The following is a 57,671-nucleotide window of genomic DNA, read 5'->3' as shown; positions in this document are numbered from 1 at the left end:
CATGGGCATGGGGCTGTATTAATAGTTGCCCTGACCCCCTCTGAATCCTTACTCCTGGTAAGAGAGTATGCTGCCGGCATTGATGCCTATGAGATTGCATTTCCTAAGGGGTTGATTGAAAAAGGGGAGTCAGCTGTGGATGCGGCCAACCGGGAGTTACGTGAAGAAGCGGGGTTTGCTGCCAAGCGCCTTGACTGGATACGATCCTTGACCCTGGCGCCAGGCTATTTTGGAGCGCGTTTGGAGGTCATACTGGCCAGAGACTTATATCCTGCTCCTTTATCAGGCGATGAGCCCGAACCGCTGGAAGTCATTGAATGGCCCCTGTATGCAAGTGATGAGCTGTTATTACGTCCCGATTTTTCAGAAGCCCGCAGTATTGCGGCGCTTTTTTTAGTCAAACAATGGTTAGAGAAGGAAAAAAATAATGAGTAATCGTGTAAGAGTTGCTGTGACTGGAGCTGCTGGCCAGATTGGCTATGCGTTGTTATTTCGTATTGCTTCAGGTCAAATGTTTGGTCCAGAAACCGAAGTAGAATTAAATTTACTGGAGCTGGAGCAGGCTCTGCCTTCACTCGAAGGGGTGGCCATGGAACTGGATGATTGCGCGTTCCCACTACTGAAAAGAATACATTGCACTGCTGATTTGAAAGATGGCATGAATGGTGTCAACTGGGCTGTTTTAGTCGGCGCGGTACCTCGCAAACAGGGGATGGAACGTTCTGATCTCTTGCAGATTAATGGCGGCATCTTTACCAAACAGGGCCAGGCGATTAATGATCATGCCGCTGATGATGTTCGCGTTTTTGTAGTCGGCAACCCATGCAATACCAACTGCTTGATTGCTATGCACAGTGCGCCGGATGTTCCGGGAGACCGTTTCTATGCTATGACCATGCTTGATGAATTACGTGCCCGTACCCAGTTAGCCAAGAAAGCCGGGGTGCCAGTCACTGATGTCACACAAATGACCATTTGGGGAAATCACTCTGCCACGCAATATCCTGATTTTTACAATGCAAAAATTAAAGGCGAATCAGCTGCCAAAGTCATTAATGATGAGACATGGCTGAAAGAGACCTTTGTTTCGACTGTTCAACAGCGTGGTGCTGCGGTAATCAAGGCGAGAGGCGCTTCATCGGCTGCATCTGCTGCTAATGCAATCATCCAGGGCGTTAATCATCTGGTGACAGACACGGCTTCCAACGAAACATTCTCAATGTGCCTGCGTTCGAACGGGGAATATGGTGTCGATAAGGGCTTAATTTTCTCCTATCCTTGCCGTGTACAAAATGGCAAATTGTCAGTGGTTGAGAATTTACCCTTAAACGACTACGGTCAAGCCAAGTTCCAGGCGACTCTTGAAGAATTGCGTCAGGAGAAAGCGGCGGTTAAAGACCTGGGGTTGATTAAGGAGTAATTTGCTTCAAATCCCTGTGGCCTTGACCCATAGCTATCTACACAAGAGCATGAGAATTAAAAGCTATCGAATCCCCGCGGCTGCGACCGCGGGGCCCACATGAAGCCAATTGAATGTTAGCACACTTGTTTATGACTACCTGTTAAATCTTATTTTTTGGCGACATTGAAACTTGTCTGAGGAACATACTACTTCAACAGGCATGGGCCCCGCGGTCGGTGCCGCGGGGATTCGGTAGTCGTGCCGCGGGATTCGGTAGTCGTGCCGCGGGATTCGGTAGTCGGTGCCGCGGGTATTCGGACGGGGAAAACATTTGTGTAGATAGCTATGGGCCTTGACCGTGGGGATTTGTTTGAGAATGATCAATGCCTAAAATGGCGAAAGCCGGTGAATACCATGCTGATGCCTGCATTGTTAGCGACCTCGATGACCTCATTGTCGCGGATTGAGCCGCCTGGCTGGATAACCGCTGTAATTCCTGCTTCGATGGCCATTTCAATGCTGTCCGCGAAGGGGATGAAGGCATCCGATGCCATAACCGCTTGCCGGCAATCAAACTGGCGCTCTTTAGCTTGCCAGAGGGCTATGCGGGTACTCATTACGCGGCTGGTTTGACCTGCACCCATACCAATTGTTGCATTGTGTTTGGCAAGAACTATTGCATTGGACTTTACGTGCTTTACTGCAGCCCAGGCAAATAATAAGTCCTGCTTCTGCTGCTCGGTGGGTTCTTTTCGGGTAACGATTTTGAATTGCTCGGAGGCTATCGGAAAACTGTCATGCTCTTGAATTAATAAGCCGCCTTCTATACGGCGTGAATCAAGCTCAAAACGCTCAGAGGGCGATATTCCCCCAGTAATTAACACACGAATGTTGGGTTTGCCTGTGAGAATGGTTTTCGCTTCCGCTGTGATCGCTGGGGCAAGGATGACTTCGGCAAATTGGCGGGAAAGAATATTCTGGGCAGTTTCTGCATCCAGACAGCCGTTAAATGCCAGAATGCCGCCATAAGCTGAAGTTGGATCGCATTCGAAGGCTTTGCTGTAAGCCTGCAACTGGGTATCGGCTTGTGCAATGCCACAGGGGTTTCCATGTTTGACGATTACACAAACTGGCTGTTCTCGGGTAAATGATTTGACCGTATCGAAAGCAGCGTCTGCATCCAGGAGGTTGTTATAGGACAATTCTTTACCCTGAATAATTTCAGCCCGCGCAAGTGAATGCGGCGAAGCTTTCTTTTCCAGATAAAACGCAGCCTGCTGGTGTGGGTTTTCACCATAGCGCAAATTGAAGTGCTTTGAAAATTGGCAGGTTAGGGTATCAGGAAAACCGCTGGGTATTTTCCTGGTATTTAACGTACCAAAGTAATTGGAGATAGCGGCATCATAAGCGGCTGTATGGGCAAAGGCTTTCTTGGCCAGTTCAAAATTCCAGTTTGCAGGTTTTTTACCCATCTTTATATACTGGGAAAGTGTAGCGTAATCAGCGGGACTGACAATTACAGATACATGCGCATGATTTTTTGCAGAAGCGCGAATCATTGAAGGGCCGCCGATATCAATATTTTCGATAGCATTGTCGAAATTGCATTCCGGATTACTAATTGTCTGTTCAAAGGGATAGAGATTCACAATCACCAGGTCAAACGCTTTTATCCCGTGCTCCTGTAAAACGGACTCATCCTGTTCACCTCTGGCTAAAATTCCGCCGTGAATGGCGGGATGTAATGTTTTAACCCGGCCATTGAGAATTTCTGGAAATCCTGTGCATTCACTGACCTCCGTAACCTTTAAACCCTGCTCGCGCAGAAGGACTGCCGTGTTGCCTGTTGCAACCAGCTCAATTCCATATTCACATAAAAGTTTACCTAAACTTACGATACCCTGTTTGTCGGAGACACTAAGCAATGCACGTTTCGGAGAAAAAGTTTGCCAGTGTTGTTCAGCCATAGAATACTCCTGTCGCATTTTTTATGTGAAATAATGATTTCAACGAATTATTAGTCATTACGGACAAATTCCAATAAACTCCAGCCTTCATGACTTTGTGCTTGCTGTAGGGAAAATTGTTCCTCATATTCCTTAACGAGGATCTCTGCCTGTTCATTTAAAATGCCTGATACCAGCAATCGGCCCTGGGCGTTTAACAGATTGTGGAATACTGATTTCAATTGTAGCAGGGGAGAAAGAAGAATATTGGCGATAATCAAATCAACTGGTTCTTTTAATGCTTCAGGTAAACTGATTTGCAGCTTTTCATTGAGCAATTGGTTGCTGATGGCATTGTTTTCTGTCGCTTGAAGAGCCTGCGGATCGATATCAACGGCATAGGCTTTATCGGCCCCCAGTTTAAGCGCTGCCAGGGCTAAAATGCCGGAGCCGCACCCGTAATCAATAATAGTTTTTCCGCTTATGATATTGTTTCCCAGCCAATGCAGGCAAAGACTGGTAGTGGCATGATTCCCCGTTCCAAAGGCCAGGCCTGGATCCAGAATGAGATTAACCGCTTCAGGCTCAGGTGGAAGATGCCAGGAGGGGCAGATCCACAATCGCTTGCCAAACTGTTGCGGTTTGAAGTCATCCATCCAGCTGCGTTCCCAATCCTGATCGGGTAGGGTTTCCATGTGCGAGGATAACTCTGGAAAATCAGTTTCCAGGTTATTCAAGAGCTGGCGTGCTTCATCTTCGTCCGAAAACAGGGCGTTAATAATAACGTCCGGCCAGAGCGGGGTGGTACCCGGCTCTGGTTCCAGCACGGGATCATCATTTTTATCGGTTAGTGTAATGGACAGGGCGCCTGCATTTTCCAAATAATCATTGAGTACTTCAATCTGGTCATGTTGGCAATTTTCGATTTGTATTTGATACCACACAGCTTATTCCTTCAACATTTTTTCCAGATAATGAATATTGGTTCCACCCTGTATAAACGCTTTGTCGCGCAGAATACGCTGATGTAATTCAATGTTGGTTTTAATACCGTCAATAATAATTTCGTCCAGTGCATTTCGCATTCTGGCAAAGGCTTCTGCACGGGTTTCCCCATAGCTGATGAGCTTTCCGATCATGGAGTCATAATTAGGGGGAACAGTATAGCTGCTGTAAATATGTGAATCAAAACGGATCCCAGGACCTCCAGGCTGATGCAGAAGCCGAATCGTTCCAGGACAGGGCATGAAGTTTCTGGGATCTTCTGCATTAATCCGGCATTCGACTGCATGGCCTTTAATTTTTATATCGTCCTGTTTCAGTGTGAAAGGCAATTCGCTGGCAATTTTGATTTGTTCTTTGATTAAATCAATACCGGTGATCATCTCTGTAACCGGATGTTCAACCTGTATACGGGTGTTCATTTCAATGAAGTAGAAACAACCATCCTGATACAGGAATTCAAAAGTACCGGCACCGCGATACTTGAGTTCACGGCAGGCATTCACCACCCGTTCGCCAATTTCTTTACGCAGCTCAGCTGAAATACCGGGTGCGGGCGCCTCTTCAATGACTTTTTGATGACGACGCTGCATTGAGCAGTCCCTTTCGCCTAAGTGAATCGCATTACCTCGACCATCGCCCAGGACCTGGAATTCTACATGACGGGGATTTTCAAGGAATTTTTCCATGTAGACTATGGGATTGTTAAAAGCCGCTTTGGCTTCGCTGCTGGTTAAGGCAATAGCATTTAAAAGACTTGCTTCGGAATGGACAACCCGCATACCGCGGCCGCCGCCTCCTCCAGCTGCTTTAATGATAACCGGATAGCCAATTTGTTTTGCCAGGGATAAATTTAACTTATCGTCATCGGTCAGCGGCCCATCTGAACCAGGAACGCAGGGCACTCCGGCTTTTTTCATGGCAGCGATTGCTGAAACCTTGTCGCCCATCAGGCGGATGGTATCGCCGCGCGGACCAATAAAAGTGAAGCCGCTTTGTTCGACAATGTCTGCAAAATCAGCATTTTCAGATAAGAAGCCATAGCCAGGATGAATGGCAACAGCATCGGTAATTTCTGCTGCGGAAATAATGGCGGGGATATTCAAATAGCTTTTTTGTGAATTGGCAGGTCCAATGCACACGGTTTCATCGGCCAGTCGTACATGCAAAAGATCTTTATCGACATCGGAATGTACGGCAACGGTTTGGATCCCGAGTTCTTTACAGGCACGCAGAATCCGGAGGGCAATTTCACCGCGGTTAGCGATTACAATTTTACTAAGCATAAGCGCTCCCTTATTCCTCAATCACAAACAAGGGTTGGTCGTATTCAACCGGCTCGCCGTTGGCAACCAGAATATCGACTATTTTACCGGCACGGTCGGCTTCAATCTCATTGAACATTTTCATGGCCTCCACGATGCAGAGCGTGTCCCCGGCTTTCACCATTTGCCCAATAGAAACGAAAGGTGGTGCATCAGGGGAAGGGGATGTGTACATAGTACCCACCATCGGTGACTTCACCCGGTGTCCTTTGGCGGTTGTAGCGATACTTTCCTTGTTTTCAGCGGTAACCGGCATAGGCGCAATAGTATTCACCGGCGCTGCAGCAGGGGGAGCAGCATAACGCATCGGCTGCATCGGCTCCATGGCATAGCCATGTCGGCTCAGACGCACTGACTCCTCGCCTTCTTTAATTTCTATTTCTGAAATACCGGTTTCTTCCAGTAGTTCAATTAATTTTCTGATTTTGCGGATATCCATGGTTACTCTCTAAAAAATATTAATTATTCACAATTGCCTGCAAGGCAAGAAGATAACTTTTGGCACCAAAGCCGCAAATTACTCCCTGGGCAATTGAGGACAAGAAAGAATGATGTCTGAATTCTTCGCGTGAATGAATATTGCTCAGATGTACTTCAATAAAAGGAACAGCAGCCGCCGCCAGCGCATCCCTTAGAATGATACTGGTATGGGTTAAACCCGCAGCGTTAATAATAATGTGATCTGTTTTTTCATCGGCAGCCTGATGAATTCTGTCAATCAATTCTGCCTCATTGTTACTTTGAAAACAGGATAGGGATGCCCCCGCTTTACAAGCTTCATCTTGCAGACTTTGATTAATTTCGGCCAGGGTAAATTTGCCATAGACTTGCGGTTCTCTCGTTCCAAGTCGATTCAAATTGGGGCCGTGTAGTACCAATATTTTCTTCATGACTGAGTTAACTTGCAAAATTGGATGGATTCTGCCTGAAGATTTCAATATTGTCCAGAACCTCGAAAATATCAGCATGATAGCAGCAAGATCAACTATGTGTGGAAATTATTTGGCCTATGTTTAGTTTCAGCCGGACGGGTTACGGGCTTTGGGGTAAATAATACATTAGGACTGGATTTTTGAATGCGACTGTCTCATAGTAATTTATTATCTTTTTAAAGCCCTATGTGAACAAGGAATTGATTTTATGGCTGTAACCTATTTGACCGATGTGACACTGCGGGATGCTCACCAATGCCTGATCGCAACGCGCCTGCGCACTGAAGATATGCTGCCCATTTGCAGCAAAATGAATGAAGTGGGGTTCTGGGCGATGGAAGTGTGGGGTGGGGCTACATTCGACGCCTGCCTGCGGTTTTTGAAAGAGGATCCCTGGATACGCCTGCGCATGCTGCGTGCAGCTTTGCCTGACACCCGGTTATCGATGCTATTGCGCGGGCAGAATTTGCTTGGCTATCGGCATTATGCGGATGATGTGGTTCACGCTTTTGTCAAACTGGCAGTAAAAAATGGTATTGATGTGTTCAGGGTGTTTGATGCTTTAAATGATGTGCGTAATATCCGGGCATCAATTGCCAGCATAAAAGCGCATAAAAAGCATGCCCAGGGGGCTATATGCTATACCACCAGCCCTGTTCATACCCTTGAAAAGTTTGTCGAGACTGGGAAGGAGCTGGCTGAGCTGGGTTGTGATAGTCTGGCAATCAAAGATATGGCTGGTTTACTAACACCTGCCGTCACTGTCGAATTGTTTAAGTCTTTAACGCAGGCCACTGGGCTGCCAGTCCATTTACACACGCATGCCACTTCCGGACTGGCGAGTATGTGCCATTATCAGGCGGTGCTTGCCGGATGCAGGCACATCGATACAGCTATTTCATCTTTTTCCGGCGGTGCGTCTCATCCGGCAACGGAGTCGCTGGTTGCCGCTTTGGCAGGCACTGAGTTTGATACCGGCCTGGATTTAAACCGCTTACTGGAAATTGATCTGTATTTTCGTGAAGTTCGCAAAAAATATCATCAGTTTGAGAGCGAAGCGCGCGATATCGACCCTCAGGTTCAGGTGTACCAGGTACCCGGCGGCATGATTTCAAACCTGTATAACCAGTTACAGGAACAGCAGGCACTGGATAAACTCCCGGAGGTTCATATCGAAATTCCCAAAGTGCGAAAAGATTTGGGTTATCCGCCTCTCGTCACCCCTACATCCCAGATTGTAGGAACACAAGCGGTGATGAATGTCTTATCAGGGGAGCGCTATAAAACAATAACCAATGAAGTAAAATTATATTGTCAGGGAAAATATGGTCAGGCACCGGGCAAAATGAATGCGCGAGTGAGGAAAAAAGCGATTGGCAATACGGAAGTTATTGAAGGCCGGCCTGCTGATTTGATTCCAAATGAGTTAGAGGTTTTGCAGAGGGAAATCGGGACCCTGGCCTCAACAGATGAAGATGTTTTAATTTATGCCATGTTCCCGGAAATCGGAAAAGATTTTCTGGTAAAACGGCAAAATAATGCGCTCGAACCCGAACAGTTACTCGCTAATCCCCAGCATGCCCATACCGGGCCCTTATCAGAATTTGAGATTGCCTTGCATGGTGAAAATTATCACGTAAAAGTGGCAGGGTTTGGGGCACGGGAGCAGGGGAAGCAATCCTGTTTTCTCTGGGTAGACGGTGTTCCGGAAGAAGTCATTATTGATACGGAAAGCGGAATGGAACAAGCGGAGGAAACCTCCTTTCGCAAGGCAACCACTGCGGGCGACATTACGGTTTCCATGCCGGGAACAATTGTTTGTATCAATAGCCAAACTGGCGATAAGGTTAAAAAAGGGCAAACGCTTCTGGTGCTCGAGGCGATGAAAATGGAAACTGAAATCCAATCGCCTTTTGCGGGAACAGTTCGGGAAGTGTTCTGCGAAAAAGGGGATAAGGTGACCCCGGCACAAGTATTGATGCATGTGGAGAAGGAGTGACCTGGCCACATCAACTGTCATTGTGAGCATGATCTTAATTCCGTTCGGCCTGAGGAGCCGCTTGAGCGGCGTCTCGAAGGCTTCTCTCGCTGCCAAGCCTTCGAGACGGAGCTATGCCCCTCCTCTGGCCGAACGGTTCTAATGCAATCCAATTTTGATTCTTTCTATTCGTTGAAATTTATGAGGACGGCAAAAGAATCAAACGGTTATCGGTTTGCCTGCTTTAATAATCCGCTCACGAACACCCTGCCATTCTTCCGTATCCGGCGGGAGTTGGATAGCTATAATTGCGGCATCGGATTTATCGGCTTCGCGTAATTGGAAATAAAGTTCGAAGGCCAGTTCATCAGCATTTCCGGGTAGTAGAAAGTTTAGACCAGGGGTAGATAGCTGTTTGTCGAATGACAATACATAAACCAGTTGAGATCGAAGCGTTTGCAGGCTTAGTGGATCCTCAAAATAAAAAAGCGGTTTTTCTGGTTGATAATGCTGCTTTAGCCTGCCGGAAACCCGGGTACTATTATCAAATGTCAATGCTTTAGTATTAAGGAAATCAGTCAGGGTTTTTTCGCTGATAACGCCGGCACGCAACAACTGATAGCTTTCGGGGTGTGTGGCATCAATAATAGTGGATTCAATACCCACACTGGCCCTGCCTCCATTGAGAATGAGCAGTGAGTCATCAGGGAAACTGTCTTGAACGTGTTCTGCTGTAGTTGGGCTTATTTTGCCAAAGGGATTGGCCGATGGGGCAACTAAAGGAAATTCAAGGTTACGAAGCAGGGTCTGCGCAACAGGATGGGCGGGACAGCGAATTGCCACAGTCGACTGGCCGCCAGTGACTGAAGGACTAACTCTTCCCGGGCGTGATTCAAAGACTAAAGTCAAAGGGCCTGGCCAGAATGCTTTCATCAATTTTAGCGCGTAATCAGGAATATAACTTACCCATTCCAGCAAATCAGCATCCGGTGCAACATGTACAATCAACGGATGATTTAAAGGGCGGTTTTTCAACTGGTAAATTTTAGCAATGGCTGTTTCATCCCTTGCATTTCCTGCCAGGCCATAAACCGTTTCTGTGGGGATGGCAACGATATTGCCCTGTCTGAGTTGCTGGGCTGCCAATTCAATGTCAGTAGTGATAATAGCCATGTGATGCGTAAAAATAAATCAATCAGGTATTATACAGCATTTTAAAAGATCAGGGGTATAAGAGCAAATAGCGGCAAAAAACAGACAGCCCGTTCTTTGCTGAAATTAACAATTTAAAATTAAATAAAACTATGGTAGTTTGACTGCTAGCTGATAGAATTGCTTTCACCGATTTTGGTATAAGGCCAACCTCAAACCATCGCTTTAAGCTGAAATTCGGGAACCAAATCAGCTAACTGTTTCACTGGTTGGTTGTTACCAGGCTTTTCAAAATCAGGCTGTCAATTTTTTTGGTGAGTCTGGATGTTTTTTAACAACATGGGCTCTCTGGGACGAGTTGCCTCATGTGTATTAGCTTAAGGAGTCAGTATTAATGCACTACAATCTCAAATTATCACCCCTCGCAGCGGGTTTGTCTCTCATAATCGCTTCTTCTGCCTATGCAGCTGAGCCTGTGCAGTTACAAAACGCTTCCCTTCAGAAACTTCAGCAACAGTTCCGCCTGGCGTTGCCTGGAACACCGCAAGCGCTGGTTAGTTCTGATGATGATAGTCTGCAATACTTACAGCAACATACCGACAAGAATCACGTTAACCATGTGCGTATGCAGCAACAATATGCCGGTTTCAATGTAATCGGCGGTTATGCCATCATTCATAGTTCTAATCCTGCAAACAGCCTATTGGCTGCCAAAGGCAAGGTCTCAATGAATGGCAAAGTGTATTCCGGTTTAAAAACTGAATTAGGCAAGCCTGCTGCTGATTTTGCCAAAAAAGGCGATGCAGCGTTAAACCAATTCAAGGCGCAATACAATGCCAGCGATGTCAGCGAAGAACAGGTAACGCCTGTTGTTTATATCGACAAGCAAAATCAGGCACATTGGGCTTATAAAGTGAGCGTCTATGTTCGTTACGATGACCGAATTCCGGAAAGACCCTCTGCGATTCTGGATGCAGATACGTTAAAACCATTTGTCCAATGGAACGATATCAAAACAGCACGCTCTCCTGTTAAAGGAAAAGGCTTTGGTGGAAACAGTAAAGTCGGTGAAGTGGGCTACGGCCGCGATCTCCCCCTTCTGGAGATAACCCGCTCCAAGTTGGCCAGTAAATGCTACATGGAAAACAAAGAAGTCCGTGTGGTAGATATGGAACATAATTATTATTCATTGAACAAGCCAATGAGCTTCTCCTGCAAGAAGAGCGAGGGTGATAATGTCTATTGGACTGGCTATAAGGGAGACGGTTATGACCGTGACAATGGCGCATACTCTCCAACCAATGACGCAATGTATGCAGGTTATGTCATCAAGCACATGTACCATGACTGGTATGGTGTAGAAGCGCTGAAGAAAAAAGACGGTTCACCCATGCAGTTGGTGATGCGCGTCCACTATGGTCAAGGTTACGAGAATGCCTACTGGGACGGCAAGCAAATGACCTTTGGCGATGGCGATACCTTCATGTATCCCCTGGTTTCTTTAGGTGTTGGCAGTCATGAAGTTAGCCATGGATTTACCGAACAGCATTCCGGATTGGAATATTATGGCCAATCGGGCGGTATGAACGAGTCCTTCTCTGATATGGCGGCAATGGCAGCTGAGTTTTACTCTGTTGGCAAATCAAGCTGGATGATTGGCGCTGAAATCATGAAAGAAGACAGCGGCTGGGAAACACTGCGTTATATGGATGTACCAAGTAAAGATGGTATGTCAATTGATTCTGCTGATGAATACGATAGCAGCCTGGATGTTCACTTCTCCAGCGGTGTCTACAACCGACTGTATTATACACTGTCCAATTTGTCTGGATGGGATCCTAAAAAAGCGTTTGACGTAATGGTTAAAGCCAATATGGATTACTGGACACCTTATGAAACATTTGATGAGGGTGGTTGCGGTATGATTAGCGCTGCGAAAGATCTTGGTTATTCAGTCGATGACATCAAAAAGTCCTTAGGCGTTGTTGCAATTAACTATAACTCTTGTAGTTAAGTGTTGACGAGATTCCGGTGAGTTGTAACCGGAATCTCTGCTTCTCGAAAGACAATCTCGTCTACTATAAAGTCAGGGTCAACTTTAGAGAAATGGCATCTCGAAGTGCTTTATTATTCCCTTGAATAAAATTCCTGCCTGTCCTGATATTGATGGGTTGATTCTGATGAAAAACATGGGCATAGCTTCCGTCAATGCTGATGTTTTTAAAAAGCTCATAGCCTATAGAGGCGCCTAAAGTAATGCTATCCCCAGTCGAAATTTGAAAATTACCATTTCCCGGCGTCTGATTGTAATTAACTGCAGATCTGACTACACATTTAGGTGTTATACGGTAATGGCTGCCAGCGGTAAATAGCCAGGTGTTACGCAATTTATAAGGCACTGTTGCATTCACAATGATTGGAAAAGAACCTGCTTTAGCAGCTATACCCTCGATATTGATATTTTTAAATATACTCCATTCGATACGCTGAATTGTTCCAATAATCCCAAATGAAGGGGTTATAAACTGATTGATAGACAGAATGCTTCTTGCCGGCGTCCAGAAATTAAAAGCATAGTGATTTGAAATAACTGGCGGGTTACTATTAAAAATGCTATCTCCCCTAAACCGATAAGTCACCGCAGTGCGATAATTAAAACCGACCACAGTAGATTTCCCCGGCTTTAGTAAAACTCCCAATTCCCCTCCTAAGCCATTGCTATTGGCCTCATTACGGCTCTCCGCATCTGGAATATTCAAACTTGGAAATCCTGAGATTGGTTTTAGAAGGAAATTGGCATAAGAAAAATTTGCTCCGATTCCTAATGAAAAAAAATCATTGATTTTAACTCCCAGCGCTGGAACCAAATCAATATTCTGAATGCGATTACTCGACTGTGCGTAACGCAGGATAGCGTTTTCTTCTATGTTACGATTAAAGAAATTGGAAATAGCTGCTATTCCGAAACTAAATTTATCTTTAAAAGGGATCCCTATATAAAATGAAGGGAGATAATAACTTGTATGGCTAGAAGAACTCCCTGTCTGGGTAAAACCACTCGTCACCTGAGTCGCTTGGCCTTTGAATCGTCCATCAGAGGAGGCAAAGGACGTCAGGGCTATTAATTGAGGCGCTTTTAACAGAGTCAAGGCAGCAGGGTTATAATAAGATGCAGTCGCATCATTGACTACGGCAGCTCCCAGTGTCGACTCAATAAAAGACGCATGGAGCTCTAATGGAGCCAGTAATCCTAAAAGAAGGAGCTTCTGTGATTTCTGCATGGATATTACATTCCTTTGCCGATAATTAGGATTTCAGAAACCACTATAAAAATCATGCAGGCATTCAGCAACTACTTTTGGTTTTTCCATATGGATATGATGGCCGCCGGATAATAACCGCAGCTGAATGTTCTTGACTGCCTGTACACGTTTTTCCATTTCTTCTTGAGGATAAGCAAAACCCTGATCGGCCCAAATCAGACAGCTTGGCGAAGTAATCCCCTTAAGACAGGAAAGGACTTGCCCCTCGGTCATCCGCAATGGGGTTGGATGGATCAGTTTGCGATCATGCCGCCAATAATAACCCTCCTGACGTTTGGCAACTCCGCGCTGGCAAAGAATCTGGGCATATTCAAGCGGCAAATGACCGTTTTGCGCTCTTGCATGTGCTGCCATATCCAGTGATGGATAGGGTTTTGCTGTTTTAAGGGTGGCTTTAAGACTGCGCTCGATGTAATTAGAGAGCTGCGCCTGGCAACTTTCTTCGGGCGCAGACAGAGGGCCTAAGCCTTCAATCAGAGCAAGGGATAATACACGCTCGTTTAAAACGCCGCCAACAAGACTGGCCATACAGGCACCCATGGAATGCCCCAGCAAATGCACTTTTTCATAACCCAGCGCATTGATAATCTGATAAATCGTGAAAATACCGTCACTGAAATGGTAGTGATAACCGTCAGGCAAATGCGAAGACAGGCCATGTCCGGGCAAGTCAATTGCAATAACATGGAACTGGTCACTTAAAAAGGGAGCTAGCAGATCAAAGGAGTTAGCATTATCCAGCCAGCCATGAAGACATAATAACGGGGGCAAGTTATTGTCCCCCCAGGTTTTACCGGCGATATCAAAGCCCGGAATATTCAAATGTAAGTTTTTCATAATCACCCTATAGTGTTTATGTCATTAGTATAACTAAAATGAAAAAAAATTTATCTGCTGTTCCATCCTGGGTAAACCGGAGTAGGCATTAAAAGCCTGGGAATAGAAGAAGATTTTGTCACTGCTAAAGAACCGTTTTCTTCTGTGGCAGCCGGTGCTTCAATCTGTTCTGCGTTAAAAAATCGCCAATGAGAATTTTTGCGCATCGAAGACAGCTCATCACCTAGCCGAACAGGGTCTCCAAGAATTGGTGAGGTGGCCATTTCTGGCTCTTCAAAGCAAAAATGCGGCTGAGAGGCTTCCTGGAGATAAGAAGAATAGTCGTATGTCCGAGGAGAAAACCGCCATTTGCCAAATTGAACTTCAATATTGGTTTGAGGGAGGAATTTAAAATAGGAAATGAGTTTTTCAGCCGGAAGATGCTCAAGGCCGTTGCCGTGAAGTCTAAGTATCCTTAGCCCTTCTGATAGGCCGGCAAAAATGAAAGGGATTGTTGTTTCTGTTAATTGATTAAAGGATAAATCTAAATGGACTGTATGCCGAGAGATGGCCCGGGTCAAACGGACTACCTCATGTGACTCCAATGCCCCCAGATGGTTCCTGGACAAATTGAGTTTTCTTATGTTCAGTCTGCTAATAAAAAGTGGTAAATTGACCGACCATGATTTTTGCGAACTGGTATCCAGTATTTCGATTTCATGGACAGTGGGAGGGAGGTTTTGCCATGCTTTATTCATAATCGGTAAAATATCCTGGGGAAAACGAATAGCAAGGATTAGCTTATTCACATGCTTCGGCAAATTATTAAGTAATAAAAACACTAATTCAGCACTCCAGCCCCCCACGGAAAAATTCAAATGCAGCGTTCGAAAAGGAGGCGGATAATGGGACACCAGCTGAATGATGTGTTCTGCTGGATGATCAGATAAATCGGTACTGTCCATAAGACAGCGCGTTAGATTGTTTGGTAATGTTTGCCAGATGCTAATGATTTCAATCTTATTTAAAAAGGATGCGCGGTTTTGACGAATATCCAATTGTTCCAGAGAAAAACAGCATAATCGCAATCCATTAAGAAAATAAATCAGGGCTTCTGTATTGAGGTCGTTTCTGCTTGCATTTAGATATTTCAGCTCAGGTGGTAAGCTAAATACTAATAACTCAAGTTCACTCGGAGTGAACCGGCTCAAATAGTTGCCTGCTAGATCCAGGCTATGTAATCTTCTAGGAATTTTTCGCAGTATCTGTCGGTACTCTTCAAAATCAAACTCTAAAAAACCATGGCCGCGGAGAATGAGCTTTTTGATGTGAGGAAACTCGTCAGTTAGTGCTTTGCTTATGATTTCTACATGACGTATTTTCTCAGAGGGGGAAAGCGGGAACTCCGGACAAATTTCAATATACAAACTAGGCGGGGCCGTTTTGCGAAGCTCAATTATACAGGACATTTCCAATTCCTATAAAAAATCTATTGCTATATCAGGTAGATGAGGCCAACCAATCTACTCGGATCTAGGTCAATCTGCAAGCATTATGGAATTAACTGGTAAATGGCAATTTACCTGCTGGTTTATCCCATAGGTATCTACACAAGTGCATTAGAATTAAAAGCTATCGAATCCCGCGGCTGCGACTGCGGGGCCCACACGAAGCCAATTCAGTGTTAAGTAGACTGTTTATGACAACCTCTTTAATCCTATTTTTTGGCAACATTGAAACTTGTCTGACGACCATGCTACTTCAACAGGCATGGGCCCCGCGGTCGCTGCCGCGGGGATTCGGACGGGGAAAACATTTGTGTAGATAGCTATGGGTTTATCCAGGGGCAGGTTTCCGGTGTAGAGGTGTTTATTTTGCTTCTAAAATCTGTTTTAGCAGCAGGAAATAATGTTATTCTTGTTTAACAGCATTCGATGAATAGTTCCATGACAACATTCGGCCAAACGTTTTCGATAATTACCTACAATATCCACAAAGGTTTTGGTGCGGGGAGACTGCGTTTCTTATTACCGCAAATGCGCATGGCATTGTCTGGTTTAAGCCCCGATTTTGTATTTTTACAGGAAGTGCAGGGGCTTCACATTCGCCGGGAAAAGCGGATTGGACGATGGCCTGACAGACCGCAGTTTGAATACATCGCAGAAAAAGAGTGGCCGCATTATCTCTACGCCAAAAATGCTGTGTATCAGTCAGGCCATCATGGGAATGCAATACTTAGCAAATATAGTTTTGAACAGTTTGAAAATCTTAACTTATCCAGCCGTAACCGCGCTTCCCGGAGTATTCTTCATAGCCAAATTAAAATTGGCAAAGGCGATGAGCAGAAAAATCTCCATTTATTGTGCGTCCACTTAGGACTATTCAAAAGGGAAAGGGCCTTCCAATGCAGAGCATTAATGCAGCGTATTTCGGAATCCATTCCAGAGGATGAACCCCTGATTATGGCTGGTGATTTTAATGATTGGCGTTTACACTTATCAGAACCGTTGGCCGAGGAGTTACAGATTTACGAGGCCTTTCAGGTACTTAAAGGGGAGCCGGCCCGATCATTCCCCGCCTTAAAGCCAACTCTTTGCGTGGATCGAATTTACTATCGCGGTTTGAAGCCGCTGGATGCGCTTTGTCTTTATGGCAAGCCCTGGCGCATGCTATCTGATCATTTGCCGCTTTGTGCATGGTTTGAGGTGTAAACAGATTGTGCTCAGTATCCAGTCCAAGTAAAATACTCTCCTGCTGATTGGGAGAGGCGTGCATGTTTTTAGCTCAGATAATCACCCCTGATTGTGTCAATGTTGACTCCAGTTCAAAAAGTAAAGCGGCCGTATTCCAAAAAGTGAGCCAGTTATTAAGCGACAATTTTTCTGAGTTAAACCGGGAGGAATTGTTTAGCGCTTACTGGAAGCGTGAAGCTTTGGGAAGTACCGCAATTGGCCATGGAATCGCTATCCCGCATGTCCGGGTTCCAGGTCTCAACAGGGTTCGTGCCTGCTTTATCCGCTTACTGCATCCTGTTGATTTTTGTGCTGAGGATAGACAGCTTTCGGATCTGATTATTGCCCTGGCCGTACCTGAGAATCAAAGCGAATATCATCTGAAATTATTGCGAGAGATCATTGTTCAGTTTTCTGATCAGGAATTTTGCAGAATATGCCGCGGACTGACTTGTGAAAAAGCGCTTTTTAATTTATTAATAGAAGCGTCGAACACGCCGGGTTCAAACGTCGATAACAGTTTCATTGCGATTGAGAGTTTATGATCAAAATTACAGTAAAAATTATTAATAAGCTGGGCTTACACGCCAGAGCCTCTGCTAAATTCGTTGCTTTAGCTGCACGGTATCAAAGTCAGATTGACGTGACGTATAACAAAAAAACGGTTAATGGCAAAAGCATCATGGGAGTAATGATGTTAGCAGGTGGTCAAGGCAGCGAGTTGGAGTTGGAAATTAATGGTCCGGATGAGGCGGAAATGGAAAAGGCGCTGGTGGCATTGATAAATAATCGCTTTGGGGAACCGGAGTAGACCGCGCTTCTCCCTGATTGACTCTTGCAATAATCGAATTCCCGCGGCAGCCAACCCAATTCCCGCGGCACCGATCAAACCGAATTCCCGCGGCACCGACCGCGGGACCCACACGCAGCCAATTTAAAATATTGGATTTGCATTTTAAGGATAATGTTTGAAAGATTTGTTTCAAACTGCGTTTAATTGCTATTTTCGGCAACATTGGATTCATCTGAAGAGCATGTTCGGACACCAGACATGGGCCCCGCGGTCGGTGCCGCGGGGATTCGGTTGGTCGGTGCCGCGGGGATTCGGTTGGTCGGTGCCGCGGGGATTCGGTTTGGGCGCTGCCGCGGGGATTCGGTTTGGGCGCTGCCGCGGAGATTCGGAGATGAGTCCCGGAGATGCGGGGCTGGATGAGGAGGTAATTTTCCTCACTCCGCCGGAGGCTGTTTTTCAAAGCGTCGTTTTCTACGCAGCAATATTAGAAGTTGAAAAGGTCCTGAAAGGGCATAGAGAACAAATCCTGCAAACAGGACCACAGAGGGATTGGCGGCGATTGCAACAAACAAAATAACCGTAATCAGTAAATATAAGAAGGGCACTTTACCCTTAAAATCCACTTCTTTAAAACTGTAGTAACGTATATTACTCACCATCAGCACCGCTGTAAGCACAGTAATGACTGCGGTCAGGATGACAATGGAAATGTGATTAAACTCATTTTGATAACAGAGCCATACGAAAGAGGAAACAATTGCCGCCGCCGGTGGGCAGGCCAGGCCTTGAAAATAGCGTTTATCGGCTATACCCACCTGAGTATTAAAGCGAGCCAATCTCAAAGCGACTGCTGCCGTATACACAAAAGCCACCAGCCAGCCAATTTTACCCAGGCGATCAAGCCCCCAGCTGTAAACCAGTAATGAAGGCGCCACCCCGAAAGTTGCCATATCTGACAGGCTATCGTATTGAGCGCCAAAAGACGTTTGTGTATTAGTCAGACGCGCAATACGGCCATCCAGCCCATCGGCTATCATGCCAATAAAAATAGCAATAGCAGCCGCTTCATATTGATTTTTTAAGGAGGCTACGATTGAATAAAACGCCGCAAATAAACTTGCTGTTGTGAATAGATTGGGTAGTAAATATATCCCTGAATGACTCTCTTTGGGGTTCACTGCTAATACCTGCTGCCTAAAAATTCCATCATCCTAGCATAATTGGCAAGTATACCGCCATGATTATCCTTTTCTAATAATTTTGCTATAATCGACGGTTAGCAATTCATCACTGGGTGCAGCACCCAAATGAATGGGTAACAACTAGTCGTTGTTTTATCAATATGATGCTATAATAGGCATACTGTTTTGTTTATGCGTTTGAAATGTCCGAATCTGATGATAAAAAAATTGTGATCGAAGGTGTAACCCATCAGGGTAAAACATTTCGTCCCAGCGATTGGGCTGAGCGGATGAGCGGTACTTTGGCCAGTTTTAAAAATCGTCGTATACGTTATTCCCCCCTGTTACAGCCCAGCGTTAACGCAGAAGGTTATAAATGTGTTTTGCTTGATCCCAGGCTAAAGGAAACCAGTCCGCAGGTTTACCAGGCAATTATGGATTTTGCTAAAGAAAATAATCTGAAAATCTGTAAGGAAGACGAATAGCTAACCACCCTGGCTATACATAGCGGAAGGATAAGGCTAAAGAGGTTAATTGATTTACTATCCAGCCGGCAAATGCAATAGTATTATCAAAATTCATGGCAAACACACCGCCTGCAAGAAAAGCCAGGCCCTTAGGTCCATCCTGTACGCCTGGTTCACTGGCATGGGTTAACAGCACTGCCCCGCGAACAAACCAGATCAGACCCGCTGTGCGGATAAGCAGGTCCATTGAGCTATAAATATTGGTGGGATTATAATTGGCGTATTGTAAAATGTTGCCAACCCCGAAGGCGGTATTGGATAAGGATGTGACTGCGGAGGGAAGGAAGAGCAAGGCAGCTCCGCCAACAATATAGGCAATTGGGCCAAACATTTTTTCCTGCGAAGAGGAATTGGCGCGATAATCTCCAATTTTTCGCAGCTTCATGATTGCAGTTATGAAAAATAAAATGCCTAGCATATAAGCCAACCCAGAAATCAGGGATTGTACGGGAAAGAGCGATCGACTTAAATTGGCGATCATTTGTATCAAATCTGTACTATTCATGGTTTAATTATATACTTTTTAAAATGAGATCTCTTGCAAATTCAAATTTTTTACTATATTAAGGTTTTTTTTATCGGGTAGCCAAACCATGCAAGCCAAAACAATTTCTGCCAGATTAACCGATGCTTTCATGCTGTCTTCAAAAGTAAAGCATTTTATATTCGAACTTCAACATAATCCGCCCTTTAATTATTTACCGGGCCAGTTTATTACTATTCATTTCGAAAAGGACGGAAAACAGCTTAAACGTAGTTATAGTATCGCCAATGTCCCCGCGCAAGACAATCGCATTGAATTTGCAGCAGGCTATGTCGAAAATGGCCCGGGCACTGCGCTTTTATTCAATTTGCAGCCTGACGATGTAATCCAGATCAGCGGCCCATTTGGTAGATTGATTCTTAAGGATGAATTACCACAGCGTTACGTACTGGTCGCTACCAGTACGGGTGTAACTCCTTATCGCGCAATGCTTCCAGTATTAAGACAGCGGTTGCAACAAAACCCCAATCTGAAAATTGTCATCATGCTGGGAGCACAAACCCCTGAAGACGTTCTCTACGAAAAGGAATTTCTGGCATTAGCGAAAGATTTCCCCAGGCAGGTTATTTTCCGCGCACAGCTAAGCAGGGCGCATAATGAGTCTCTGTTAAGCCATCAATTTAGGGGTTATGTGCAGCATGCTTTTTCCGAATTAAGTCTGAATCCGCAAGAAGATATAGTTTATTTATGCGGAAATCCGGGTATGATCGATGAGTCATTTGAACTGTTAAAATCAACGGGATTTGCTACTCAACAGGTCATTCGTGAAAAATATATTTCACGATGAAGACTTGAAGCCGTCCTGTACTAAACGATGAGGAGATGAAACTGCTATGAATTATGATGAGTTGGTGACAACCATGGATATACTTTTACAAGATGGTAAAGGCATTTTGGCCGCTGATGAAAGCAGTGGCACAATTGGCAAGCGATTTGAGTCCATCGGTTTGGAAAATACCGAAGAAAATCGCCGTGACTACCGTTTGTTGCTGGCTAATACAGAAGGTCTGGAGCAATATGTCAATGGTGTAATTCTGTTTGAAGAGACCTTTACGCATCGTGATCAGAATGGCGTTTCTGTTCCTGAATTGTTTGCTGCCAAAGGGATTGTACCCGGTATTAAGGTTGATAAAGGCTTAATCAGCTTACCTAATACCAATGATGAAAAAGTAACCCAGGGTCTTGATGGTCTGGCTGAGCGTTTGGCTCATTTCAAAAAACTGGGCGCTCGTTTTGCCAAATGGCGTAACGTTTACTCTATTTCCGACTGTACACCCAGCTTAACTGCAATCAAGGCAGGCGCTGAAATGCTGGCTCGTTATGCATCAATTTGCCAGGCTACCGGAATTGTGCCAATTGTTGAGCCTGAAGTATTAATGGATGGCGATCATGATATTGAGCATTGTGCACAAGCCACAGAAATGGTTTTACACGAACTGTTCCATTCGCTTTTCATCCATCAGGTCGAATTGGAAAATATTGTTCTGAAGCCCAGTATGATTACCAGTGGTAAAAAGCATAATCCATTCTCTTCTCCTGAAGAAGTTGCTGACTACACTATCAGTGTATTCCGTAATATGGTACCCGCAGCCGTTCCCACAATTAATTTCCTTTCTGGCGGCCAGACTCCAGAACAGGCGACTGCCAATCTGAATGCGATTAACAGCACGGGCTATCAACCCTGGGTGTTGAGCTTCTCTTACGGCAGGGCATTGCAAGAAGATTGCTTGCAGGCCTGGAAGGGTAAAATGGAGAATGTTGAGAAAGCGCAGGCTGCTCTGTTAAAGCGTGCTAAATTAAATAGCATGGCTTGCTTTGGTGAATATACTGGGGAGATGGAGTAATTACTGTTTCTCGTCATTGCGAGCATAGCGAAACAATCCAGAGCGGAGCATGAATGAGTGCTGATACTGGATTGCTTCACCAGGGCTTGCAATGACGGGGTTTCGTTCGCAATGACGAGTAGTAGCTTTAAACAAAAAAAATCGGGCTCCAGGCCCGATTTAGTTTAATCATTCTGATTTACTCGCGATGAGTTTGAATTTTTTCTTTGTGTTTTATCAGCTGACGGTTGAGTTTATCGACTAATACGTCAATGGCTGCATACATGTCTTCAGATTCGGCACGTGCATGAAATTCAGCTTTGGCAACGAGGATAGTGGCTTCAGCGATTTTCATCAGTTTCTCAATATCGAAAACGACATTAACCACCGTAATTTTGTCAAAATGACGCTCGAGCTTATTGAATTTACTTTTGGTAAAGTCTCTTAAAGCAGAGGTGACATCAACATTATGGCCTGTAAAGTTAATCTCCATAACATTTCTCCTTCTGTGATTACAACTACATTATGAAATACTTTTTCTTTCATTGGAAGGGGGGATCCCCATCGCTTCGCGATATTTCGCTACCGTACGGCGGGCAACCTGAATTCCCTGTTGTTCAATAAGCTCAGCAATTTTACTGTCGCTTAAGGGTTTCCTTCTATTCTCTGCCGCAATCAGTTTTTTGATGACAGCTCGAATGGCCGTTGATGAGCATTCTCCGCCGGCAGCAGTTGCAACGTGGCTGGAGAAAAAATACTTAAGTTCAAACACACCTCTTGGGGTATGCATAAATTTCTGTGTAGTGACCCGGGAAATTGTGGATTCATGCATATCCAGAGCTTGTGCAACATCATTAAGAATCAATGGTTTCATGGCTTCTTCACCATGTTCAAAGAAGTCCATCTGATAATCAAGAATGCAGCTGGCCACTTTTAGCAAAGTTTCCTGACGGCTTTGAATACTTTTTAAAAACCAGCGCGCTTCCTGCAAATTGTTTTTTAGAAACTGGTTATCCGGACTATTGTCTGCCCTTTGAATTAAGGAAGCATACTGATTATTAATTGATAAGCGAGGCAGGGTATTATGGTTTAGGAAAACCTGCCATTTACCTTCTATTTTTTTTACAATAACGTCAGGAATAATGTATTCAGTAATTTCTTCCTGAATGAGATTACCCGGTTTGGGGTTGAGTTTTTGTATAATCTGTAAAGCACGATTAAGTTGTTCTTCCGTAATCTGATGATTTTTTATCAATTGTCGATAGTTATGCTGGCCCAGTAATTCAATGCTGTTTCGAATGACCTCCTTGGCCAATGTGACATCACTATTTTCTTCAGGTAATTGCTCGAGCTGTATTAACAGGGTCTCCGCGAGATTAAGCGAGGCGCAGCCTACTGGATCAAAATGCTGTAAGCGATGGCGCACAACCTCAATTTCATCAAGCTCCAGAGGATGGCTTTCACTATCAAGGCTATTATGCAGTTCCGCGAGGCTTTGCGTTAAAAAACCATCATTATCAATTGCATCGATAATAGCGGTGGCAATTACCCGATCTACATCGCTCATAGGCGTTAATTCAAGCTGCCAGCGCAAATGATCCTGCAGATTGGTTGTGGTGCAGTGAAGATTGTCATAATTTAAGTCATTGTCTTCAAAAAGACTGCGTTTTCCACTGTTAGAATAAAGCTGAGACCACTGAAAATCGGCAAATTCATCAGGAACCTGTCTTTCTGTTTCTAGTCGGGAATCATCTTTCTCATCATTAGGGCTAGCTTCCAGCATGGGATTTGATTCAACTGCCTGTTGAATTTCCTGCTGCAAATCCAGTGTGGATAATTGAAGCAGGCGAATTGCCTGTTGTAACTGTGGGGTCAATGTCAGCTGCTGACTAATACTGAGCTGCAACGATGGTTTCATTCAAATCCTCTTTGTTTACCCGCTTTTATATAGTAAGTTTAACTGATCCACTTGGATTATCCAGTAGCTGTCTACACAAGGGGCAAAACTTTTTTCCTTTAGTTTGTCATTTTGAGGTAGGGGATGCATCTGTAAGGCAGATGATAAAAAAAAAAGCCTCAACAGAGGCCTTTTTAATTTATTTAATTTTACCTTCTTTATACTCTACATGTTTACGAACCACGGGATCGTATTTCATGAGTATAAGTTTGTCAGTGGTGGTGCGGGGATTTTTAATGGTTGTGTAATAGTGGCCGGTTCCTGCGCTGGACACTAATTTAACCTTAATCCTGGTTTTGCTCTTTGCCATCTTTTATAGTTCCTCAGTCAGTTAAACTTTTTCGCCTTGGGCTCTAAGCTTGTCAACAATTGCTTTAATACCCAGCTTGTCAATAGTACGGAGACCTTTAGTGCTGACTTTGAGTGTAACAAAACGCTGTTCTTCTTCAAACCAGAAACGGCGTCGTTTAATATTCGGCAGGAAACGTCTGCGGGTTTTATTGTTGGCATGCGAAACATTGTTACCAGTGATTGGTCGCTTGCCAGTCACCTGACATACTCTTGACATAGTGTTGCTCCAAAGGTTCTGTAGATATACATCTAGCTGGGCTTGAATTAAAGGCAGAAGCCACAAATCAGCCGGGGATAATACAAGAGCGCTTTTATAGCAAAAAATGGCAAATTATGCAATCAAAAAGTGCCTTGTAGACCAAAGATCGCAAATTATATCCTTTTTCAGGAGAGTGGTCGAGTCTCTTTCTTTTTTGCTATACTCCCGCGTCTTTCTACTAGCATCAGATGTTTTATGAAACGTACCATTAAAAGCTATGTGCTGAGGGCTGGCCGCATCAGTAACAGGCAGCAATCAGCCCTGGATAATTTGCTTCAGTACTATGAAGTCCCATTCACCGGCTCTTACTGGAATTGGGCTGATTTGTTTAAGCGGGAGGCTGAAACCGTTGTGGAGATTGGGTTTGGAATGGGAGCCTCATTGCTGGCAATGGCCAAAGCCCATCCAGAGCAGAACTTCCTTGGTATTGAGGTCCATCGCGCGGGGGTGGGAAGCCTTCTTGCGGATGTCCATGAGGAAAAAATCGAAAACCTGCGTATTGTGGTTCATGATGCAGTAGAGATTTTTAAACAGCAGATTCCGCCCGATAGTCTGGCGGGTATACAGATTTTCTTTCCCGACCCCTGGCCAAAAAAACGGCATCACAAGCGCCGTCTGGTTCAGCCCGAACTTGTTAAAACCATGGTCGGTGCACTCAAGCCGGGAGGATTCATTCATTGTGCCACCGATTGGGAAGACTATGCGCAGCAAATGCTTGAAGTGCTATCCGCGGAAGAATCGCTGATCAATAGTATGAGCGAGGGTGGATTTTCCCCCAGACCGGAAACACGGCCCGTTACCAAATTTGAAAAGCGAGGCCAGGGATTGGGGCATGGTGTATGGGATTTGATTTTTGTTAAGAAATAACCTGTCCTGAATTAGAAATTGTGATGCTGGGCTTTACAACCCAGCCTACCGTGATTGATTTTTTGCTAAATCGTAAAGAATTTTTGAACTTCGACCTCAGCCTGTGTAAGATGCTTCTAAAAATGGCTCCTGTATATAATAGTGAAGAGAGGATGATCAAAAATGATAAATTTCAGTGAACTGGATGCAGTGCTGGAGGCATCAAAAGAGGAAGGATTGCAGCCCTTTATAGAGTTTCTGAAGTCGATGGAGACCAGGAAGGAGCAGAGGGAAGGAAAAAAAGATAAGAAAGAACTGACTAAAGAGAGATTGAAAGAGTTCGCCCAGCAATATTATCAGACAGATGCAAAAGAAAATTTTACTCTGCTTAATTATCTGATTTTTAAACATCACTCTGAGGACTTAAATTTAACACCCTTGATTGAGTATTTATTACCCTACGATAATTTCATCACGGGCAAGCCCATTCATTTTGCATTCAAGCATCGAAAATTTGATTTAATTCCTACGCTCTTGAACCACTTCATTCCTTTTGAAAAAATGCATAAAGAGAAAGTTTTTGGTGAGGGTGAGGGGCCGGCTTTTCGCGTGATAGTTGAGGAACATGGCCAAAAAAACAACCCAGGAGGGATGCGCATGATTGACAGTACCGACCGCAGCGGCTACAGCTTGCTGGCGCGTGCTGTGCAGGCGCGTGACAGGGATAGCCTTCTGTTACTATTACAACGCAAGCCAAACCTGGATGAGCCTACTCTGTTTAAAATTGCCAATAAGTCTCAAGTGGCAAATGCGGCCATTCATCAGGCAGTCAGGGATGATTGGGCAGAGGCTGTCAAAATTTTGATTGACAGTGGAGCAGATCCTGAAATTTCATTCAATCCTGCAAGAACGACTCCCTTTGTTATTGCGGTTCATTATGCGAAGATAGATTCCCTACAGGTACTGCTTAAGGTTAAATCCATCGCAGCGGGTGTGGATGACTTAATCCAGGATCCTGCTGGGAAGACCAGGGATCGCCCCATTAATATACTTTGTCAGCAATTAAGCAAGGAAAAGGATAAAAGTAGAAAAGACGCTTTGCTTGCTGGGATTGCCATGCTGATATGCCGAGGCGCGGCAGTACCAGAGAATAAAGTCCACCAGGAGTTGATTAGTAAGTATCGCGAACAAATTGCTGATGAAATTACAGATTATGCCAAAAAAAGCTTTAAACGTTCACAGGTAATTATTCGTCAATTACACGCTCAAAACAGCCCCTGGCACAACATATTCTATCCAGCCAGCTCTAATCCCTTCCGTTTTTTATTTAGTACTCCTGGGAATATTACAAAAAAAATGGAAGATTTGGTCTTACAGTCGACTTTGAAATATCGAAAAAAAGAGCAGGAAGGCGCTATTGACCCAGCCAAGAAAGATCGGCGCTTTATTAGCGATGAAGTCAAGCTCGCTGTCTTTACCCGCCTGTTTTATGAAGACAGAGACCGTTCCTGTTGCACAAAGCGCTGGGCAACAGGATTCTGGAATTTGGGTGAAGGGCGATTTACCAGCTGGGATCAGGTCAAATTTTATGCCAACTCCCCTGAAGGTCATAATACGCGCACCCAGAGAGTGTACCAGGCTATAGAAGGGCAGCAAACGGGTGTCCACAGAGGCAAACCGGAGCTGGGAGATGATCGATTTGAAGAAATCCTTAATCGAATTGCCAAGGAAGAAGAAGAAAAAGAACGGCAAACCTTTATGGTATCTCCATCATAAGCTATAAATCGATTCTCGCGGAGCGTTCAGTCAGACTGCGTTTCGCAAGATCTTTTAAGGTGCTTGCTTAAACTGCTGGCAAGCCCTAGAATCCTAGCTTTATGTATAGGGTGGAGAACTCAATGGGATGGAAAGAACCAGACAAAGAGAAAGACAAAAATCAATGGAATGGTCAGAATCAGCCGCCTGATTTGGATGAAGCCCTCAAACGCTTTCAGGAGAAATTAAAAAGGACTCTCCTGGGCGGTGGTAACTCTGAAGAAGAAGGCGACCCTGGTTCGAGCGTTCCCGGAAAAAGCGCTGGCATGCTGGCATTTCTGGCCTTGCTCGTCATTTTTGCTCTATGGGCTCTTTCTGGAATTTTTATTGTAGATCCTGCTGAACAGGCAGTGATCCTGCGTTTTGGCAAATATGTTGAAACGGTAGGGCCTGGCCCCCACTGGATTCCACGTATAATTGAATCCAAAATAGTCAGAAATGTTGAGCGTGTTTCGGACTACTCCTATTCAGCGAATATGCTGACCAAGGATGAGAATCTGGTTTCAGTATCCCTGGCAGTTCAATATCGCATTGGTGATCTGCAAGCCTATCTCTTTAATGCAGTAGATCCCCAGGAAAGTTTGCAACAGGCTACTTCCAGTGCGCTGCGTCAAGTGGTTGGAACCACGACCTTAAACGAGATTATTACTGAGGGTCGAGAGGCATGGGCAACCAATGTACAGGATTCCCTGGTTAAAATTCTGGAGAGTTACAAAACAGGCGTAGTCATTGTCAACGTCTCTCCGCAACCAGCAAGGGCGCCTGAGAATGTACAGGATGCTTTTGATGATGCCATTAAAGCTCAGGAAGACGAAAAACGGTTTAAAGAGCAGGCTTTTGCCTATAAAGCGCGAGTAGTGCCTATAGCGGAAGGGAATGCCCAACGTATCAAGGAAGAAGCGCAAGCTTTTGCAACCCAAGTCGTCTTGAAAGCAAAAGGGGAAGTCGCTGAGTTCTTGGCACTATTGCCCCAGTTTAATCTGGCGCCGCAGGTCACTTCTGAACGAATGTACCTGGATACTGTGCAGCAGGTACTAAGCAAGAGCAGCAAGATTATCGTAGATGGTAAATCGGGTAACCTGCTTTATCTGCCTCTGGATAAGCTGGGTCGGGAAGCTGTAACGTCGCCTCTACCAAAACCGGCTGTGGAGGATGTCGCCGCTAATCTGGAGGAGGGCTCCGCATCTGGCGAGTATGATGATCATGCAACCACGCGTCCGATACTCAGACAAACTTATCGACAAGGGAGGAATGGATAGATGAATGCTTTAAGAACAACCCTGGTCGTACTGGCTTTCTTCATTCTGGTAATAGTATTGGCTAGCGTTTTTACTGTGACTCAGGGGCAGCAAGGAATTCTGTTGCGTCTGGGGCGACTGGTTATAGATAAGCAGACGGATAAAGTGAAGGTACTGCTGCCTGGTTTACATTTCAAAACACCATTTATTGAAAGTGTGCGATTGTTTGATACCCGCTTGCAGACACTGGACATTAAATCTTCACGGATTGTGACCAAGGAAAAGAAAGATGTGCTCGTCGATTATTATGTGAAATGGCGTATTGATAATCTTGCCCAATATTTCAAATCCACCGGCGGCAATGAGTTTAAGGCGGAAACGCTGCTCGAACAGCAGCTAAACACCTGGCTGCGTGCCGAATTTGGAAAACGAACCATTTCTGATGTGGTGTCCGGAGGCCGGGACGATGTTGTCGATGTACTTCGCGAGAAAGCGGAGCAACAAGCCCGCGGATTAGGGGTTGAGGTGGTCGATGTCAGAATCAAAGGCATTGAATTACCTGCAAACACCAGTAACGCAATTTATCAGCGTATGCGCGCCGATATGCAGAAAATTGCCAATCGACATCGAGCGGATGGCCAGGCTGCTGCAGAAGCGATCCAGGCCGCAGCAGATGCTGAGGTTACTGTGGTGCTGGCTAAGGCACAAAGTGAAGGCCAGGTTATCCGGGCAAAAGGGCAGGCCGAGGCTGCTACTATCTATGCGCAGGCTTATGGACAGAATCCAAAGTTTTTTGAGTTTTATCGCAGCCTGAAAGCGTATGAGGCCAGTTTCACCAGTAAACAGGACTTATTAGTGCTTGATCAAAGCAGTTCTTTTTTTGACTACTTTAGGCATTCTTTAGTAAAAAATGATGATACACTGAAGAAAAACTGATATAATTTTCCTTTGATTTTGTTGAAGAGGGTTAAGTTCGCTTAACCCTTTTTTCTTGGAGATTTTTTCCTCTCCATTATTCACCAATTGACAGAGTAAGAGTTTAGATTATGGGCAAGAATGTTGTAATAGTTGGTACGCAATGGGGCGACGAGGGTAAGGGTAAAATTGTCGATTTGCTGACCCAGAACGTAAAAGTGGTAGTCCGTTATCAGGGAGGCCATAATGCCGGTCATACCTTGAAAATCAATGGTGAAAAAACCGTATTGCGGCTAATTCCTTCCGGCATGCTCAGACCTCATGTAAGCTGCTATATCGGCAACGGCGTTGTTCTTTCCCCTGAAGCCCTGCTGGCTGAGATTCGTGAACTGGAAGGGAAGGGTATTAATGTCCGCGACCGGCTTAAAATCAGCCAGGCCTGCCCTTTGATCCTGCCCTATCATGTTGCCCTGGATAAAGCACGCGAGACTATGAAAGGCAGTAAGGCCATTGGAACCACCGGGCGTGGAATCGGGCCTGCTTATGAAGATAAAGTGGCTCGCCGGGCTTTGAAAGTCAGCGATTTATTCGACGAAAACCGCTTTGTCCGCAAACTGACTGAATTATTGCATTATCATAATTTTGTACTCAAACATTATTACCAGCAGCCTGAAGTAGAACTGGAACCCATGTTAAGGGATGCCAAAATCTGGGCTGCAGAATTAAAAGAGATGGTTTGCGACGTGACTACTGCTTTGCATACTCACCGTGAACAAGGCGATTCCATTCTGTTTGAAGGCGCGCAGGGCGTCTACCTGGATATCGATCATGGAACCTACCCCTTTGTAACGTCTTCCAATACCTGTGTTGGCAGTGTTATAAATGGCGCCGGTTTTGGTCCGCGTTATCTTGATTATGTCTTGGGGATTACCAAGGCGTATACTACCCGCGTGGGCGGAGGGCCGTTCCCTACTGAACTGCAGGACGATATTGGCAAGCGCCTGGCTGAGCGCGGTCATGAGTTTGGCGCAGTTACCGGGCGTCCGCGTCGCTGCGGCTGGTTTGATGCTGTATTGCTGCGTCGTTCCATTGAGCTCAATAGTATTACTGGGCTTTGCCTTACCAAGCTCGATGTGCTTGATGGCCTGGAGACCCTGCGCATTGCAGTAGCTTATCGCGACAAAAATGGGCAGTTGCTTACCCGTCCGCCGCAATCGGCAGAGGACTTTGAAGGCCTGGAACCGGTCTATGAAGAGCTGCCTGGCTGGACAGAGTCCACCGCTGATTTAACATCCATGTCGCAAATGCCGGCTAACGCCCTGGCTTATCTGAAACGGATTGAGGAATTACTGGATATACCCGTCGATATGCTTTCCACCGGGCCAGAACGTGATTCTACGATTATCAGGCGGGATCCTTTCGCTTAATATAGGGGGTGTAGCCTTTGCTGTATCAAGGCTACACTTTCTAACATCTCATTTTACATAGGCTTTAGGCTGGTCGAAATCGTAAATAATTCCCAAACCCATTTGCGCCGTATTGGCAGTTATTTTGGTTTGTTTTAACACGCCGCCAAATGGCTCGAAGACTGCGCTTTTAATCCCTTCATAATTGATTTGGCTGTAATCCAGAACTAACCACCAATTGGATGATAGGGCATGTTTAAGCCCTAAGCCATAACGGATCCCGCTGCGGTTTTTAGTTTGGCTAAGAATAGTGGGATCTGAATCTGAAATTTTTACCCGGCCATTGATATAACCTACCCGGCCAAAAAGTAATGTATTTTCTGAAAGAAAGTAACCTGGCAACAAACTGACGCCTGCACTTCGTTTAACAGTAAACGTTGTTTTAACAAAAGTCTGATGGATATATTCATTATTCTCCAGTTCGTATTCAACGGAGCTCAAATTGCCATTCACTTCGGCCCCAAGGGAGTAACGTTGATATCGCCACTGATAGCCGCCAAAGATTGAACCAAAAACGCCTGTGCCGGAAAAATGGTTTTTATCGATAACGTCAAAAGTACCAGGCCGGATAACATGCGCCCTTTGTCTGAAATCAGCGCCCTCTGGTCCAACGCTGGCTCCCAGATAAAATCCCGCCTGGCAAAGTGATGAAGACAAAATCAAGCTTGTAGCAGCTACTGTTTTCCCTAACATATATTCCTTCCTGTTGTTGATTAACTTTCGAAGCGTTTTTCAAAAGCTGCCAGTTTAAGCTCCAGATCCCGTTGTAAATGGGCTTTTTCACTCCTTTTCACAAATGCTTCGCAAGCGGCGCTGTTTAAATCCATGCATTCATTAACCAGTGTTCCTTTAGCCGGGTCAGCCCACAGGCTTTTACCTGGCAAAAAGGCATAAGTTAATACATTACGAGTCATATTTTTTAATTGTGAATAGTCAATATCATGCTCTATGACGGCTTTAACATATTGGCGGGTCAAATCAGTACGCAAAACACCTTCATCGTCAGTAGACAGGACCACTGGCACATCATGAGCCAGATAATAATGAATAGGGTGTTCCTTACCTGTTATATTCAGTATTTTTTCATTGCTGGTTAAATTGATTTCAACAGGTATCTGTCGAGTTTTCATGTAATTTAAGGTATCCAGGGAATTATCTTCAAAGCCTATATCCAGGCCATGCCCAATCCGCTCGGCATGGCCAATCAGCAGGGCATCCCTTATATGAAAGCGCAGGTCTTCAGGCATGACGTCTTCCCCGCTTAACTCGCCCGCATGCAAGGCAATATGGACCTGCGGATAAAGCTGATGCAGGAAATGAATCACTTCCATCTGTTTTTTATAATCCCTCAACGAAATAATGCCATCTTCCGCCTGCACCACATTAATCGCCACAATAGCCGTGGATTGCGAGGCGGCAGCAAAACCATGTAAAGCTTGCATAAAAAACTGTGGCAGCTCCTGCTCGCGAAGGATGTGATACTGAAGCTTGACGGTTAAAAGGCAAGCCGCCTGTTCCGGTTTATTCTCGCAGCCAAGAAATTTTCGGGTATCAGGCAGCAGCTGATCGCTGACTTTTACAGTATTTGAAATTTCCTGCATAAAAGCGGGGTTGGCAAGCAATTGCGTTTTCGCTTTTTCATAGCCCTGGCTTAAATCGGGTGCTGGTGCGGCAAGCGTTGACCGCGCATAATCCGGCATCATCATCACTTCAATGTACTCTTCCTGCTGGTCAGCGGCACGCTGAATCACTTCGGCTAGAAGCGGAATATGATTATCCATCACCAGATTGGTAAATTTAAAAAAGGTGGCGAAGAAATGATCATGTCCGGATTCTTTACCGGCTATAAAATTCTTCATTGACCAGCTGCGGATGATCTGATCATATAACTCAGGATTTTTGAAAATATGGCTGGTTTTTATGCCTTTACAGGTTTCGGTTATTTTAGCGACACTCAGTGTCTGGAGATCCAAGCAATAGTCTTGTTCAGAAGCCAGTTTTACCATGGTTTCCGGATAAGCGCCGCCGGATAAATGGTAGTGTAATTCGCCGCCCTTGGGCATTTCCTTTAGGAAAGCATATAAAGCATTGGGATCTTGTCTAACTTGATCGAACACCTGTTCAACACTGGATTGAGCGGAAGTAGCCAGTCCTAGTAAAAGCGCGCAACTAATGAGTCTTTGCATATCAAAAGCTAAAAGCCAAATACAATTACAGGAGAAAGAGTATACTGGACGTCTGCTCAAGTCTCCATCCCTCCAGGCAGTTATTTAGTATCGGTAAGTCATAAAAGTCAAAACCCTTTTGTCTATAATTTATGCATGACGAACAGTTCTGAGCGATTATGATCACTGAGCCTGCGCCAACCGTTTCCCTGGCTGAAACGATTAAAAATGCCCGTATTAGTTTACTCGAGCGGTTGCAGGTCAGTTTAAGCCGGCCTGTAAGCGAGCGCTTGACACCTAACCAGGATGGGGTACCCTTCACGGATCTTGATGATGAACCGCCGCAAATCGCTTCCATTAAAAAACTGGTTAACAGCCTTTATTACGCAGAAAAAGCTGCTCAAGCCCAGGTATGGGAACGAATCGACTTTTCCAGTAATTGGGGAATCGCAAGCGGGATTGCGGGTAACCCTGTACAGATAGCCTATGATCTTTACCATCTCTACCTCGCTTTGGACAGCTTCAATGAGTCAGTGCCTGAGCTCCGGTTTTTGCTGCAGGAAAACCGGGATCTCATTCAACCAGTATACGATAATCTCGCCTCAGCTGTTCAGGCACTGGGCTTGGAAGAAAAGTATGCCCATCTGGATTGGGCCGGAGGTGCCGGCCTTCTATTGGGAGGTGGAGTCAATGCGCTTCATGCCGGAGAGAAAAGCAGTTTGCAGGGAAATGTTATAAGTGGACTATTGAATAATTTACCTGGATGGCTCAATGCGGCGTCAGCCGCATTGAATGCCGATAATCAACAGAATGCAGATGAGTTGAAGTTATCTGAGGAACAGCAGAAGGCTGTGAGCCGGGTTATTGACCTGGTATTCAGCGAAAAAAATGTGTTGAAAGCCTTCCCTGCGGTTGTAAAGGCTTTGCAGGGATTTAAAGAACTATATGAAAAAATAAATGCTGAAGGAAATAATATTTCCGAGGAAACAGTGAAGGCTTATATCCAATGGGGAAGTGAGGGATTAACCGCTCTCATTAGTGCTGCTGATGAACTGGAACGTCGTAATTATCTCAAGCAGGGAACAATCTCTGATGCTATTGTTGAGCAGGCAATTAATTTCCGTGCTGCAATTGAAGCCCGCATTGCACAATCTGCCGCGGTCAAATACCTGCCAGAAATGAATGCGCCAACGCTTGTGAAAGAAGCCAGTATGGGATTGGCCAGAGCATTTATTGTCCAGGGAAGGATCCGCGCTCTTGATGAGTCACGTATTGCTTCTTATGCAGAATTAAAAGAGCTGGAATTTAAAAAAGACAAAGCCAAGGAATTTTTTGAATTGCTCGCCAGATACGCCGGCAAGAATCTGGGAGATATTGCTGCAGAAGACAAACAGGCATTAAAACAGTCTTATCAGGCCATACAAACGGTGGTTGCTGCATCCAACATTGAGTTAGATCAATTAATTGTAAAATCATTAAATGCAGATGAAGCCCCTCCTGCTGAAGGCCGATTTGCCGGATTCTGGCGCGGTGTTGAGAAGTTAAAAAAAGCCGATATTAGCGGACTGATGAACGATATCCATAATTACCGTCACGGTGAAATCAATCTGGTCGGCGGTCTGAAACAAAAAGTATTGAAGTACTATGGGGATAGGGAAAATGCGGAGCTGCTTAAAGTCGAAATCATTAATGAAGCCCAGACTAGTATTGTGGAGAAGTTCAAAGGCAAGATAGTGCCTTACAGGCAAATCCTTGCTTCCAGGGATGTGGAAATATCAATTGATTCAGGCTCTGCGGCTAAGCGTCGGGGGCAGGGACTTATGGGCTTGCATGCCCTGGATAATCTGGCCGTGGTATTACCCGCTATCATCCGCCTTCTTGAGGAAGCGGGCGAGCATCCAGAGAATATTCCTGAGGGCAAACTTGATAATCTTCGGGCAGGATATTTACGGGTACAATCCACAATCCACAGTATCAATGCTGAACTCGATGACAAAATTACTGCCGCGTTAAATTCAGGTGACAAGACAGAATTAGCTAAAGTCCAGAGCGAATTGAACCATCCGGATTTTTCCGGGCAAATAAGGGCTTATAAGGCCATCTTATCTGGGATGGCTAACAGTGAAAGAACGCCTTTGCCAGTCATCGATAAACTCAACGCAGTGAACATTTCTTCAATTAATAATTTAAGGGGCAATTTTGCTGCCATTCAGGAAATGAAGTTATCCGGATCGATTGGCAAATTAGAGGAATATGTCAGAAACAAGCGTCTTGTCAATTTATCTTCCCTGGTGAATGAGAAAATTCAATCACCGCCTTATGCAGATGATTCTGCTGATCCCAAGGTAATTAAACAGATTAAAAATCTGGAGAATGGTTTATATAATTTGCGGACAGCGCTGGATGCTTTTGAAAAAATGAGTAATGAAGACTCACTCGTGAGTAAATTAATGAAGCTAAAAGAGCTTGCCTTGCAATTAAAAGCAGCCTGGGATGCCTTGAATAGCTTAACGCCAGAGTTAAAAGCACAGTACGCTTCAGTTTCAGAGGTGTTGTCCTCTTATGGAGGCCTGGTGAGTCCTGCGCAGGCACAATCACTCGACGGAGAGGGGCTGGAGGAGGCCAGGTCGAATATAGAACGAGGTGTCGACAGTTTATTCGCTGCCTCTGCGCTGGTGGCGGATAAACAACAGCAGTTGTCTAACTATTTTAATCTTCCAGTGGATATGAACCGACGGTTTAAGGGATATAGCCGGGAGGAATTGGCTAATCCAGAGAGGATGAAAAAAGAAATTGATGGGATTGTTGCTGGGCTTGAAAAATTTACTGAAGGAGCACAGTTGCAAGGCTTATGGAAATCGAAGGGTTTGCTGGCCCAGCTTAAGCGGTTTGGTGAACAATTAGGCGAGCTTGGAGACACAGCCAATACTATTGCAAGGGCTCAAACCGCTGAATTAAAAACCGGATTGTTTAAGGGCGTACTCGCTGAGCTTAGCCAGTTTGAAGATAATTATTATCTAAAACCGGGGGTAATGATTCACCCGGTGATGCAGAAGTTAAATGTATTTTTTGAGTCCATGTTAAGTGAACTGGATATGCCTTATGAGGATAAGCTTGCGGTTATTCAGCAGGCACAGTTTATTGATATTCTGAAAGAAGAAACAGAGAACCGCATCGCGCAATTACAGGATGAATTAAGCAAGACGGATGCACCTCAGGAAAAAATAAATATTGAATTCAGGATAAAGGGGCTTGAACAGAAAGTAAGCTATCTGGAGGAACTAGGTCAAGGTTATGCGGCAGCCTATGCTGAGCGCAAGGCTCAACTCCTGGATAAGGAATTTGAAAGACTGCTGGAGGGAGAATTCATCCCGGCCATAAGTCACTTAGGAAACCCTTTGAATGAGCCATTTCATACTCAATACATCAATGAACTGCGAAACTTTTATCAACAGAACAGAGAACGGCTAATCAGCGAGGGAAAGGCAGACAGTTTATCAATCACTGAGCTGAAAGCAGGACTTCATCACATTCAGGAGAGCCGATGGAAGACCTTCTGGTTCGTGGAGAGTGTGACCGAAATCATTGATAACCACATGAAGAAACTTAAACCAGGAGAAAATGAAGAGCTGGCAGAATTCGGGCATAAATTAATGCAGGATTTTCGTAACGGTACTATTCCTATCGAGACGCGTTATCAAGAGGCAAGAAGTCTGGACAGTAATAAGCATTTCCAGGAGATCGCAGCAAAAACCAGCAATGGCCGCGGCCTTTTATACGCCATCATCACATTTTTCAAAAGCATCGGCTATGTATTAAACCAGTCGGTGATTTCTCATAAAATGTCGATTAAGGAGTCCTACCAGCAATTTAAGGATGATGAAAAAGTCAGGCATGGTGAAGCCCTGCGGGAAGCCTATTTACATTTGCAGGAGAGACCGGAGTCAGAACCTTCTCCATTACCTGATTCCGGACAGGCAAAAATCGATGCTGAAAAAACAGATAAGTTTCGCAGTGCCCTGCAGCATTTATCAGAGGTGGAAGAGGAGGTAGCTATTAAACCAGCTCCTCCCTAGAGTTTGCTTTAAGGATTGCTTTACTTTGTTCGCAAAGACGAAGAGTTTAATCAGCGTAAGCTGTCTTTCCTCTCAACTTCCTGTCCCGCTGCTCGGGCTTCCCAAGCATTAATAATTTTTTCATGATCAATGATCTTGGTGTCGTTTTCTACAGTCATGCCGCATCGTTCCTCAATATAATCCATACGGCGGGCGAGACTTCCTTTTTTATTGAAAGGTTTGACCATCTCTTTTTCCAGAGCTTCCTGAAGATTCTCTAATAGGGCACCAACCGTTTTGGGACCTTCATATTTTTCCAAAAATGTATTGATAAGCTCAGTATGCTGCCGTTTAGGGTGACGGAAGAACTGCCCCCATTGAGTTAGCTTGCTAGCCTTAGCCGAGGTTTGCAAGGCATAATCATTCAGAATAATGCAGGCAGAGTGGAATTTCCTTTCATCTTCGCTTAAATGCCTCAGATTGTCAGTTCGACTCCACATTTCGCCGTAGGATTTTGGATATTTATGCCTTGTGAGAGTAACAGCTTCTTTCTCTTCCGCTCGCGGATCTGATTGAGTTGATCGGGGCGAAGTGCTTGATGATGGAGCAGAGGGAGGAATTGGCTTTTGCATTTGAGCACGGGGAGCGGGTTTTTCTTCCGCAAAGCGGTATAGTTGATCCAAAAACTTGCCAATTTCTTCTTCTTTTCCTCTGGACGGGATATTGAACGCGGGAACGATTTGGCTTGTGCGATCTATAAAGCGATTCTGAAGCGTTCTCAATAACTTCGTATTTTTAGAGTTGTCAGCTGGCCAGCCGGGATGTGTTCCCACTAAAACAAGCTTGGTGCTAGGATTCATTACTCTCAGAGCAGCAGTAATATCGGATTCTATGGAAGCTAAATTATTATCGTTCTTTGATAAATTGACTACATAAATAAGCACATCCGCATCTTTGTGATTATTCGCACGGTCAGGGCTAGTGGTCGCATTTATCAAATGTAAATTGGGAGATTTTTTCTCATTGATTAAATCATCCACAGCCCCAGTTCGGTCAATCTTTGCACGTTTTTTTTCTGCTTCGCTAAGTTCCTTGCGAGGTTTATTCAGAATGAAGTATGAGGATTCAGGGTTATGTTTTTTTTTGTCAGCTAGTCTTGATTGTTGGAGACTGGGTTCTATTAGTTGAGGCCACACACTTTCTGCATCACCTCGAATCAGGGCCTTGATTTCACGTTTTTGTTTTGCCATTATTTGCTCAATAAGTTGTTCAATTTGAGTTAATTATAGGCAATAATGGTTAAGGTTTTATTAAGAAAATTCAGGTAGGATGGACGAAAAAAAATCCCCGCTTGCACGGGGATTTTTTCAGATTAATTACGCGCTACAGCCAGGCCTTTGAGGATAGTCAGGGCTGCATACAGTTGATAATCTTCATGGAGAAGTGTCTTATCATCCTTGCTTGACTGCTCAGTATTTTTAGATTGCTCACTGGTGTTCGCCAGATGACCACTTAAATCAGCCTCGGAAAACCCGGTAAAGTTGCCTTTTGTATCATCTTTTGCCACAGTGACTTCGTCAATCACGATATCAGGGGTAATTCCTTTCGCCTGAATAGAGATACCAGAAGGGGTGTAATAAAGCGCTGTGGTTAATTTGATTCCCCGTTTATCATCCAGCGGCAGAATAGTTTGTACAGAACCTTTGCCGAAACTTTGGGTACCGACAATAATGGCCCGTTTGTTATCTTTCAACGCACCTGCCACAATCTCGGAAGCGGAGGCTGAGCCGTTGTTGATAAGGACAATCATTGGCGCATTATTCAAAAGGTCACCAGGATTGGCCAACGCGGTGAATTTGGAACCAGGTAAACGGCCCTGGGTATAGACAATCATTTCCTGTTTGCCGTCTTTTGACGTATCCAGAAACGCATCAGAAACCTGAATGGCTGAATCCAGCAATCCTCCGGGGTTGTTTCTAAGGTCAAGAATCAGGCCTTTTAAATTACCGCCTGCCTGTTGTTTCAGTTGGGCAATGGCTTTTTCCATATCATCGCCAGTCATTGCCTGAAACTGGGTCAGACGTATGTAACCATAGTTGTCATCAAGCAGTTTGCTTTTCACACTCTTGATAAGAATTTTCTCGCGAACCAGTGAAAAAACCAGGGGTTTGCTTTCACCTTTCCTGAGAACGGTCAGATCAATGGTTGTCCCAGCCTTCCCGCGCATTAAATCAACCGCTTCCTGCAAGGTGATTCCCTGAACGGATTGGCTGCCCAATTTGATAATATAGTCACCGGCCTTAATGCCAGCGCGGTAAGCAGGCGTGTCCACCAGAGGCGTTACTACTTTAACCACGCCTTCTTCCATGGTCACTTCAATGCCCAGTCCGCCGAACTCTCCGCTGGTGGAGGTTTGCAAATCTTTGAAGGCATCTTCATCAAGATAAGTGGAATGCGGATCCAGACCGCTTAACATCCCTTTAATGGCATTGTCGAAAAGTTCTTTATCGTCAATTGGTTTCACATAATATTTTTTGATTTGACTTAAGGCATTTGAAAACCGCTGGACATCTTCCAAAGGGATTTTCTTTGTACCTTCTGTATTCGTGTTTGTCGCTGTTGCCGAGGCATCAGTTGCATAGAGTTGAGCTGGAAACAAAAACGCAGTTGTTAATACTGTCGCCAGAGCACCAGAGTAAAACCGTTTGTTGCGCATAATGTTCTCCTTGGATAGTGTGCCACGCATCATGCGGTCACCTTCCGATGTCAAATTATATGAAGCAATATAAATGCCAGAGAATCTCTGGAAGTAAACTTTACTCGGGTAATTGCCTTGGCAATACCTGATTCGTCTACTCTGGGCTTATTACTTCGAGCATGAATCAACACAGCAAACGGGACAGAAAACCGAAAAATCCATTATTACAACTGCTTTCTTATCGATTACAGGTCACCGAGCTGGATTTGACTACTTCTGGCTGATATTTGTTATTATGTCGATGATTGTCAAATTACACAAATCAAGCTAACCATTCAAGTGGTGGAACAGCTTTGCCACGTTGCCTCACTTCGAAGTATAGACCGTTTTGTTTTATTCCGCCGCTGTGTCCTACGGAGGCAATCTGCTCCCCTTGCTGTACGGTTGCCCCCTTGCGCTTGAACAAGGATTGATTGTGCGCGTAAAGGGTCATAAAGCCTTGTCCATGGTCAATGATGATCAGTAATCCATAGCCATTGAGCCAGTCACTAAATACAATTTTGCCTGAAGAGACGGCACGCACAGGGGTTCCTTCTCCGGCAAAAAATGTCACCCCCTGGTTCATCCTTTGAAGGGAACGACTCTGAATCGGCCGGGGCAATTTATGCCGCATCTGAGAGAACGCCTGCCTGGGTACTGCGACAATGCTTTTCAAAGCCAGAGTTTTCAAGAGCCTGGAGAGATTCTCCTTGTTGTGTTCAAATTCCGCCAGTGTATGTTCTTTACTTTGAATTTCATTATTAAGCGATTGGAGAACCGCTTTATGATAATTTTTATCTTCCTGAAGCTGAGCCTGATGAATATGGAGGCGGTGTTGCAACTTGCGTTGCTCGGTCAGTTCTTCCCGCAGGCTTTGCTGGTTTAAGGTCAGATTCTTTTTAGTATTGTCAATTGCATCAATAATGTGTTGCCTTGATTGAACAATGTATTGGTGAAAGGTCAGTAATCGACTGATGGAATAAGGTTCATCCTGGTTGATAATCCATTTAACCGGTTGATATACACCTATTTTATAGCGTGCACGCACATGGCTTGCCAGTTGCTGCTGCTGTTTAATCAACTGCTGATTCAATTCCCGGATATGCTGTTCCAGACTCATTATCTTCTGTTGTTTACTGTCAATATTCGTTTGAATGGAATGCAATTGCTGAATGGCTTTATCAATTTGCTTTTCTGTACCTGCTAACTCACGATTCAGTGCGCCGCGTTTGTCATTGGCACTTGCCAGGACTTGTTTTAAACGATTAATCTGCGTATCAAGTTGCCTTAATTTATTTTTGGTTTGCTGTACAGATGAGTTGTCTATTGAATAGCCAACACCTGTCATGCATAAAGAGACAAGTATCCCTGCAATATAAGATCTGGCATTAGATAGAATCGGCATAATCGTCCACCAGAAGGGCTTGTCCAGTCATCTCATTAGGTTTGGGTAAATCAAGCAGAGAAAGAATGGTGGGAGCGATATCTATTAAACTGCCCTGACTGACATTAAAATGCTTTTTGCTTGATCCTACATAGAGGAAGGGGACCATTTCACAGGTATGGGCGGTATGCGCCTGCCTGGTGGCTTCATCAAACATTAATTCTGCATTGCCATGATCGGCCGTGATTAACAGGCAGCCTTCTTTTTTCTCTAAGGCATGCCATACCTCGCTCATGCAGTGATCCAGGCATTCAATGGCTTTCACTGTCGCTTGAAAATCCCCTGTATGTCCTACCATATCCGCATTGGCATAATTACAGATAATGACATCATAGGCATCGCAATTGATTGCATCTACCAAAGAACGGGTCAATTGGGGTGCACTCATTTCAGGTTGCAGATCATAGGTTGCCACGGATGGAGAAGGGATTAATATTCTATCCTCGTTAGGGAAAACCTGTTCTGATCCGCCATTAAAAAAGAAAGTGACATGTGCGTATTTTTCTGTTTCGGCAATTCTTAGCTGACTTAATCGATAATCGGCAAGCACTTTCCCGAGCGTATTGGTTAAAGGCGTCGGTGGAAAGGCAATGGAGGTTTTCAGGGCCTTGGAAAATTGCGTCATGCTGATAAAAGCAGAGAGCTGCGGTTTTTTGTTACGGATAAAAGCATCAAAAGAGTCACTAATAAATGATTCAGTTAATTGACGGGCACGATCCGCACGAAAATTAAAAAAGAAGACTGCATCCCCATCTTCAATTGCTTTGCCTTCACCAATCAGAGTTGGCGGAATAAATTCATCGGATTTATTCTCTGAATAGTAATGGTTAATCGCGGTATATGCATCTGCAAAATGGTGTTGGCTGTTGCCTTCAGTCAGTAAGCGATAGACAGGGGCTGTCCTCTCCCAGCGTTTGTCGCGATCCATCGCAAAATAACGTCCACAGATTGATGCAATTTGGGCCGTCGGGTAGTGTTTTAATTGCTGCTCAAGGGCTTCAATGCTCGCCAGGGCGCTCTGCGGCGGTGTATCGCGTCCGTCGAGAAAAAGGTGGAGATACACATTCGCGAAACGTTGCTGATGACAAAGCTTCAGGAAGGCAAATAGATGGTTTTGGTGGCTATGAACGCCCCCTGGGGATAATAAACCCATTACATGCAAGGCTTTGCCTTCTTGTTTCAGTTGTGCGAGGATATCAAGAAACAATTCATTCTGTTCAAATTCGCCCGTTTCAATCGCACGGTTAATACGGGTTAAATCCTGATAAATCAGCCGGCCTGCGCCAATATGCATATGTCCGACTTCCGAGTTACCCATTTGGTCATCAGGCAAGCCAACAACCTGGCCAGAGGCATTCAGCAGAATATGCGGTTGATGCGCCCACCAGTCATCCCACTGAGGTGTGCGGGCTGCAGCAATCGCATTATGCTCGTCGCTGCAGCTATGTCCCCAGCCGTCAAGAATCATTAGCACTAATGGTTTTCTTTGTTGCATGGGGTAACTCCGGCTATGGGTTTGTAATAATGTAAAATCTTTGTGCAGGAAAGATTTGCTGACTAAGTATATACTTATCAACCAGGTTTAGGCGAGTATTCAATGAGGAATTGCCAGGCTTTTTTTAGTGATTTTAAGACGATATTCGTCCTTTAATTTGCAAGGTTCATACTAAGGATACCTATGAAACAACATTCACCCGGATTTTTAAAGATAGTGACAGAGGCAAAACAACGCATTCGTGAAATATCGCCACAGACGTTAAAAGAAAAAATGGATCGTAAAGAATCCTTCCATCTGATTGATGTACGTGAAGACAGTGAGTGGGCTAATGGCCATATTCCTGGTGCTATCCATTTGGCTAAGGGTATTATTGAGCGCGATATTGAAAAGCAAATTCCGGATTTAAAGGCAGCAATAGTGGTTTATTGCAGCGGCGGTTTCCGTTGTGCCCTGGTTGCGGATAATCTGCAGGGAATGGGTTATCAACATGTTTATTCTTTAGATACCGGCTCGCAAGGCTGGATAGATGCCGGGTTTGATTGGGTTAAGTAAATCTGTTTGAGGTTAAACAAATGAAAATAGCAGTTTGCAGCGATGAGCTTTATCCGGTGAATGACTTTGTGGTAGAGCAATTAAAGCATTCCGGCCATGAGGTGCTGCTCTTTGGCGCAGTTAAATCGCGTAAAAATGAGCCCTGGATTACCGCCACCGAGGAAGCGGCCAGGGCAATCAGTCAAGGTATTTGCCAGGAAGGTATTTTCTTTTGCTGGACGGGTACTGGCACCTCTATCGTTGCCAATAAACTGCCTGGGATCCGGGCAGCGCTCTGTACCGATGCGCAAACTGCTGCTGGTGCACGGCTATGGAATAATGCCAATGTGCTTGCTTTATCCAATCGACTGTTAACGCAGGATTTGGCAAAGGAAATTCTCACTTCCTGGTTTAATACTCCTCTCAATGAGGAGAGTAGGAAAGCTGCGATTCAGATCGGGGAAATTGAGGGACGGTACTAGCGAGCCTTTCGGGCGAACTGTCTCGAATCCTCGCGGCTGCGACCGCGGGGCTCACACGAAGCCTATTTAGAATATTGGTTTTTGCTAATTTAGGGTAAGTTTGAAAGACTTGTTCCTAACTGCTTTTGCTATTTACGGCAACCTTGGATTCCTCTGAAGAGTATGTTCGGCCACCAAACATGGGCCCCGCGATCGCAGCCGCGGGGATTCGACTGCATTTGTGTCGATAGCTATGGCTGCGACCGGGTCCATCCACCCAGCCCTGACCATCTTTATCATAATTATAAAACTATTAACGAGGTGCAGCTTTAAACCCATGGGTTTCTTGCAACTTCTCTAATTCTTTAACACTATGTGGTTGACCAAAAAAATGCCACCAGTTCCTGTTCTTTGCACATATCTTTTCAATACCTGCCAGAGTCTGCTCAGTAGTCTCTATCTTATCCGATAATTTATTTTTGATGTCAGATAATTCTTTGACTTTAACAGAGCCTTCCCCCTTTGTTTTTCTACCATTTAAACCTTGTTCAATATTGTTAATCAAAACAGAAAGTAAGGACTCTAAATTACGTAGATCAGGCGACTGTGTATTTATTAGTGAAGGTTGTATGTTTTCATCATTAGGGTTTTCAGCTGCTAATGTCTGGGGAACAGCCGTATCAGGAGCTGATTGAGCTGAAGTTTCACTCTCTTCCGCTTGCGCTACTTCCTGTTCAATATGTAATTTGTCAGTCGCATTAAGAAAACTCAATGCCTCTTCATATCGCGCAGGAGATCGTTTTTTCAACTCAATAAAAACAGAACGATTTTTTTCAATCAAAGTATGCATGTCTTTAGCATCGAGTTGCGCAAAAACTTGTCCCATAATCGCCGGATTTCGAAAGCAGACATAAGATAACCAGGTAACATTTACAACATTGTGGTCTTCAATATAAATGACATGATGAATCATTAAGCTTAGGCGATCGGCGGCAGGTATAATAGCAATTAACTGCAGCAGTAAATCTCCAGCTTGACGACTGGAAGTCAGATCACATACATGATCTATACAGAAAACCCCCTCCGCCATAATCAGGCTAAATCTGTTGTTCTCTGGGTATAATTTTAAAATATCAATGAACTCTTGTGTGGCGATTGGAACAACTTTAACAGTTCGATGAAGATCTTCTATAAGTGTACGATGGCTAACAGCTGGAATTTTTTGTAATATTTGAATACAAAAATACCACCCAAAATCCACAAGGTAATTAAAAACCTGACTTGGGTTAGGATTTCCTATTCTTGTAATAAATAGGTTATGGCGCTGTTCTGGTGGAACTTTATCAAAAATTATTCCTAACTTTTCTTTAAGGTTTTCATGCAAATCCTGACGTCCACGTAACAAATCTTTAATAAGTATTTTAGTATCACCAACTAATTTATCTAAACAGCTTTTATTCTCATTATCTTTATTCTCTAATGCAGCCAAGCGCTGTTGACTATCAATTAATTCTAAAATAATTGTCAAAGGTTCAGCCTGATGCGCCAATACTGCTGCTTCGAGTAAACAGGGGATTTGTGCGGGCAGTTGTGTTTGCTCTTCTTCAGAAAAGAGGGACAATGCTATGGTTAACAACTCAGAATCCAGTGCTGTATATGCTAGTGCTGAAAAACCCTTTTCATCAAGGGAGGTCAGTAAGTTCTTTCGTCTATCAGGACTGACACAATCTAAACAGAGTTGAAATGTCTCCCGGCCTAATATGAAAGAATCGTCTTCATCTTTAGAGCTTAAAAAAGAAGAATAAAGGTCAGAAAATAAATTTGAAATTGCATTAAATCGCTGGTCATCATTCTCTATATTATCTAATAACTTTTTCAAACTTTTCTTATTGTGGCAGGCCGTTTGGAGTAAACTTGAAAAAGGAGCATAAAATTCGGTTTTAAATTGAGCTATCTCACTACGTTTGGAAGGTGAAAAGGTATTTAAGGCAATTTCTAATAATGCGGGATTTACACAAAGCTGGTGAATAAGAGGTAATTCTTGTAGAACAACAAGTGAGAAGTCTTCATATCCTTGTGTGAGTAAGGTATATCGATCTTCCTCGTTAAATTTATTGAGAATTACTGGCAAGATGGCTTTATTTAGAAATAATTGTTGGTAGACTTCGTAGTCACGGACTGTAAGTTCCTGCAAAATTTCTTTAAGTAAATCAGAGGTTATTTCTGTTTGCTCAAATCTTGAAATAAAGATTTCGCTTTCTGAATGAATTTTACGTTTATTTTTAATTATAAAATCGACAGTTTCTTTTGCTAGACTCATTGTTTATTACCCCAATACTACAATTCTGCAATTATAATGTATTGTACAATTAATGTACATGAGTATTTTTTACCGCTTGGCGCAAATAGAAACTATATAGAAATAGAAGACGGCGTTGCTGTAGTAAGATTTACAGCAACGACGACGTAACCACTACAACTTCAGACGATGTAGTGGTTTAAAATTGGCCTAAATGGCCATTATATTTTGTGCTTGAAGACCCTTGGCTCCTTGCGATACAATGAATTGTACCCGCTGACCTTCTGCGAGGGTTTTGAAGCCAGAACCTAAAATTTCTTTAAAATGAGCAAATACATCCGGGCCTGCTTCTTGCTCAATAAAACCAAATCCTTTAGATTCGTTGAACCATTTAACGACTCCATTTACTGTTTTAGACATAAGTATCCTTAAGTTTATTTTAATGCCTGCAAAGGCGAAATTTAGCCGGAACAGATCAAAAATTAAGAACTAACGAATGAGGGATTAAATGAATAAAACGACAATTTGAGAGTATAAAATAGACATTTTCAAGCTGGGATTAGAATACACCCGCTTAATGGTATAAGTCAATCTTATAATAATATTCTTGTCTGGTATCATATCATGAGCGGAATTAAAATTTGTTTGCCCGTCAGCTGTTTTATTAAGGCCTCGCAGAGCGTTGTTAATTCTTCCCGCTGCGGATTACTGGGCAAATCCAGGGCCTCAGATGCTGATATTTTGTTTTCGGTCATATGCCTTAGTAAATGATAGATAAAGTCAGTGATCTTCATAAACTCGACTATATAATCCTGGTTTCGCCAGATAATTAGGAAAGATTCGTTCTGTTCTTCAGGCAAGTAATTGACGCTGATTTGCTCCACAGGGTAATGATAATGCTGCATGCTGGCAGCACTGCTAAAGCGCAGGATGGCTGTCAGCGGATCCAATGGGGAGTTTACAGTCTCTTTTTCATCCTGAGCTAGCTCAATGACCAGTTCCATCCATTCATAGTGGGCCAGTTCTGCCAGAAAGGGGTAATTCACGCTGTTTGTTTCATATAGAAAATTAACAAATTCGCCAGGGATTTGATGGAACAACGGCGTGGTTACTGGATAGCTGCGAATGAAGCTGCGGATTAATTCCTCCCAAAAAATGGCAGGTATAATGGATCTGGACACTGGAAAACAGGGATTGATCAAATCGCAAAAGCTCATAAAAACGAGATGCTGATAAAAGCCCGGTTTATCTGCCTGTCTAAGCGATGTGGTAAACGCTGTCTGTAGATGATTTAGCGAAGGATTCATCGATTAGCCTGCAATACTTTTATCGCTTGAACTTCAAGCATAAGCTCAGTCAGGGGCGGTATATTCTGATCCCATTCCAATAGGGTGGGAACGGCAGCTTTCGACTGATATAGACTTTGCAGAAGCGCCCAAACCTCGGAACATACGGGGCTGCCGTGTGTATCAATGAGTAAATTGCTTCCCGTTTGTTCATGGCCAGCGATATGGACCAGCTGAATTCTATGAGCAGGAAGAGCGCTGATGAAGTCTTCGGCCTGATAATGATGATTGATGCTGTTTACATAAAGGTTATTGATATCCAGTAGTAAATCGCAATCTGATTCAGCAATCACCGCATTAATAAATTCAATCTCCGACATTTCCTGAGCAGCGAGGTAGTAATAGCTTGAGTTTTCAAAGGCAATCCGCATCCCCAGATAATCCTGCACATAGCGGATCCTGCTGCTGACATGCCTTACTGCTTCTTCAGTAAAAGGCAAGGGCAGAAGTTCGTAAAGATAACCCTGGGCATCCGTGCAATAACTCAAATGTTCGGTGTATTGCTGAATACCGTACTCTTTGAAAAACTGCCGTAACTGCTTAAGAAACCGGGTATCAAAAGGATTCATCCCGCCAATGGAAAGACTCAGGCCATGGGCGCTCAGAGGAAAGCGCTCACTCAGTTTACGAAGGGCATGGGCTCGCCATCCGCCAATTCCCAGCCAGTTTTCAGGCGCTAACTCAAGAAAATCAAAAGGCACTTCATTTGTGTCAACCAACTCCTTTAGAAAAGCGGTACGCAGACCAAGCCCCGTACCGTTTATCAATGCGTTTTGCATAGGTTTTCAATTAACTGGAAGAACCGCATTTACCTGCACCGCATTTACCGGCGGCACATTTTCCTTCGCCTTTTTTATCGTCTTTCCCATCATTGGTAGTTGTTTGTGCATCGTCTGGGGTAGAGGAATCGGCGATCAGGGTATTTTTATAGCCTTGCGGCAGGGAAGTAGTCTGGAAAGCCTGAGCCAGCGATACGGTTGAGGTCAGGCCAAGCCCTGTACCCAGAATGACAGCTATTGTTTTATTCATTGTCTTAACGCTCCTCATGTTTTTGCTCAGCCAGTTTACCAAAGCTCTTAATATTTTCCCATAAAGCAGTTAGACTATCGGCCAATTATAACTCTTGTTTCTGCGATATTAAGGTGAGCGAGCTTGAACAATAAGGTACCTCAACATATAGCTATCGTAATGGACGGTAATGGACGCTGGGCGCAGCAGCGCGGGCTGAACCGCGTAGAAGGGCATCGTGCTGGCGTAGATAGTGTAAAAACTGTGATTAAATGTTGTCTGGAAAAGGGAGTTGCCATATTAAGCCTTTTCGCTTTCAGCAGTGAAAACTGGTCAAGACCAGAGCCTGAAATTGATTTTTTAATGCAATTATTCATAAAGGCATTGCATGAAGAAGTCGCCGAACTGCATGAAAATGGTATACGTCTTTCATTTTTGGGTGATAGAAGTTATCTTTCTGATGAATTACGCAAGCAGATGCAGAGGGCAGAAGAGTTAACAGCAGGAAATGACAGGCTCCTTTTAAATATTGCCGTCAATTATGGTGGCCGCTGGGATATCGTACAGGCTGTCCAATCCATTGCAGATGAAGTTGCTTGCGGCAGGCTGGACAAAGAAGCTATCAATGAACGCTTAGTCTCAAATTATCTTAACACCGGAAAATTACCCGATCCTGATTTATTCATCAGAACCAGCGGGGAATTTCGAATCAGCAATTTTTTTCTTTGGCAGCTGGCTTATACCGAACTTTATTTTCCTTCCATTTCCTGGCCTGAGTTTTCCAGAGAGGAGTTCGAAAAAGCAATTGACAGTTTTAAACAGCGGCAAAGACGCTATGGTAAAACTTCTGAACAAGTGAGTGGGGACGCCTAATGTTTATACAACGTTTGTTAACGATACTGGTAATGGCACCTCTTGTCTTGTTAGGTATGTATTATGCAAATTACTGGTTTTTTGCTGCCGTTATCTTTCTGCTAGTGCTGGGATGCGGCTTGGAATGGCTGCAACTGGTACCTGTTAAGGCCTTCCCTTTGAAATTGGGATTTATTGCAATTTTAGTTGCTGCTTTGGCTTTATGTTATTTCTTCTATGAAGTCTGGTTAATTCCGGGAATGATTGCCTGGTTATTAGTAATTGCTGCGTTGCTCAGATTTCCTACTTCCCAGGCTTGTTGGGGAAAAGCAGGCGTAGTTGCATTTTCAGCTATACTGTTATTACCCTTGTTTGGCCAAAGTATGATAAATATTTTTGCTCTCCCACAAGGAAAAGCCCTGGTGGTTTATCTTCTATTACTGATTTGGGGAGCGGATATTGGCGCTTATATGGCCGGAAAGCAATGGGGGCGCCATAAATTAATTCCGGCAGTGAGTCCCGGCAAGTCTTATGAAGGGCTGGGCGGTGGGTTAAGTTTGGCTTTAGCCGTTGCAGTAGCGGGTTATACATATTTTAAACCCGACAACCCCATTAGATGGTTTCTAATGGCCTTGTCAGTCATTCTAATTTCGCTGGTGGGTGATTTAATTATCAGCATGTTTAAAAGACGAGTGCATATAAAGGATACCGGCCATTTAATTCCGGGTCATGGCGGTATTCTGGATCGTCTGGATAGCCTGATTGCTGCAGCCCCATTTTTTTATGCCTGGTTCTGGATGTCTGGATAATGCTATGTTACTAACGCTGCTTTATTTTTTTCTTGCCCTGTTCCTGCTAATCACCATTCATGAGTTTGGTCATTTCTGGGTTGCCCGTTTATGCGGCGTCAAGGTGTTGCGGTTTTCATTTGGCTTTGGAAAAGTGATTGCCAAATGGCATGACCGCAAGGGAACGGAATATGCCTGGTCCCTTCTGCCTTTAGGCGGTTATGTCAAAATGCTCGATGAAAGCGAAGGGGAAGTGCTTCCTGAGGAAAAACACCTCGCTTTTAATAATAAATCCGTTTGGCAGCGTATCGCCATAGTGCTGGCCGGTCCTGTTTTTAATCTGCTATTTGCTTTTGTCTGCTTATGGCTTGTCCTGATTATTGGAATCAAATCACTGGCGCCGATGATTGAGGACGTAAAGCCGGGAACCCCTGCGGCTCATGCCGGACTGACTGCGAAAGAAGAAATTATCGCCATGGAAGACCGGCCAATTACCAGCTGGAGGGATTTTCAATATGCCTTTATGCCTTTGGTGGGAAGCGATGAAAAAGTCTCTCTAACGGTAAAATCAATGCTCAATGGCCAGCACAGAACGCTGTGGTTATCCCTGCATAACTGGGAAATTAATCCAAAAAAACCTGATCTTCTGGGCAGCCTCGGGATTGTGCCGTTTATTCCATCCATTCCGCCTGTGATTGGTGAAGTAATGAATGGTTCACCGGCTGAACAGGCGGGTCTTCAGGTTGGCGATCGCATCCAGACGATGGATAAGCAGAAGTTGGGCGATTGGTTAGTTCTGGTAGAGTTTGTCAGGTATCACCCGGGGCAGGTTCTTCAGTTGTCAGTGCTGAGAAAAGATAAATTGCTTGAAATTCCTGTAACGATTGGTACAAAAAATAACGAGGGACAAAGTGAGGGATTTCTGGGGGTTAAATCGGAAAAAGTAAACTGGCCGCCCCAATGGCTGCGTTTGCAAAGAGAAGCGCCGCTTCCTGCTTTAAAAATCGCCCTGCAGCAAACAGTCGAACTTACCGGTGCTACCTTTTCCCTCATTGGACGTTTTGTAACCGGGCAATTAGGTCTGGATACGCTGAGCGGCCCGGTAGGGATAGCCCAGGGGGCGGGAGAGTCAGGTCGCAGTGGAATTGCTTATTATTTATCGTTTCTGGCCTTAGTCAGTATAAGTCTTGGCGTATTAAATCTCTTGCCCGTTCCTATGCTCGATGGCGGGCATCTGCTTTTCTATATGATTGAACTGGTCACAAGAAAGCCATTGTCTGAAGAATTCAGAACAATTGGTCTCTATATTGGTTTAGCTTTTTTGGTTACTTTAATGTTTTTAGCGTTAACTAATGATCTCTCTCGCCTGACAGGTTAAAATAGCGCCCTGCATTATAGAATGATAACTATGCAATTCTTGACAGGGAAGGTCAGTTCCGATAAAAGGGTGCAATTGTTTTCTCCAAGCCTGCCGATAAGACAGCATTGGTCGGCAAATTTTTAAGCAGTACTGGACGTAGAATAATAATGAATAAAGTCAGTAAAAAAATAGTATTGGGTATCTGTTGTTCCGCCATGCTTACTCTTTCGGTGCAACTGCATGCAGCCGGCGGGTTTATAGTAAAAGATATTAAGGTGGTAGGCTTACAACGCGTCAGTGTTGGAACAGTACTTAATTACTTACCAGTACAGGTAGGTGAAGAAGTCGATGCTTCTTCTACTGGAGAAATTATTCGCTCCTTATATGATACCGGTTTTTTTCAATCAGTATCCCTGGAGCGGCAGGGAAATACCCTGATTGTCAATGTGGTTGAGCGGGCAACGATCGGCTCGATTACCGTCACGGGTAACTCTGAAATACCCAGTGATAAGATGAAAGAGCTGCTCAAACAGATGGGATTGGCCAAGGGCCGTGTTTTCCAGCGCTCATCCCTGGAGCGATTGGAGAAAGAATTAAAGCAGGCCTATAATGGCCGCGGCAGATACAATGCCCGTATTGAATCGCAAGTGACCCAGCTTACTGAAAACCGTGTGGCGATTAATGTGACTGTTTCCGAGGGGCGAGTTTCTCGTATCAAGGAAATTCGAATCATTGGCAATCATGATTTTTCCGATAATGAATTACTTGCCGAAATGTCCCTGTCCACCAGTGGCATTTTCACTTACTTCAGTAAAAAAGATCAATATTCAAAAGCAGCGATGGATGCTTCGCTAGAGTCCATCCGCTCATTTTATCTCGATAGAGGCTATCTGAAGTTTGAAGTGATCTCCTCTCAGGTTTTGCTTTCGCCTGACAAAAAAGATGTTTATATCAATATTCATATAGAAGAAGGCCCGCAATACCGTTTCTCCGGTTATGCATTAGCAGGTAAAACCATATTGCCGAAAGAGAAATTGGACTCTCTGATTCAGGTGAAGCAGGGCGATGTTTTTTCCCGTAAAAAGGTCACTGAAAGTATTTCGTCAATTGGCCTGGCATTGGGTGATATTGGTTACGGCTTTCCCGCAATAAATGCAGAGCCGCGAATTGATGAAACAGATAAAACCGTATTTATTACTTTTGTCATTGAACCTGGCCGTCATGTTTACGTTCGACGTATTAATTTTCATGGCAATACCAAAACGGGTGACTATGTATTAAGAAGTGTAATCCGCCAGAATGAGGGCGGACTGCTTTCCCTCCATAATATTAAAGAATCAGAGCGGCAGTTGCGGTTACTGAGCTATTTGAAAGATATTAACATCAAGACTACACCAGTACCGGGTACTAACAATCAGGTTGACCTTGATGTACAGATGGAAGAAGCGCCTTCCGCTGAAGCGACTGCTTCGCTTGGCTATGGAACCAATGGTCCGCAATTTAATGCCTCGGTGAACCAGCATAACTTTATGGGAACAGGGCGTTCAGTAGGCTTCTCCTTTAATGCGAGTTATTATGGCCAGGATTATAACCTGAGTTATTATAATCCCTTCTACACCAACACTGGCGTAGGACGCGGGATTAATCTCTATTACCAGACAGTTGATCCCGGCAAACTGGATATTAGTGCTTACACCTCCGATCGCGTGGGAGGGGATGTCAGTTATAATGTCCTGCTTAGTGAGAACAGCAGCGTACAATTCGGTTATGGATTCCAGAATTTATTTATCAAATCGGTGGGTACTGCACAGCAGATTCAAAACTTTGTTAATATGTACGGACGAAGCTTTAATGAGATTCGCCTGACATCAGGCTGGAGCCGTAATACCTATGATCAGATGCCATTCCCTACAAGGGGTATGAACCAACAGGCCAGTGTGCTATTTGCCCTGCCTGCTACATCAGATTCCCTGGATTATTATAAAACCTCTTACTCAGCGCACATGTATTATCCGTTAACGCATGGCTTTGTTTTCTCCCTTTTGGGAAATATTGCTTATGGTAATGGTTTTAGTAACCAGGGCTTGCCATTTTTTGAAAACTATTATGCAGGGGGTATAGCCCAACCTGGCCAGGTTCGCGGCTATCAGAGCTACTCACTGGGCCCAAGAGATACCGTAGGAAATGCCATGGGTGCGAACTTCCTGGTGAATGGCAGCGCAGGCATCGCTTTACCTTATCCTTTGAGTCGGGACAATATCAGAACCATGGCGTTCGTGGATGCAGGTAATGTATTTGTCCGTGGAACACCATTAGCTCTGGCGGGTTGGGGAGACGGCCCAATGCGATATTCAGCAGGTCTTTCGGTAGAATGGCGCTCGCCATTTGGCCCATTGGCATTTAGTTTGGCCAAGCCTCTGAACATGCAGCCTGGCGATGAGCAGCAATTCTTCCAGTTTTCGCTGTCTTCCGGATTTTAATGGAGATGACACGAATCCAACGGCGACCACCCGATTCCCTGCGGGCTTCGCCCCTTTGAATCCCGCGGTGCAGCTTCTTTCGAATCCCGCGGTGCAGCTCTTTCGAATCCCCGCGGCGTTGACCGCGGGGCCCATGTTAGGCCTATGAAGAGTTCGGGAAATCGACAATCTGCAGGAGTAAGATTGATGAACTGCTTTGTAACTGGTGCTCTGAATAAGATTCGTGTGGGCCCCGCGGTCGCAGCCGCGGGGATTCGTATGGCCTTTTCCGCGGGGATTCGTATGGGCCTTGCCGCGGGGATTCCTATGGTCCTTGTCCCGTGGGTTCGGATATAAATTTTTTTATCAGAGATCTTGATTGGCTTTATCGCAAGTGTTATGAATTTGTGCTAGCATTTGTGCTTTGATATCAGGAGAAAAACATGAAGCGTGTGAGCGGGTTATTTATTGCATTGTTGTTTAGCTTAGGCATGACTAATGCGTTTGCTGATTGGTCTAAAATTGGCGTGGTTGATTTGCAGAAAATTATGCAGACCTCTAGCCAAATGAAAGCTATTCAACAAAAACTGGAAAAAGAATTCAAACCAAGACGCGATAAACTGGTCGCCATGGAAGAAGGTTTGAAAAAAGACATGGAAAAGTTCAAGCGTGATAGTGCTGTCATGAGCCAGGCTCAAAAGAAAGACATGGAGAAAAAGATTGTTTCCCAGCAACAGACTTTTGAAAGAGAAGGCCAGCAGTATCAGCAAGAACTAAGTACTGCGCATAACGAAGCAATGGAAGAGTTATACGGTAAAATCCGTAAGGCAATCAGTAAAGTAGCTGAGAACGATAAATACGATTTGATTTTACAGAAAGATGCTACTCCGTTTAGCAACGATAGCCTCGATATTACTGATCAGGTTCTGAAACAAATCAATTAATTCGTGAACTCATCGTATACCCTGGCCTTTCTGGCTGAATACCTGGATGGGAAAAGCGGAGGAAATCCGCAACAACCCATCCAGGGGCTTTCATCTCTCAGCAGGGCTAACTCCTCTCAAATCGCTTACTATAATAATCATCTGCCCCTTATTTTACTGAAGAATACCCAGGCTGCTGCTGTATTACTCACCCAGGCTGTTGCCCATCATTCTCCGGTTAGCACTATTACCGTTTCAGATCCCCTTCCTGCGTTCCAGTCCCTTCGCCGTTTATTTGCAACCGCCAATGAATCGAGGCCTGCTTTTATTCATCCCCAAACTGTTATTGCTGATTCCGCAACAATTGGCGAGGGGGTTTCGGTAGGGGCGAACAGCAACATTGCCGAGCAGGCCAAACTGGGTAACTCTGTCCACATTGGAAGTAATTGTTCTATTGCTAATGACGTCAGGATTGGCGAATACACCCGGATAGGCAATAATGTGAGCATCGAGGAGGGGGTAGTCATTGGTTCCCATTGTATAATCGATAGCGGAGCGGTGATCGGCGCGGAACCTTTCCATGGATATAAAATTAGGGGCAGCTGGGCTGCAGAGGCTGCAGTAGGCTCTGTTGTCATCGATGATGCGGTGACTATTGGCGCAAATACCGTTATTGTCAGGGGTGTTGCCGGAGACACCTGCATTGGCAAAGGCGTGCAAATTGATAACTTGGTGCAAGTGGCACATGATGTTACCATAGGCCAGCATACCGCAATTGCAGCCTGCGCTGCGATTGGAGCATTTACCCAAATCGGTTCTCATTGTATCCTTGGCGGGGCAAGCAGTTTGGCTGCTCATCTTTGCCTGGTAGATGATGTGGTAATAACAGGTATGTCGACAGTAAATAAGTCATTAAGTAAACCGGGCATTTACTCATCCGGCACAATGATTAGCGAACATCATCGCTGGCGGCGTAATGCAGCACGATTTAAACGTCTTGATGACTATATTTCGCGGCTTGTCAGTTTAGAAAAAGATCGGTTAAGAGAAGATTGAATCTTTCCATCCGTTCAGCGACGAAAGATTTCAGTTGAAGGCATTATCAAAGATTGAGAGATATTACATGAGTGAGGCCATAGATATATCAAAAATTCTTGAGCTTATACCGCATCGGTATCCATTTATTCTAGTAGATAGAGTACATGAATATAAGCCCTTGGATTATTTGATCGCGATTAAAAATGTTACTATTAATGAACCTTTTTTTATGGGTCATTTTCCGGGTAACCCCATTATGCCGGGAGTATTAATGTTGGAGGCTTTGGCTCAGGCCAGCGCTATATTGTCCAACCTGTCGCGGACCCCAAAAGAGGGACATGAATTTATTTATTTCTTTGCCGGAATCGATAATGCAAAGTTTAAACAAATAGTGACTCCAGGGGATCAGCTCCGATTGGAAGTAAAACTTATGGGACAAAAACGAGATTTTTGGCGTATGCATGGCGAGGCATTTGTCGGCGACAAACTGGCCTGCTCCGCTGATTTAATGAGTGCAGCGAAGGAAGTGAAAAAGTGATAGATGAAGGTGCAATTATTCATCCCTCGGCCAAATTGGCGAAAGGGGTTTCTGTAGGTCCAGGCAGCATTATTGGAGCCGATGTTGAAATAGGCGAAGGTACATGGATTGGACCTCATGTGGTAATTCAAGGACCGACTACTATTGGGAAAAATAATAAGATTTTTCAATTTGCTTCCGTAGGAGATGAGCCACAGGATATTACCTACCAGGGCGAGCCGACCAGGCTGGAGATTGGTGATAACAATGTGATCCGCGAATATTGCATGATTAGTCGCGGAACCGTTAAAGGCGGCGGCGTGACTCGCGTTGGGAATGGCAATTTTTTAATGGCCTACTCGCATATCGGCCATGATTGCATGATCGGTAATCAAATAATAATGGTCAATTATGCTGCATTATCGGGGCATGTAACTGTCAATGACTATGCCATTATAGGTCCCTATGCGGCTGTGCATCAATTCTGCCAGGTAGGCGCTTATGCTTTCATCGCCAGAGCCACTTATGTTACTAAAGACGTGCTGCCTTACGTCATGATTGCCGGACATACGACCTCTGCCTGTGGTATTAATACAGTAGGATTACGCCGCCGTGGTTTTTCTTCCAATGCAATTGATGGTTTACGGCGCGCCTATAAGATTATTTTCCGCAAGGGACTAACCGTCCAGCAGGCTGTTGCAGAACTTGAGCTTATGCAGGCTGATTGCCCTGAAGTGATACCGATGATCGATGCATTGAATCAGTCAACACGAGGGATTGTCAGGTAAAACGTTTTTGGGAGTCACCGTGGTGGATTGCTTCACTTCGTTCGCAAAGACGGAGGGCTTCGTCATCAAAGATGGGGGCTTCATGCGGCTGTTGGCAAGGAAGAAGTATAAAAGGAGCGTAAGTATGTGGTCAGTTATATTGGTTGCTGCAGGCGGCGGATTAGGCGCTGTGTCACGTTTTGGAACCAGTACCCTGGCTCTGAAGCTCTGGGGCTCTCGTTTTCCTTACGGTACCTTGCTTGTTAACAGTTTCGGCTCTTTCCTGGCCGGATTTTTGATGATTTTACTGCTGGAGCGATTCGCTGTCAGCGACTACTGGCGGTTGTTCTTTATGGTTGGATTTCTGGGAGGTTTTACTACCTTTTCCAGTTTTTCATGGGAAACCTGGATGCTTTACCAGGATAGTCAATACTTCAGTGCTTTTCTGAATATTATTTTAAATAATTTATTGGCTTTGGGCCTGGCTTTTCTCGGTATGCATTTTGGACGCTGGATTGGAGGAATTTATTAATGCAGGTTAAAGTAGTGCGTATTTATCTGAGTGAGGATTCTCCCTGGCTTAACGAAATTTATAATTATCTTCATGATCAGAAAGTGAAGGGGGCGACAATCTTTCGTGGAGTAAAGGGGTTTGGCCATACCGGTAAGCTGCGGGAGGCAAAGCTAATGGACATGCACTTTAATTTGCCGATGGTTTTGGAATTTGTGGATGAACCCGCTATTGTCGATAATGTCTTGAAATATCTGGAGGGCAAAATCGAATCAGGACGGGTTTTACAATGGAACGCCGAATTAACCATCGGTTAGTCTTTGGCCATTGACATATTATAATTGAGGTGAAATTCATGTTGGATATCCAGTTATTACGCGAAAATCCCCATTTAATTGCCGAGAGGTTGGCTACACGCGGATTCCAATTTAATACGCAGCAATTCCTTCAACTGGAGGAACAGCGTAAGGCTTTGCAAGTAGCCACACAGGCTTTGCAGAATGAACGTAATCAACGCTCCAAAGCGATTGGTCTTGCCAAATCACGCGGCGAGGATATCGATTCCATGCGCGAAGCGGTGAATGAATTG

55 protein-coding genes (2 of these 55 cut by a window edge) are annotated in these 57,671 nt (G+C 44.5%); 29 read left to right on the top strand and 26 right to left on the bottom strand.

Translation table 11 applies throughout. The features are described 5' to 3' along the window. Together nudE and DYH42_RS12510 are read left to right on the top strand one after the other, a co-directional pair. Positions 1-435: the 3' portion of an ADP compounds hydrolase NudE gene (nudE, locus tag DYH42_RS12515; RefSeq protein WP_058522543.1), read on the top strand. It extends 123 nt beyond the left edge of the window; 435 of the gene's 558 nt are visible here — the last part of the coding sequence; its start codon lies off the left edge, out of view; its stop codon occupies positions 433-435. Further along, a complete protein-coding gene (locus DYH42_RS12510) occupies positions 428-1,420 on the top strand; it encodes a malate dehydrogenase (protein WP_058522542.1) in 993 nt (330 codons plus the stop codon). The genes nudE and DYH42_RS12510 overlap by 8 nt, the downstream gene beginning before the upstream one ends. Positions 1,421-1,782: 362 nt before the next feature. Here the strand turns inward: DYH42_RS12510 and purH are convergent, their stop codons facing one another. The 5 genes from purH to aroQ are packed head-to-tail and all read right to left on the bottom strand — an operon-like array spanning position 1,783 to position 6,565. Next, the gene (purH, locus tag DYH42_RS12505; protein ID WP_058522541.1) at positions 1,783-3,369 is read right to left on the bottom strand and encodes a bifunctional phosphoribosylaminoimidazolecarboxamide formyltransferase/IMP cyclohydrolase; all 1,587 of its coding nucleotides are present in this window, start codon (positions 3,367-3,369) and stop codon (positions 1,783-1,785) included. 50 nt (positions 3,370-3,419) lie between these two features. Further along, entirely contained in the window at positions 3,420-4,292 is an 873-nt protein-coding gene (prmA, locus tag DYH42_RS12500) for a 50S ribosomal protein L11 methyltransferase (RefSeq protein WP_058522540.1), read from the bottom strand. Positions 4,293-4,295: 3 nt separating this feature from the next. Next, on the bottom strand, positions 4,296-5,636 hold the full coding sequence (gene accC / locus DYH42_RS12495) for an acetyl-CoA carboxylase biotin carboxylase subunit (RefSeq protein WP_058522539.1): 1,341 nt from the start codon (positions 5,634-5,636) through the stop codon (positions 4,296-4,298). Positions 5,637-5,646: 10 nt separating this feature from the next. Then, on the bottom strand, positions 5,647-6,114 hold the full coding sequence (gene accB, locus DYH42_RS12490; protein WP_058522538.1) for an acetyl-CoA carboxylase biotin carboxyl carrier protein: 468 nt from the start codon (positions 6,112-6,114) through the stop codon (positions 5,647-5,649). Between the two features lie 19 nt (positions 6,115-6,133). Next, entirely contained in the window at positions 6,134-6,565 is a 432-nt protein-coding gene (gene aroQ / locus DYH42_RS12485; RefSeq protein WP_058522537.1) for a type II 3-dehydroquinate dehydratase, read from the bottom strand. A 250-nt stretch (positions 6,566-6,815) separates the two neighbouring features. On the opposite strand from aroQ, the gene oadA reads away from it, so the two are divergent. Further along, positions 6,816-8,606, top strand: a complete 1,791-nt coding sequence (gene oadA / locus DYH42_RS12480) for a sodium-extruding oxaloacetate decarboxylase subunit alpha (RefSeq protein ID WP_058522536.1) — start codon at positions 6,816-6,818, stop codon at positions 8,604-8,606. A gap of 198 nt (positions 8,607-8,804) precedes the next feature. Here the strand turns inward: oadA and DYH42_RS12475 are convergent, their stop codons facing one another. Further along, entirely contained in the window at positions 8,805-9,758 is a 954-nt protein-coding gene (locus tag DYH42_RS12475; RefSeq protein WP_058522535.1) for an L-threonylcarbamoyladenylate synthase, read from the bottom strand. A 373-nt stretch (positions 9,759-10,131) separates the two neighbouring features. Between DYH42_RS12475 and proA the strand changes: the two genes are divergently transcribed. Beyond that, positions 10,132-11,751 (top strand): zinc metalloprotease ProA, encoded by a 1,620-nt coding sequence (proA, locus tag DYH42_RS12470; RefSeq protein ID WP_058522534.1) that lies wholly within the window; start codon positions 10,132-10,134, stop codon positions 11,749-11,751. A 64-nt stretch (positions 11,752-11,815) separates the two neighbouring features. Here proA and DYH42_RS12465 read toward each other — a convergent pair whose 3' ends face one another. Genes DYH42_RS12465 through DYH42_RS12455 form a run of 3 tightly spaced genes read right to left on the bottom strand, consistent with a single transcriptional unit; the run spans position 11,816 to position 15,345 of the window. Beyond that, the gene (locus DYH42_RS12465; protein ID WP_058522533.1) at positions 11,816-13,018 is read right to left on the bottom strand and encodes an OmpP1/FadL family transporter; all 1,203 of its coding nucleotides are present in this window, start codon (positions 13,016-13,018) and stop codon (positions 11,816-11,818) included. Between the two features lie 33 nt (positions 13,019-13,051). Then, entirely contained in the window at positions 13,052-13,897 is an 846-nt protein-coding gene (locus DYH42_RS12460; RefSeq protein WP_058522532.1) for an alpha/beta fold hydrolase, read from the bottom strand. 50 nt (positions 13,898-13,947) lie between these two features. Then, on the bottom strand, positions 13,948-15,345 hold the full coding sequence (locus DYH42_RS12455; protein WP_058522531.1) for a leucine-rich repeat domain-containing protein: 1,398 nt from the start codon (positions 15,343-15,345) through the stop codon (positions 13,948-13,950). Between the two features lie 477 nt (positions 15,346-15,822). Here DYH42_RS12455 and DYH42_RS12450 point away from each other — a divergent pair, with 477 nt between their 5' ends. The 3 genes from DYH42_RS12450 (at position 15,823) to DYH42_RS12440 (ending at position 17,419) form a co-directional block, all read left to right on the top strand. Continuing rightward, the gene (locus DYH42_RS12450) at positions 15,823-16,587 is read left to right on the top strand and encodes an endonuclease/exonuclease/phosphatase family protein (protein ID WP_058522558.1); all 765 of its coding nucleotides are present in this window, start codon (positions 15,823-15,825) and stop codon (positions 16,585-16,587) included. 62 nt (positions 16,588-16,649) lie between these two features. Further along, on the top strand, positions 16,650-17,153 hold the full coding sequence (locus DYH42_RS12445; protein ID WP_058522530.1) for a PTS sugar transporter subunit IIA: 504 nt from the start codon (positions 16,650-16,652) through the stop codon (positions 17,151-17,153). Beyond that, positions 17,150-17,419: an HPr family phosphocarrier protein gene (locus tag DYH42_RS12440; protein ID WP_058522529.1), complete on the top strand. Its 270-nt coding sequence runs from the start codon at positions 17,150-17,152 to the stop codon at positions 17,417-17,419. Before DYH42_RS12445 ends, DYH42_RS12440 begins: the two co-directional genes overlap by 4 nt. Positions 17,420-17,835: 416 nt before the next feature. On the opposite strand, the gene pssA is transcribed toward DYH42_RS12440, so the two are convergent. Next, complete coding sequence (pssA, locus tag DYH42_RS12435) at positions 17,836-18,579, bottom strand: CDP-diacylglycerol--serine O-phosphatidyltransferase (protein WP_058522528.1); 744 nt, start codon at positions 18,577-18,579, stop codon at positions 17,836-17,838. Between the two features lie 206 nt (positions 18,580-18,785). On the opposite strand from pssA, the gene DYH42_RS12430 reads away from it, so the two are divergent. Beyond that, positions 18,786-19,067 carry a DUF3579 domain-containing protein gene (locus DYH42_RS12430; protein WP_058522527.1) on the top strand — a complete coding sequence of 94 codons (282 nt, stop codon included), beginning with the start codon at positions 18,786-18,788 and terminating at the stop codon, positions 19,065-19,067. A 13-nt stretch (positions 19,068-19,080) separates the two neighbouring features. Here DYH42_RS12430 and DYH42_RS12425 read toward each other — a convergent pair whose 3' ends face one another. After that, on the bottom strand, positions 19,081-19,614 hold the full coding sequence (locus tag DYH42_RS12425; RefSeq protein ID WP_058522526.1) for a hypothetical protein: 534 nt from the start codon (positions 19,612-19,614) through the stop codon (positions 19,081-19,083). Between the two features lie 88 nt (positions 19,615-19,702). On the opposite strand from DYH42_RS12425, the gene DYH42_RS12420 reads away from it, so the two are divergent. Both DYH42_RS12420 and DYH42_RS12415 read left to right on the top strand, forming a co-directional pair. Beyond that, positions 19,703-20,440: an FAD-binding oxidoreductase gene (locus DYH42_RS12420; protein ID WP_058522525.1), complete on the top strand. Its 738-nt coding sequence runs from the start codon at positions 19,703-19,705 to the stop codon at positions 20,438-20,440. Between the two features lie 46 nt (positions 20,441-20,486). Next, positions 20,487-21,497 carry a class I fructose-bisphosphate aldolase gene (locus DYH42_RS12415; RefSeq protein ID WP_058522524.1) on the top strand — a complete coding sequence of 337 codons (1,011 nt, stop codon included), beginning with the start codon at positions 20,487-20,489 and terminating at the stop codon, positions 21,495-21,497. 178 nt (positions 21,498-21,675) lie between these two features. Here the strand turns inward: DYH42_RS12415 and hpf are convergent, their stop codons facing one another. The 4 genes from hpf to rpmB form a co-directional block, all read right to left on the bottom strand. Further along, positions 21,676-21,969, bottom strand: a complete 294-nt coding sequence (gene hpf / locus DYH42_RS12410) for a ribosome hibernation-promoting factor, HPF/YfiA family (protein ID WP_058522523.1) — start codon at positions 21,967-21,969, stop codon at positions 21,676-21,678. 30 nt (positions 21,970-21,999) lie between these two features. Further along, complete coding sequence (locus tag DYH42_RS12405) at positions 22,000-23,394, bottom strand: RNA polymerase factor sigma-54 (RefSeq protein ID WP_058522522.1); 1,395 nt, start codon at positions 23,392-23,394, stop codon at positions 22,000-22,002. A gap of 178 nt (positions 23,395-23,572) precedes the next feature. Further along, positions 23,573-23,743, bottom strand: a complete 171-nt coding sequence (rpmG, locus tag DYH42_RS12400; RefSeq protein ID WP_058522521.1) for a 50S ribosomal protein L33 — start codon at positions 23,741-23,743, stop codon at positions 23,573-23,575. A gap of 21 nt (positions 23,744-23,764) precedes the next feature. Then, positions 23,765-24,001 carry a 50S ribosomal protein L28 gene (gene rpmB / locus DYH42_RS12395; protein WP_058522520.1) on the bottom strand — a complete coding sequence of 79 codons (237 nt, stop codon included), beginning with the start codon at positions 23,999-24,001 and terminating at the stop codon, positions 23,765-23,767. Between the two features lie 237 nt (positions 24,002-24,238). Between rpmB and trmB the strand changes: the two genes are divergently transcribed. The 5 genes from trmB to DYH42_RS12370 all read left to right on the top strand — a co-directional run bounded on the left by trmB (position 24,239) and on the right by DYH42_RS12370 (position 30,284). After that, a complete protein-coding gene (gene trmB, locus DYH42_RS12390) occupies positions 24,239-24,910 on the top strand; it encodes a tRNA (guanosine(46)-N7)-methyltransferase TrmB (RefSeq protein ID WP_058522519.1) in 672 nt (223 codons plus the stop codon). A gap of 162 nt (positions 24,911-25,072) precedes the next feature. After that, positions 25,073-26,665: an ankyrin repeat domain-containing protein gene (locus DYH42_RS12385; protein ID WP_058522518.1), complete on the top strand. Its 1,593-nt coding sequence runs from the start codon at positions 25,073-25,075 to the stop codon at positions 26,663-26,665. 122 nt (positions 26,666-26,787) lie between these two features. Continuing rightward, positions 26,788-27,963 carry an FtsH protease activity modulator HflK gene (gene hflK / locus DYH42_RS12380; RefSeq protein WP_058522517.1) on the top strand — a complete coding sequence of 392 codons (1,176 nt, stop codon included), beginning with the start codon at positions 26,788-26,790 and terminating at the stop codon, positions 27,961-27,963. Then, entirely contained in the window at positions 27,964-28,878 is a 915-nt protein-coding gene (gene hflC, locus DYH42_RS12375; RefSeq protein ID WP_058522516.1) for a protease modulator HflC, read from the top strand. A 110-nt stretch (positions 28,879-28,988) separates the two neighbouring features. Next, the gene (locus DYH42_RS12370; protein WP_058522515.1) at positions 28,989-30,284 is read left to right on the top strand and encodes an adenylosuccinate synthase; all 1,296 of its coding nucleotides are present in this window, start codon (positions 28,989-28,991) and stop codon (positions 30,282-30,284) included. A gap of 48 nt (positions 30,285-30,332) precedes the next feature. On the opposite strand, the gene DYH42_RS12365 is transcribed toward DYH42_RS12370, so the two are convergent. Together DYH42_RS12365 and DYH42_RS12360 are read right to left on the bottom strand one after the other, a co-directional pair. Further along, on the bottom strand, positions 30,333-31,016 hold the full coding sequence (locus DYH42_RS12365) for an outer membrane protein (protein WP_058522514.1): 684 nt from the start codon (positions 31,014-31,016) through the stop codon (positions 30,333-30,335). 20 nt (positions 31,017-31,036) lie between these two features. After that, positions 31,037-32,509, bottom strand: coding sequence for an amidohydrolase family protein (locus tag DYH42_RS12360; RefSeq protein WP_058522513.1), 1,473 nt, complete (start codon positions 32,507-32,509; stop codon positions 31,037-31,039). A gap of 158 nt (positions 32,510-32,667) precedes the next feature. Between DYH42_RS12360 and DYH42_RS12355 the strand changes: the two genes are divergently transcribed. Next, a complete protein-coding gene (locus DYH42_RS12355) occupies positions 32,668-36,564 on the top strand; it encodes a hypothetical protein (protein WP_058522512.1) in 3,897 nt (1,298 codons plus the stop codon). A 50-nt stretch (positions 36,565-36,614) separates the two neighbouring features. On the opposite strand, the gene DYH42_RS12350 is transcribed toward DYH42_RS12355, so the two are convergent. The 4 genes from DYH42_RS12350 to gpmI all read right to left on the bottom strand — a co-directional run bounded on the left by DYH42_RS12350 (position 36,615) and on the right by gpmI (position 42,219). Next, the gene (locus DYH42_RS12350; protein WP_058522511.1) at positions 36,615-37,793 is read right to left on the bottom strand and encodes a hypothetical protein; all 1,179 of its coding nucleotides are present in this window, start codon (positions 37,791-37,793) and stop codon (positions 36,615-36,617) included. Positions 37,794-37,915: 122 nt separating this feature from the next. Further along, the gene (locus DYH42_RS12345) at positions 37,916-39,259 is read right to left on the bottom strand and encodes a S41 family peptidase (protein WP_058522510.1); all 1,344 of its coding nucleotides are present in this window, start codon (positions 39,257-39,259) and stop codon (positions 37,916-37,918) included. 304 nt (positions 39,260-39,563) lie between these two features. Continuing rightward, positions 39,564-40,685, bottom strand: coding sequence for a murein hydrolase activator EnvC family protein (locus tag DYH42_RS12340; protein ID WP_058522509.1), 1,122 nt, complete (start codon positions 40,683-40,685; stop codon positions 39,564-39,566). Beyond that, positions 40,669-42,219, bottom strand: a complete 1,551-nt coding sequence (gpmI, locus tag DYH42_RS12335) for a 2,3-bisphosphoglycerate-independent phosphoglycerate mutase (protein ID WP_058522508.1) — start codon at positions 42,217-42,219, stop codon at positions 40,669-40,671. The genes DYH42_RS12340 and gpmI overlap by 17 nt, the downstream gene beginning before the upstream one ends. Before the next feature lie 183 nt (positions 42,220-42,402). On the opposite strand from gpmI, the gene DYH42_RS12330 reads away from it, so the two are divergent. Together DYH42_RS12330 and DYH42_RS12325 are read left to right on the top strand one after the other, a co-directional pair. Next, positions 42,403-42,774: a rhodanese-like domain-containing protein gene (locus DYH42_RS12330; RefSeq protein ID WP_058522507.1), complete on the top strand. Its 372-nt coding sequence runs from the start codon at positions 42,403-42,405 to the stop codon at positions 42,772-42,774. A 20-nt stretch (positions 42,775-42,794) separates the two neighbouring features. Further along, positions 42,795-43,235, top strand: coding sequence for an RpiB/LacA/LacB family sugar-phosphate isomerase (locus DYH42_RS12325; RefSeq protein WP_058522506.1), 441 nt, complete (start codon positions 42,795-42,797; stop codon positions 43,233-43,235). A gap of 292 nt (positions 43,236-43,527) precedes the next feature. Here DYH42_RS12325 and DYH42_RS12320 read toward each other — a convergent pair whose 3' ends face one another. The 5 genes from DYH42_RS12320 to DYH42_RS12300 form a co-directional block, all read right to left on the bottom strand. Beyond that, entirely contained in the window at positions 43,528-45,534 is a 2,007-nt protein-coding gene (locus DYH42_RS12320) for a hypothetical protein (RefSeq protein WP_058522505.1), read from the bottom strand. A 189-nt stretch (positions 45,535-45,723) separates the two neighbouring features. Next, positions 45,724-45,933: a cold-shock protein gene (locus tag DYH42_RS12315; RefSeq protein WP_058522504.1), complete on the bottom strand. Its 210-nt coding sequence runs from the start codon at positions 45,931-45,933 to the stop codon at positions 45,724-45,726. Positions 45,934-46,130: 197 nt separating this feature from the next. Beyond that, positions 46,131-46,820 carry an HvfC family RiPP maturation protein gene (locus DYH42_RS12310; RefSeq protein ID WP_058522503.1) on the bottom strand — a complete coding sequence of 230 codons (690 nt, stop codon included), beginning with the start codon at positions 46,818-46,820 and terminating at the stop codon, positions 46,131-46,133. Continuing rightward, the gene (locus DYH42_RS12305; protein WP_058522502.1) at positions 46,817-47,638 is read right to left on the bottom strand and encodes an HvfB family MNIO-type RiPP peptide maturase; all 822 of its coding nucleotides are present in this window, start codon (positions 47,636-47,638) and stop codon (positions 46,817-46,819) included. The genes DYH42_RS12310 and DYH42_RS12305 overlap by 4 nt, the downstream gene beginning before the upstream one ends. Before the next feature lie 10 nt (positions 47,639-47,648). Further along, complete coding sequence (locus tag DYH42_RS12300; RefSeq protein WP_058522501.1) at positions 47,649-47,888, bottom strand: hypothetical protein; 240 nt, start codon at positions 47,886-47,888, stop codon at positions 47,649-47,651. 123 nt (positions 47,889-48,011) lie between these two features. On the opposite strand from DYH42_RS12300, the gene DYH42_RS12295 reads away from it, so the two are divergent. The 11 genes from DYH42_RS12295 to serS form a co-directional block, all read left to right on the top strand. After that, positions 48,012-48,740: an undecaprenyl pyrophosphate synthase gene (locus DYH42_RS12295; RefSeq protein WP_083503047.1), complete on the top strand. Its 729-nt coding sequence runs from the start codon at positions 48,012-48,014 to the stop codon at positions 48,738-48,740. Beyond that, complete coding sequence (locus DYH42_RS12290) at positions 48,740-49,528, top strand: phosphatidate cytidylyltransferase (protein ID WP_058522499.1); 789 nt, start codon at positions 48,740-48,742, stop codon at positions 49,526-49,528. Before DYH42_RS12295 ends, DYH42_RS12290 begins: the two co-directional genes overlap by 1 nt. A gap of 4 nt (positions 49,529-49,532) precedes the next feature. Then, complete coding sequence (gene rseP, locus DYH42_RS12285) at positions 49,533-50,885, top strand: RIP metalloprotease RseP (protein ID WP_058522498.1); 1,353 nt, start codon at positions 49,533-49,535, stop codon at positions 50,883-50,885. Between the two features lie 149 nt (positions 50,886-51,034). After that, positions 51,035-53,347, top strand: a complete 2,313-nt coding sequence (gene bamA / locus DYH42_RS12280) for an outer membrane protein assembly factor BamA (protein WP_058522497.1) — start codon at positions 51,035-51,037, stop codon at positions 53,345-53,347. 422 nt (positions 53,348-53,769) lie between these two features. Beyond that, complete coding sequence (locus DYH42_RS12275) at positions 53,770-54,270, top strand: OmpH/Skp family outer membrane protein (RefSeq protein WP_058522496.1); 501 nt, start codon at positions 53,770-53,772, stop codon at positions 54,268-54,270. 3 nt (positions 54,271-54,273) lie between these two features. Further along, on the top strand, positions 54,274-55,305 hold the full coding sequence (gene lpxD, locus DYH42_RS12270) for a UDP-3-O-(3-hydroxymyristoyl)glucosamine N-acyltransferase (RefSeq protein WP_058522495.1): 1,032 nt from the start codon (positions 54,274-54,276) through the stop codon (positions 55,303-55,305). A gap of 67 nt (positions 55,306-55,372) precedes the next feature. Then, positions 55,373-55,825 carry a 3-hydroxyacyl-ACP dehydratase FabZ gene (fabZ, locus tag DYH42_RS12265; protein ID WP_058522494.1) on the top strand — a complete coding sequence of 151 codons (453 nt, stop codon included), beginning with the start codon at positions 55,373-55,375 and terminating at the stop codon, positions 55,823-55,825. Further along, a complete protein-coding gene (lpxA, locus tag DYH42_RS12260; protein ID WP_058522493.1) occupies positions 55,822-56,592 on the top strand; it encodes an acyl-ACP--UDP-N-acetylglucosamine O-acyltransferase in 771 nt (256 codons plus the stop codon). Before fabZ ends, lpxA begins: the two co-directional genes overlap by 4 nt. A gap of 124 nt (positions 56,593-56,716) precedes the next feature. Continuing rightward, the gene (crcB, locus tag DYH42_RS12255; protein ID WP_058522492.1) at positions 56,717-57,103 is read left to right on the top strand and encodes a fluoride efflux transporter CrcB; all 387 of its coding nucleotides are present in this window, start codon (positions 56,717-56,719) and stop codon (positions 57,101-57,103) included. Further along, the gene (locus DYH42_RS12250) at positions 57,103-57,399 is read left to right on the top strand and encodes a DUF190 domain-containing protein (protein WP_058522491.1); all 297 of its coding nucleotides are present in this window, start codon (positions 57,103-57,105) and stop codon (positions 57,397-57,399) included. Before crcB ends, DYH42_RS12250 begins: the two co-directional genes overlap by 1 nt. A 38-nt stretch (positions 57,400-57,437) precedes the next feature. After that, positions 57,438-57,671, top strand: the start of a protein-coding gene (gene serS / locus DYH42_RS12245; protein ID WP_058522490.1) for a serine--tRNA ligase. 1,038 nt of this gene lie beyond the right edge of the window; the window shows 234 of its 1,272 coding nt (coding positions 1-234); its start codon is at positions 57,438-57,440; its stop codon lies off the right edge, out of view.

Origin of the sequence: Legionella birminghamensis (assembly GCF_900452515.1) — a bacterium.
GTDB classification, from domain to species: Bacteria; Pseudomonadota; Gammaproteobacteria; order Legionellales; family Legionellaceae; genus Legionella_C; species Legionella_C birminghamensis.
This window is presented reverse-complemented; position numbering and strand designations above follow the sequence as displayed.

Bases quoted from the DNA above. Each gene is read 5' to 3' on its own strand.
- DYH42_RS12310 (WP_058522503.1), bottom strand. From the start codon at position 46,820: ATGAATCCTTCGCTAAATCATCTACAGACAGCGTTTACCACATCGCTT.
- DYH42_RS12350 (WP_058522511.1), bottom strand. From the start codon at position 37,793: ATGGCAAAACAAAAACGTGAAATCAAGGCCCTGATTCGAGGTGATGCA.
- DYH42_RS12290 (WP_058522499.1), top strand. From the start codon at position 48,740: ATGTTTATACAACGTTTGTTAACGATACTGGTAATGGCACCTCTTGTC.
- hpf (WP_058522523.1), bottom strand. From the start codon at position 21,969: ATGGAGATTAACTTTACAGGCCATAATGTTGATGTCACCTCTGCTTTA.
- DYH42_RS12415 (WP_058522524.1), top strand. From the start codon at position 20,487: ATGAATTATGATGAGTTGGTGACAACCATGGATATACTTTTACAAGAT.
- DYH42_RS12305 (WP_058522502.1), bottom strand. From the start codon at position 47,638: ATGCAAAACGCATTGATAAACGGTACGGGGCTTGGTCTGCGTACCGCT.
- trmB (WP_058522519.1), top strand. From the start codon at position 24,239: ATGAAACGTACCATTAAAAGCTATGTGCTGAGGGCTGGCCGCATCAGT.
- DYH42_RS12300 (WP_058522501.1), bottom strand. From the start codon at position 47,888: ATGAATAAAACAATAGCTGTCATTCTGGGTACAGGGCTTGGCCTGACC.
- rpmG (WP_058522521.1), bottom strand. From the start codon at position 23,743: ATGGCAAAGAGCAAAACCAGGATTAAGGTTAAATTAGTGTCCAGCGCA.
- DYH42_RS12465 (WP_058522533.1), bottom strand. From the start codon at position 13,018: ATGCAGAAATCACAGAAGCTCCTTCTTTTAGGATTACTGGCTCCATTA.
- DYH42_RS12345 (WP_058522510.1), bottom strand. From the start codon at position 39,259: ATGCGCAACAAACGGTTTTACTCTGGTGCTCTGGCGACAGTATTAACA.
- rpmB (WP_058522520.1), bottom strand. From the start codon at position 24,001: ATGTCAAGAGTATGTCAGGTGACTGGCAAGCGACCAATCACTGGTAAC.
- gpmI (WP_058522508.1), bottom strand. From the start codon at position 42,219: ATGCAACAAAGAAAACCATTAGTGCTAATGATTCTTGACGGCTGGGGA.
- DYH42_RS12320 (WP_058522505.1), bottom strand. From the start codon at position 45,534: ATGAGTCTAGCAAAAGAAACTGTCGATTTTATAATTAAAAATAAACGT.
- DYH42_RS12460 (WP_058522532.1), bottom strand. From the start codon at position 13,897: ATGAAAAACTTACATTTGAATATTCCGGGCTTTGATATCGCCGGTAAA.
- DYH42_RS12340 (WP_058522509.1), bottom strand. From the start codon at position 40,685: ATGCCGATTCTATCTAATGCCAGATCTTATATTGCAGGGATACTTGTC.
- purH (WP_058522541.1), bottom strand. From the start codon at position 3,369: ATGGCTGAACAACACTGGCAAACTTTTTCTCCGAAACGTGCATTGCTT.
- rseP (WP_058522498.1), top strand. From the start codon at position 49,533: ATGTTACTAACGCTGCTTTATTTTTTTCTTGCCCTGTTCCTGCTAATC.
- DYH42_RS12360 (WP_058522513.1), bottom strand. From the start codon at position 32,509: ATGCAAAGACTCATTAGTTGCGCGCTTTTACTAGGACTGGCTACTTCC.
- DYH42_RS12450 (WP_058522558.1), top strand. From the start codon at position 15,823: ATGACAACATTCGGCCAAACGTTTTCGATAATTACCTACAATATCCAC.
- DYH42_RS12315 (WP_058522504.1), bottom strand. From the start codon at position 45,933: ATGTCTAAAACAGTAAATGGAGTCGTTAAATGGTTCAACGAATCTAAA.
- fabZ (WP_058522494.1), top strand. From the start codon at position 55,373: ATGAGTGAGGCCATAGATATATCAAAAATTCTTGAGCTTATACCGCAT.
- DYH42_RS12510 (WP_058522542.1), top strand. From the start codon at position 428: ATGAGTAATCGTGTAAGAGTTGCTGTGACTGGAGCTGCTGGCCAGATT.
- DYH42_RS12355 (WP_058522512.1), top strand. From the start codon at position 32,668: ATGATCACTGAGCCTGCGCCAACCGTTTCCCTGGCTGAAACGATTAAA.
- DYH42_RS12330 (WP_058522507.1), top strand. From the start codon at position 42,403: ATGAAACAACATTCACCCGGATTTTTAAAGATAGTGACAGAGGCAAAA.
- bamA (WP_058522497.1), top strand. From the start codon at position 51,035: ATGAATAAAGTCAGTAAAAAAATAGTATTGGGTATCTGTTGTTCCGCC.
- DYH42_RS12370 (WP_058522515.1), top strand. From the start codon at position 28,989: ATGGGCAAGAATGTTGTAATAGTTGGTACGCAATGGGGCGACGAGGGT.
- DYH42_RS12250 (WP_058522491.1), top strand. From the start codon at position 57,103: ATGCAGGTTAAAGTAGTGCGTATTTATCTGAGTGAGGATTCTCCCTGG.
- DYH42_RS12430 (WP_058522527.1), top strand. From the start codon at position 18,786: ATGTCCGAATCTGATGATAAAAAAATTGTGATCGAAGGTGTAACCCAT.
- DYH42_RS12405 (WP_058522522.1), bottom strand. From the start codon at position 23,394: ATGAAACCATCGTTGCAGCTCAGTATTAGTCAGCAGCTGACATTGACC.
- DYH42_RS12455 (WP_058522531.1), bottom strand. From the start codon at position 15,345: ATGTCCTGTATAATTGAGCTTCGCAAAACGGCCCCGCCTAGTTTGTAT.
- accC (WP_058522539.1), bottom strand. From the start codon at position 5,636: ATGCTTAGTAAAATTGTAATCGCTAACCGCGGTGAAATTGCCCTCCGG.
- accB (WP_058522538.1), bottom strand. From the start codon at position 6,114: ATGGATATCCGCAAAATCAGAAAATTAATTGAACTACTGGAAGAAACC.
- DYH42_RS12475 (WP_058522535.1), bottom strand. From the start codon at position 9,758: ATGGCTATTATCACTACTGACATTGAATTGGCAGCCCAGCAACTCAGA.
- hflC (WP_058522516.1), top strand. From the start codon at position 27,964: ATGAATGCTTTAAGAACAACCCTGGTCGTACTGGCTTTCTTCATTCTG.
- aroQ (WP_058522537.1), bottom strand. From the start codon at position 6,565: ATGAAGAAAATATTGGTACTACACGGCCCCAATTTGAATCGACTTGGA.
- DYH42_RS12325 (WP_058522506.1), top strand. From the start codon at position 42,795: ATGAAAATAGCAGTTTGCAGCGATGAGCTTTATCCGGTGAATGACTTT.
- DYH42_RS12275 (WP_058522496.1), top strand. From the start codon at position 53,770: ATGAAGCGTGTGAGCGGGTTATTTATTGCATTGTTGTTTAGCTTAGGC.
- hflK (WP_058522517.1), top strand. From the start codon at position 26,788: ATGGGATGGAAAGAACCAGACAAAGAGAAAGACAAAAATCAATGGAAT.
- oadA (WP_058522536.1), top strand. From the start codon at position 6,816: ATGGCTGTAACCTATTTGACCGATGTGACACTGCGGGATGCTCACCAA.
- proA (WP_058522534.1), top strand. From the start codon at position 10,132: ATGCACTACAATCTCAAATTATCACCCCTCGCAGCGGGTTTGTCTCTC.
- crcB (WP_058522492.1), top strand. From the start codon at position 56,717: ATGTGGTCAGTTATATTGGTTGCTGCAGGCGGCGGATTAGGCGCTGTG.
- DYH42_RS12385 (WP_058522518.1), top strand. From the start codon at position 25,073: ATGATAAATTTCAGTGAACTGGATGCAGTGCTGGAGGCATCAAAAGAG.
- DYH42_RS12445 (WP_058522530.1), top strand. From the start codon at position 16,650: ATGTTTTTAGCTCAGATAATCACCCCTGATTGTGTCAATGTTGACTCC.
- DYH42_RS12365 (WP_058522514.1), bottom strand. From the start codon at position 31,016: ATGTTAGGGAAAACAGTAGCTGCTACAAGCTTGATTTTGTCTTCATCA.
- DYH42_RS12440 (WP_058522529.1), top strand. From the start codon at position 17,150: ATGATCAAAATTACAGTAAAAATTATTAATAAGCTGGGCTTACACGCC.
- DYH42_RS12420 (WP_058522525.1), top strand. From the start codon at position 19,703: ATGCAAGCCAAAACAATTTCTGCCAGATTAACCGATGCTTTCATGCTG.
- DYH42_RS12425 (WP_058522526.1), bottom strand. From the start codon at position 19,614: ATGAATAGTACAGATTTGATACAAATGATCGCCAATTTAAGTCGATCG.